Origin of the sequence: Pacificispira sp. (assembly GCF_965228185.1) — a bacterium.
Classification (GTDB): domain Bacteria; phylum Pseudomonadota; class Alphaproteobacteria; order UBA8366; family Aestuariispiraceae; genus Pacificispira.
In genome coordinates this window covers 573,238-629,734 of the sequence record NZ_CBDDHE010000003.1, presented here as the reverse complement: position 1 = coordinate 629,734, position 56,497 = coordinate 573,238, and the positions used below count along the sequence as shown (strand labels likewise).

55 protein-coding genes and 1 pseudogene (2 of these 56 running past the window's edge) are annotated in these 56,497 nt (G+C 62.7%); 23 read left to right on the top strand and 33 right to left on the bottom strand.

Features of this window, described 5'->3' with window-relative positions; translation table 11 throughout:
* Together purF and ACO06O_RS06610 are read left to right on the top strand one after the other, a co-directional pair.
* Nucleotides 1-996, top strand: the 3' portion of a protein-coding gene (purF, locus tag ACO06O_RS06615; protein WP_421877573.1) for an amidophosphoribosyltransferase. The gene continues 495 nt to the left of window position 1, outside the view; only the last 996 of its 1,491 coding nucleotides appear in the window; its start codon lies off the left edge, out of view; the stop codon is at nt 994-996.
* A 9-nt stretch (nt 997-1,005) separates the two neighbouring features.
* Nucleotides 1,006-1,680 (top strand): SDR family NAD(P)-dependent oxidoreductase, encoded by a 675-nt coding sequence (locus ACO06O_RS06610; protein ID WP_421877571.1) that lies wholly within the window; start codon nt 1,006-1,008, stop codon nt 1,678-1,680.
* Between the two features lie 9 nt (nt 1,681-1,689).
* On the opposite strand, the gene ACO06O_RS06605 is transcribed toward ACO06O_RS06610, so the two are convergent.
* The 5 genes from ACO06O_RS06605 to ACO06O_RS06585 all read right to left on the bottom strand — a co-directional run bounded on the left by ACO06O_RS06605 (nt 1,690) and on the right by ACO06O_RS06585 (nt 6,172).
* Entirely contained in the window at nt 1,690-2,112 is a 423-nt protein-coding gene (locus tag ACO06O_RS06605; protein WP_421877569.1) for a hypothetical protein, read from the bottom strand.
* 7 nt (nt 2,113-2,119) lie between these two features.
* Complete coding sequence (gene der, locus ACO06O_RS06600) at nt 2,120-3,544, bottom strand: ribosome biogenesis GTPase Der (protein WP_420417190.1); 1,425 nt, start codon at nt 3,542-3,544, stop codon at nt 2,120-2,122.
* Between the two features lie 19 nt (nt 3,545-3,563).
* Entirely contained in the window at nt 3,564-4,892 is a 1,329-nt protein-coding gene (locus ACO06O_RS06595; RefSeq protein ID WP_420417191.1) for a PQQ-binding-like beta-propeller repeat protein, read from the bottom strand.
* A gap of 12 nt (nt 4,893-4,904) precedes the next feature.
* Nucleotides 4,905-5,555, bottom strand: a complete 651-nt coding sequence (locus ACO06O_RS06590) for a tetratricopeptide repeat protein (protein WP_421877567.1) — start codon at nt 5,553-5,555, stop codon at nt 4,905-4,907.
* 65 nt (nt 5,556-5,620) lie between these two features.
* A complete protein-coding gene (locus tag ACO06O_RS06585) occupies nt 5,621-6,172 on the bottom strand; it encodes a thioredoxin family protein (protein ID WP_421877565.1) in 552 nt (183 codons plus the stop codon).
* Nucleotides 6,173-6,326: 154 nt separating this feature from the next.
* Between ACO06O_RS06585 and ACO06O_RS06580 the strand changes: the two genes are divergently transcribed.
* A complete protein-coding gene (locus tag ACO06O_RS06580; protein ID WP_421877563.1) occupies nt 6,327-6,680 on the top strand; it encodes a hypothetical protein in 354 nt (117 codons plus the stop codon).
* A gap of 89 nt (nt 6,681-6,769) precedes the next feature.
* A complete protein-coding gene (locus tag ACO06O_RS06575; protein ID WP_421877561.1) occupies nt 6,770-7,111 on the top strand; it encodes a DUF2794 domain-containing protein in 342 nt (113 codons plus the stop codon).
* Nucleotides 7,112-7,114: 3 nt separating this feature from the next.
* Here the strand turns inward: ACO06O_RS06575 and ACO06O_RS06570 are convergent, their stop codons facing one another.
* From ACO06O_RS06570 to ACO06O_RS06560, 3 genes are all read right to left on the bottom strand, one after another.
* Entirely contained in the window at nt 7,115-7,762 is a 648-nt protein-coding gene (locus ACO06O_RS06570; protein ID WP_421877559.1) for an MBL fold metallo-hydrolase, read from the bottom strand.
* A gap of 53 nt (nt 7,763-7,815) precedes the next feature.
* The gene (gene ppk2 / locus ACO06O_RS06565) at nt 7,816-8,784 is read right to left on the bottom strand and encodes a polyphosphate kinase 2 (protein ID WP_421877557.1); all 969 of its coding nucleotides are present in this window, start codon (nt 8,782-8,784) and stop codon (nt 7,816-7,818) included.
* Nucleotides 8,785-8,853: 69 nt separating this feature from the next.
* The gene (locus ACO06O_RS06560; RefSeq protein WP_421877555.1) at nt 8,854-10,368 is read right to left on the bottom strand and encodes a class I adenylate-forming enzyme family protein; all 1,515 of its coding nucleotides are present in this window, start codon (nt 10,366-10,368) and stop codon (nt 8,854-8,856) included.
* A 141-nt stretch (nt 10,369-10,509) separates the two neighbouring features.
* Here ACO06O_RS06560 and ACO06O_RS06555 point away from each other — a divergent pair, with 141 nt between their 5' ends.
* The 5 genes from ACO06O_RS06555 to ACO06O_RS06535 all read left to right on the top strand — a co-directional run bounded on the left by ACO06O_RS06555 (nt 10,510) and on the right by ACO06O_RS06535 (nt 15,078).
* Nucleotides 10,510-12,435, top strand: a complete 1,926-nt coding sequence (locus ACO06O_RS06555; RefSeq protein ID WP_421877553.1) for an acyl CoA:acetate/3-ketoacid CoA transferase — start codon at nt 10,510-10,512, stop codon at nt 12,433-12,435.
* 1 nt (nt 12,436) lies between these two features.
* Nucleotides 12,437-12,916, top strand: coding sequence for a GNAT family N-acetyltransferase (locus ACO06O_RS06550; protein WP_421877551.1), 480 nt, complete (start codon nt 12,437-12,439; stop codon nt 12,914-12,916).
* A 4-nt stretch (nt 12,917-12,920) separates the two neighbouring features.
* On the top strand, nt 12,921-13,616 hold the full coding sequence (locus ACO06O_RS06545) for a rhomboid family intramembrane serine protease (protein ID WP_421877549.1): 696 nt from the start codon (nt 12,921-12,923) through the stop codon (nt 13,614-13,616).
* Nucleotides 13,609-14,427 (top strand): nitroreductase family protein, encoded by an 819-nt coding sequence (locus ACO06O_RS06540; protein WP_421877547.1) that lies wholly within the window; start codon nt 13,609-13,611, stop codon nt 14,425-14,427. The genes ACO06O_RS06545 and ACO06O_RS06540 overlap by 8 nt, the downstream gene beginning before the upstream one ends.
* Nucleotides 14,428-14,493: 66 nt before the next feature.
* Nucleotides 14,494-15,078 carry a nitroreductase family protein gene (locus ACO06O_RS06535; RefSeq protein ID WP_421877545.1) on the top strand — a complete coding sequence of 195 codons (585 nt, stop codon included), beginning with the start codon at nt 14,494-14,496 and terminating at the stop codon, nt 15,076-15,078.
* Between the two features lie 15 nt (nt 15,079-15,093).
* Here the strand turns inward: ACO06O_RS06535 and ACO06O_RS06530 are convergent, their stop codons facing one another.
* From ACO06O_RS06530 to ACO06O_RS06510, 5 genes are all read right to left on the bottom strand, one after another.
* A complete protein-coding gene (locus tag ACO06O_RS06530; protein WP_420417204.1) occupies nt 15,094-15,930 on the bottom strand; it encodes a CheR family methyltransferase in 837 nt (278 codons plus the stop codon).
* A complete protein-coding gene (locus ACO06O_RS06525; RefSeq protein ID WP_421877543.1) occupies nt 15,927-17,087 on the bottom strand; it encodes a protein-glutamate methylesterase/protein-glutamine glutaminase in 1,161 nt (386 codons plus the stop codon). Before ACO06O_RS06525 ends, ACO06O_RS06530 begins: the two co-directional genes overlap by 4 nt.
* Nucleotides 17,088-17,453 carry a response regulator gene (locus ACO06O_RS06520; RefSeq protein WP_421877541.1) on the bottom strand — a complete coding sequence of 122 codons (366 nt, stop codon included), beginning with the start codon at nt 17,451-17,453 and terminating at the stop codon, nt 17,088-17,090.
* Between the two features lie 134 nt (nt 17,454-17,587).
* Nucleotides 17,588-20,416, bottom strand: coding sequence for a hybrid sensor histidine kinase/response regulator (locus ACO06O_RS06515; protein WP_421877539.1), 2,829 nt, complete (start codon nt 20,414-20,416; stop codon nt 17,588-17,590).
* Nucleotides 20,417-20,509: 93 nt separating this feature from the next.
* Nucleotides 20,510-21,187 carry a histidine phosphotransferase family protein gene (locus tag ACO06O_RS06510; protein ID WP_421877537.1) on the bottom strand — a complete coding sequence of 226 codons (678 nt, stop codon included), beginning with the start codon at nt 21,185-21,187 and terminating at the stop codon, nt 20,510-20,512.
* Between the two features lie 89 nt (nt 21,188-21,276).
* Between ACO06O_RS06510 and ACO06O_RS06505 the strand changes: the two genes are divergently transcribed.
* The 4 genes from ACO06O_RS06505 (at nt 21,277) to ACO06O_RS06490 (ending at nt 25,430) form a co-directional block, all read left to right on the top strand.
* Complete coding sequence (locus tag ACO06O_RS06505; protein WP_420417209.1) at nt 21,277-21,477, top strand: DUF3553 domain-containing protein; 201 nt, start codon at nt 21,277-21,279, stop codon at nt 21,475-21,477.
* Nucleotides 21,478-21,625: 148 nt separating this feature from the next.
* Nucleotides 21,626-23,332, top strand: a complete 1,707-nt coding sequence (locus ACO06O_RS06500) for an NADH-ubiquinone oxidoreductase-F iron-sulfur binding region domain-containing protein (protein WP_421877535.1) — start codon at nt 21,626-21,628, stop codon at nt 23,330-23,332.
* 86 nt (nt 23,333-23,418) lie between these two features.
* Nucleotides 23,419-24,360: a succinylglutamate desuccinylase gene (locus tag ACO06O_RS06495; RefSeq protein ID WP_421877533.1), complete on the top strand. Its 942-nt coding sequence runs from the start codon at nt 23,419-23,421 to the stop codon at nt 24,358-24,360.
* A complete protein-coding gene (locus tag ACO06O_RS06490) occupies nt 24,357-25,430 on the top strand; it encodes an AbrB family transcriptional regulator (RefSeq protein WP_421877531.1) in 1,074 nt (357 codons plus the stop codon). Before ACO06O_RS06495 ends, ACO06O_RS06490 begins: the two co-directional genes overlap by 4 nt.
* Here ACO06O_RS06490 and ACO06O_RS06485 read toward each other — a convergent pair.
* The 7 genes from ACO06O_RS06485 to ACO06O_RS06455 are packed head-to-tail and all read right to left on the bottom strand — an operon-like array spanning nt 25,427 to nt 32,323.
* Nucleotides 25,427-27,424: an FAD-dependent oxidoreductase gene (locus tag ACO06O_RS06485; RefSeq protein WP_421877529.1), complete on the bottom strand. Its 1,998-nt coding sequence runs from the start codon at nt 27,422-27,424 to the stop codon at nt 25,427-25,429. The two genes, ACO06O_RS06490 and ACO06O_RS06485, sit on opposite strands and share 4 nt — an antisense overlap.
* Nucleotides 27,414-27,866: a MaoC family dehydratase gene (locus ACO06O_RS06480; RefSeq protein ID WP_421877527.1), complete on the bottom strand. Its 453-nt coding sequence runs from the start codon at nt 27,864-27,866 to the stop codon at nt 27,414-27,416. The genes ACO06O_RS06485 and ACO06O_RS06480 overlap by 11 nt, the downstream gene beginning before the upstream one ends.
* Nucleotides 27,863-28,918 carry an MBL fold metallo-hydrolase gene (locus tag ACO06O_RS06475; protein WP_421877525.1) on the bottom strand — a complete coding sequence of 352 codons (1,056 nt, stop codon included), beginning with the start codon at nt 28,916-28,918 and terminating at the stop codon, nt 27,863-27,865. Before ACO06O_RS06475 ends, ACO06O_RS06480 begins: the two co-directional genes overlap by 4 nt.
* Nucleotides 28,919-28,951: 33 nt before the next feature.
* Nucleotides 28,952-29,728: an alpha/beta fold hydrolase gene (locus ACO06O_RS06470; protein ID WP_421877523.1), complete on the bottom strand. Its 777-nt coding sequence runs from the start codon at nt 29,726-29,728 to the stop codon at nt 28,952-28,954.
* Nucleotides 29,725-31,281 (bottom strand): benzoate-CoA ligase family protein, encoded by a 1,557-nt coding sequence (locus ACO06O_RS06465; protein ID WP_421877521.1) that lies wholly within the window; start codon nt 31,279-31,281, stop codon nt 29,725-29,727. The genes ACO06O_RS06470 and ACO06O_RS06465 overlap by 4 nt, the downstream gene beginning before the upstream one ends.
* 55 nt (nt 31,282-31,336) lie before the next feature.
* Nucleotides 31,337-31,813 carry a DUF4863 family protein gene (locus ACO06O_RS06460; RefSeq protein ID WP_421877519.1) on the bottom strand — a complete coding sequence of 159 codons (477 nt, stop codon included), beginning with the start codon at nt 31,811-31,813 and terminating at the stop codon, nt 31,337-31,339.
* 45 nt (nt 31,814-31,858) lie between these two features.
* Entirely contained in the window at nt 31,859-32,323 is a 465-nt protein-coding gene (locus ACO06O_RS06455; protein ID WP_420417219.1) for a flavodoxin domain-containing protein, read from the bottom strand.
* Nucleotides 32,324-32,483: 160 nt separating this feature from the next.
* Between ACO06O_RS06455 and ACO06O_RS06450 the strand changes: the two genes are divergently transcribed.
* Nucleotides 32,484-33,386 (top strand): helix-turn-helix transcriptional regulator, encoded by a 903-nt coding sequence (locus tag ACO06O_RS06450; protein ID WP_420417220.1) that lies wholly within the window; start codon nt 32,484-32,486, stop codon nt 33,384-33,386.
* A gap of 6 nt (nt 33,387-33,392) precedes the next feature.
* Here ACO06O_RS06450 and ACO06O_RS06445 read toward each other — a convergent pair whose 3' ends face one another.
* A complete protein-coding gene (locus ACO06O_RS06445; protein WP_421877517.1) occupies nt 33,393-34,031 on the bottom strand; it encodes an HAD family hydrolase in 639 nt (212 codons plus the stop codon).
* A complete protein-coding gene (locus tag ACO06O_RS06440; protein ID WP_421877515.1) occupies nt 34,028-35,704 on the bottom strand; it encodes an NAD+ synthase in 1,677 nt (558 codons plus the stop codon). Before ACO06O_RS06440 ends, ACO06O_RS06445 begins: the two co-directional genes overlap by 4 nt.
* A gap of 145 nt (nt 35,705-35,849) precedes the next feature.
* Here ACO06O_RS06440 and ACO06O_RS06435 point away from each other — a divergent pair, with 145 nt between their 5' ends.
* Nucleotides 35,850-36,683 (top strand): hypothetical protein, encoded by an 834-nt coding sequence (locus ACO06O_RS06435; protein ID WP_421877513.1) that lies wholly within the window; start codon nt 35,850-35,852, stop codon nt 36,681-36,683.
* On the opposite strand, the gene ACO06O_RS06430 is transcribed toward ACO06O_RS06435, so the two are convergent.
* A complete protein-coding gene (locus tag ACO06O_RS06430; RefSeq protein WP_421877511.1) occupies nt 36,680-37,741 on the bottom strand; it encodes a CobW family GTP-binding protein in 1,062 nt (353 codons plus the stop codon). The genes ACO06O_RS06435 and ACO06O_RS06430 overlap by 4 nt on opposite strands.
* Nucleotides 37,742-37,848: 107 nt before the next feature.
* On the opposite strand from ACO06O_RS06430, the gene ACO06O_RS06425 reads away from it, so the two are divergent.
* The 3 genes from ACO06O_RS06425 (at nt 37,849) to ACO06O_RS06415 (ending at nt 40,883) form a co-directional block, all read left to right on the top strand.
* Nucleotides 37,849-39,264, top strand: coding sequence for an amidase (locus ACO06O_RS06425; protein ID WP_421877509.1), 1,416 nt, complete (start codon nt 37,849-37,851; stop codon nt 39,262-39,264).
* Nucleotides 39,265-39,384: 120 nt separating this feature from the next.
* Complete coding sequence (locus ACO06O_RS06420; protein WP_421877506.1) at nt 39,385-39,861, top strand: MaoC family dehydratase; 477 nt, start codon at nt 39,385-39,387, stop codon at nt 39,859-39,861.
* Between the two features lie 71 nt (nt 39,862-39,932).
* Nucleotides 39,933-40,883 (top strand): bifunctional riboflavin kinase/FAD synthetase, encoded by a 951-nt coding sequence (locus tag ACO06O_RS06415; RefSeq protein WP_421877504.1) that lies wholly within the window; start codon nt 39,933-39,935, stop codon nt 40,881-40,883.
* 42 nt (nt 40,884-40,925) lie between these two features.
* On the opposite strand, the gene ACO06O_RS06410 is transcribed toward ACO06O_RS06415, so the two are convergent.
* Nucleotides 40,926-41,174: a DUF6356 family protein gene (locus ACO06O_RS06410; RefSeq protein ID WP_421877502.1), complete on the bottom strand. Its 249-nt coding sequence runs from the start codon at nt 41,172-41,174 to the stop codon at nt 40,926-40,928.
* 130 nt (nt 41,175-41,304) lie between these two features.
* On the opposite strand from ACO06O_RS06410, the gene ACO06O_RS06405 reads away from it, so the two are divergent.
* From ACO06O_RS06405 to hutG, 4 genes are all read left to right on the top strand, one after another.
* Nucleotides 41,305-41,772 carry an Lrp/AsnC family transcriptional regulator gene (locus ACO06O_RS06405; RefSeq protein ID WP_421877500.1) on the top strand — a complete coding sequence of 156 codons (468 nt, stop codon included), beginning with the start codon at nt 41,305-41,307 and terminating at the stop codon, nt 41,770-41,772.
* Between the two features lie 68 nt (nt 41,773-41,840).
* Nucleotides 41,841-42,503: a dienelactone hydrolase family protein gene (locus ACO06O_RS06400; RefSeq protein ID WP_421877497.1), complete on the top strand. Its 663-nt coding sequence runs from the start codon at nt 41,841-41,843 to the stop codon at nt 42,501-42,503.
* Nucleotides 42,504-42,513: 10 nt separating this feature from the next.
* Entirely contained in the window at nt 42,514-43,440 is a 927-nt protein-coding gene (locus ACO06O_RS06395; RefSeq protein WP_421877495.1) for an endonuclease/exonuclease/phosphatase family protein, read from the top strand.
* 57 nt (nt 43,441-43,497) lie between these two features.
* Nucleotides 43,498-44,295 carry an N-formylglutamate deformylase gene (gene hutG / locus ACO06O_RS06390; protein WP_421877493.1) on the top strand — a complete coding sequence of 266 codons (798 nt, stop codon included), beginning with the start codon at nt 43,498-43,500 and terminating at the stop codon, nt 44,293-44,295.
* Between the two features lie 22 nt (nt 44,296-44,317).
* On the opposite strand, the gene ACO06O_RS06385 is transcribed toward hutG, so the two are convergent.
* Complete coding sequence (locus ACO06O_RS06385; RefSeq protein WP_421877491.1) at nt 44,318-44,689, bottom strand: VOC family protein; 372 nt, start codon at nt 44,687-44,689, stop codon at nt 44,318-44,320.
* Nucleotides 44,690-44,729: 40 nt separating this feature from the next.
* On the opposite strand from ACO06O_RS06385, the gene ACO06O_RS06380 reads away from it, so the two are divergent.
* Nucleotides 44,730-45,278: a winged helix-turn-helix transcriptional regulator gene (locus ACO06O_RS06380; RefSeq protein ID WP_421877489.1), complete on the top strand. Its 549-nt coding sequence runs from the start codon at nt 44,730-44,732 to the stop codon at nt 45,276-45,278.
* 18 nt (nt 45,279-45,296) lie between these two features.
* On the opposite strand, the gene tssA is transcribed toward ACO06O_RS06380, so the two are convergent.
* From tssA to ACO06O_RS06340, 8 genes and pseudogenes are all read right to left on the bottom strand, one after another.
* The gene (tssA, locus tag ACO06O_RS06375; protein ID WP_421877487.1) at nt 45,297-46,478 is read right to left on the bottom strand and encodes a type VI secretion system protein TssA; all 1,182 of its coding nucleotides are present in this window, start codon (nt 46,476-46,478) and stop codon (nt 45,297-45,299) included.
* Between the two features lie 2 nt (nt 46,479-46,480).
* A complete protein-coding gene (locus tag ACO06O_RS06370) occupies nt 46,481-50,647 on the bottom strand; it encodes a type VI secretion protein IcmF/TssM N-terminal domain-containing protein (protein WP_421877485.1) in 4,167 nt (1,388 codons plus the stop codon).
* Nucleotides 50,648-50,663: 16 nt separating this feature from the next.
* Nucleotides 50,664-51,617: a DotU family type IV/VI secretion system protein gene (locus tag ACO06O_RS06365; protein WP_421877483.1), complete on the bottom strand. Its 954-nt coding sequence runs from the start codon at nt 51,615-51,617 to the stop codon at nt 50,664-50,666.
* 9 nt (nt 51,618-51,626) lie between these two features.
* A complete protein-coding gene (gene tssK / locus ACO06O_RS06360; protein ID WP_421877481.1) occupies nt 51,627-52,979 on the bottom strand; it encodes a type VI secretion system baseplate subunit TssK in 1,353 nt (450 codons plus the stop codon).
* A 103-nt stretch (nt 52,980-53,082) separates the two neighbouring features.
* Complete coding sequence (locus ACO06O_RS06355; protein WP_421877479.1) at nt 53,083-53,568, bottom strand: hypothetical protein; 486 nt, start codon at nt 53,566-53,568, stop codon at nt 53,083-53,085.
* 20 nt (nt 53,569-53,588) lie between these two features.
* Complete coding sequence (locus ACO06O_RS06350; RefSeq protein WP_421877477.1) at nt 53,589-54,752, bottom strand: SPOR domain-containing protein; 1,164 nt, start codon at nt 54,750-54,752, stop codon at nt 53,589-53,591.
* Nucleotides 54,753-55,161: 409 nt separating this feature from the next.
* Nucleotides 55,162-55,266: pseudogene (locus tag ACO06O_RS06345) on the bottom strand (type VI secretion protein); the annotation flags it as partial.
* A 206-nt stretch (nt 55,267-55,472) separates the two neighbouring features.
* Nucleotides 55,473-56,497 carry the 3' portion of an ATP-binding protein gene (locus tag ACO06O_RS06340; protein WP_421877474.1) on the bottom strand. It continues 106 nt past the right edge of the window, so 1,025 of the gene's 1,131 nt are visible here — the last part of the coding sequence; its start codon lies off the right edge, out of view; it ends in the stop codon at nt 55,473-55,475.

The window sequence follows — 56,497 nt, the reverse complement described above, 5'->3', positions numbered from 1 at the left end:
GTCGCCGCCCTGCGCCGGGTCGAAGGCGCTTATTCCCTGGTTTGCCTCAGCCGCAAGAAGCTGATCGGCGTGCGCGACCCGATGGGTGTCCGCCCGCTGGTCCTGGGCAAACTGCACGAGCCGTCCAAGGGCACGACAGCCTATATGCTGGCATCCGAAACCTGCGCCTTCGACATTATCGGCGCGGAGAAGATCCGCGACGTGCAGCCGGGCGAGTTGATTGTGATCGACGAGAAGGGTGTGCACAGCCAGTTCCCCTTCCCCAAGATGTCGGAACGCTTCTGCGTCTTCGAATACATCTACTTCTCCCGCCCGGACAGCATCGTCGAAGGCCACTCTGTCTATGAAGCCCGCAAGGCGATCGGCCGTGAGCTGGCGCGGGAAAACCCGGTCGAGGCCGATGTCGTGGTCCCGATCCCCGACAGCGGCGTGCCCAGCGCCATCGGCTACGCCGAAGAAAGCGGCATCCCCTTCCAATACGGCATCATCCGCAACCACTATATCGGCCGGACCTTCATCGAGCCGACCGACGAAATCCGGCATCTTGGTGTGAAGCTGAAGCACAATGCCAACCGGGCGGTGGTCGAAGGCAAGAAGGTCGTGCTGGTCGACGATTCCATCGTGCGCGGTACCACATCGCGCAAGATCGTCGAGATGATGCGCGCCGCCGGGGCGACCGAGGTGCATATGTGCATCGCCAGCCCGCCGACGACCCATAGCTGCTATTACGGCGTCGACACGCCGGAACGGTCGCAATTGATGGCCGCCCGCATGACCCGTGAGGAAATGCGCGAGGCGATCGGCTGCGACACGCTGACCTTCATTTCCATGGACGGGCTGTATCGCGCCATGGGCCTGCCGGGCCGCGACAATGCGAAGCCGGCCTATTGTGACGCCTGCTTCTCCGGCGATTATCCGATCAACCTGACGGATTTCGACGAGCGCGGCGACAGCCCCGCCCAGCTCTCCCTCCTGCGTGAACAGAAAGCCGGTTAAGGTTTCCCCATGTCCAAACGTCTTGAAGGCCGTCTCGCCCTGGTGACGGGCGCGAGCCGCGGCCTTGGCGCCGCCGTTGCCAAACGCTTTGCCGCCGAGGGCGCCCATGTGATCCTGATCGCCCGCACCCAAGGCGGGTTGGAAGAGGTCGACGATGCGATCCGCGCCGCGGGCGGCCAGGCGACCCTGGCCCCGCTGGACCTCTATGAAGCGGACAAGATCGACATGGTCGCGGCCTCGATCCATCAGCGTTTCGGCAAGCTGGACATTCTGGTCGGCGCCGCCGCGCAATTGGGCGTCCTGTCGCCCGCCCATCATATCGACGGGAAGACCTGGGACCGCACGCTGTTCCTGAACCTGACCGTCAATCAGCGCTTGATCCGCGCCTTCGACCCGCTGCTGCGCCTGTCCGATGCAGGCCGGGCGATCTTCCCGACCTGCGAAGCCGGATCGGTCCCCAAGGCTTTCTGGAGCGCCTATGCCGCCTCCAAGGCCGGCTTGGAAGCGCTGGTTAAGTGCTATGCCATGGAACTCGCCAAATCCCCGGTCGAGGCCCACCTGATCGACCCCGGCCCGATGGCCACCAAGCTGCGCCAGGAAGCCTATCCCGGCGAACCGCCCGACACCCAGATCGACCCGGAAGACGCGAGGATCACCGATCTCTTCGTGGAAGCGGCGGTTTAGATAAGTCGCTTACCGCGCCTTTTTCATTTCCCATTCGCCACGGCAGACCTTGTTCTGCCAGATGCCCTTGGCGGTCTCTTCACCGAAGGTGCCGGTGAATACGACATCGTCCTTGGCGTATTGGCCGGTCAGAGTGGCATAGCGGATGCTACCGTCCTGGTCGACGACACCTTCGAACTCGCCCTCGGTCGTATCGAACCGCGCCACGCCTTCCATCTGGCCGCCCTCGACCCGGACGCGCAGGCCGCCGCGCCGCAGGCGGCATTCCTGCTGGCGCAGGCCCAGGGTCATCAGACCGATCCAGGCACCGTCATACTTGGTGGAGGTCGGGGTGAACAGCTTCGCCCCCTGTACCGTGTCGCAGGCCGACAGCGCCAGCAGGCCGACCAGGCCCAATACCGCCAATCCGTAGTGCCGCCCGTCGTTCCGCATCACTGCCTCATCGTCGTTTGGTGGGTTGGAATGGGTTCTTACCCTGCCGGATATGCAACCGCAACGGCACGCCGTCCAGGCCGAAATCCGACCGCAGCCCGTTGCTGAGATAGCGGATATAGGCCTCCGGCAGGTTTTCCGCCTGGGACGCGAAGATTGCGAAGGTCGGCGGGCGCGTCTTGGCCTGGGTCATGTAGCGGATCTTGATCCGTCGGCCCTTGGACAGGGGCGGCGGATGGGTCGCGACCATGCCTTCCAGCCATTGGTTCAGCTTCGCCGTCGAAATCCGCTTGTTCCACAGGGCGTGAATGCGGAACGCCTCGGACAGCAGCTTATCCAGATTGCGCCCTTCCTTTGCGGACAAGGTCACCACCGGCACACCGCGCAACTGCGTCAGAGAGGTCTGCAACCGGTCGCGCAGCTTCTGAAGGGCCGCCTCGCGATCCTTCACGGCGTCCCACTTGTTCGCGGCGACGATCAGCGCCCTGCCCTCGTCGATGACCTGCCGGGCGATGGTCAGGTCCTGCTTTTCCAGCATGTCGTCGGCGTCCAGCAGCAGGACGACGACTTCGGCGAAATCGATGGCGCGCCGGGTATCGGCGGCGGAGAGTTTCTCCACCTTTTCCGTCACCCGGGCGCGGCGGCGCAGGCCGGCCGTGTCGACCAGGCGGACATTCTTGCCCTTCCAGGTCCAGTCGACGGCGATGGAATCCCGCGTGATCCCGGCCTCGGGCCCGGTCAGCAGGCGATCTTCGCCCAGATAGCGGTTGATCAGCGTCGATTTTCCGACATTCGGCCGCCCAACAATGGCGAGTTGCAGCGGCCGCTCGGGCGTGCCGGCTTCCGGCGGCGCATCGTTCTCGGCCTCCGGGTCGTCGCTCAACGTGACATCGAGTTCGGGGCGGAACAGTTCCGCCTCGGCGACCGGCTCGGCCTCGCCCAGGCCGATATGGTCATGAAGCGCATCGTAAAGGTCGCCCAGGCCCTCGCCATGTTCGGCGGAAACCGGGATCGGATCACCAAAGCCCAGAGAATAGGCTTCCATCAGGCCCGGCTGACCGGCCCGGCCTTCGCATTTATTGGCCAGCAACAGCACCGGCGTACGGCCCTTGCGCAACAGCGCGGCGAAACGCTCGTCCAGCGGCGTCACCCCGGCGCGGGCGTCGATCAGCAACAGCGCGACATCGGCCTCGGCAATCGCCTGCTCCGTCTGGCGGCGCATGCGGGCCTCCAGGCTGTCGTCATAGGCGTCTTCGAACCCGGCGGTATCCAGGATACGGAAACGCATATCTGCGATCCGCCCCTCGCCTTCCCGACGGTCGCGGGTCACGCCCGGGGTGTCGTCAACAATGGCGAGGCGCTTGCCAACCAGACGGTTGAACAGCGTCGATTTGCCGACATTCGGTCGGCCAACAATGGCAACAACAGCCATGATTCCAGCTTTCTACGCGTTACCGAAGGGCGATCAGAACGCCGTCATCGGTCTGAACATAAACGGTGCCGTTCGCGACGATCGGCGGCACATAGATCGGGTCACCCAGATCGATCCGCCCCAGCGGCTTGCCGTCATAGGGGGAAATGGACCACAACTCACCCATCGAATTCCCGATCAGAAGGCGGTCGGACACCAAAACGGGGCCGGACCAGGTGATCGGATCTTCAAGGTCTTCCGGGTCCTCGAAATTCGGCAACGGCGTCGCCCAGCGAACACGCCCGCCGCGCCGCGTCATACACAGGACGGTCTGGTCGGACGTGATGACATAAAGGAACTCGCCGGCGATCCACGGGGTTTGGGTGCCGCCGATCCGGCGGTCCCAGGCACGCGACCCGGATGCCAGATCCAGCGCAACCATGCGCCCGCCATGGCTGATGGCATAGACCACGCCGCGGTCGACGATCGGGCGGCCGCGGATATCGGCCAGGGAGGCCAGGGCATCGATGCGGCGCACGGATACCAGGCTGTCGGACCAATTCGCCCGGCCGGTAGACAGGCGCAGCGAATAGATCTCGCCCGACGAATAGGGCACGACAGCGGTGCGTTCGGACACGGCGGCACTCGCCCCGCCCAGTAGGCCGGCCGTTTCAGCGAATCCGGCATGGAACCAGATTTCCTCGCCCGTATCGGCATTGAAGGCCGTGACACGGTTGTCGATGGAAATGGCCAGCACCTTGCCCTCGCCGATCGACGGCGCGGCACGGATCGGGCCCGGCGCCTTCTGATCCCAGATCAACTGTCCCGTTTCGGCGTTCAGGGCAAACACGCGTGCATAGCCGGTCGTCACGAAGATCATGCGGTCGGCATAGGCGATGCCGCCGCCGAAGGCCTCGTCGTCCTCATCGGGGATTTCCGGTTCGAAGCTCCAGACCCTCTTGCCGGAAACAGCGTCGAACGCGCGGATCTCAAAATCCGAATCCATCGTATAGACACGATTTTCGGCGACGATCGGACCGGACAGGAGGCGACGGTCGCCATCCGATCCGCTGCCGATCGAGACCCGCCAGGCCTCGCGTAAAAGCTCGTTGGCCTCCAGATGATGCATCGCGTGATCGGGATAGCCACCGCCCTGCGGCCAAGCGTCATTGGCATAGGGCGCAGGCAGTTTCACCCGAAGATCCGCAAGGCGCGGATCCGGCTCCGCGTCAGAATCCACCACCATGACTGCGATACGGGTACCCGGCAGCGGCGGTGCGTCGCTTTCGCCGAACCAGTCGCAGCCGCCGAGGAACAGGCCGGCGGCAATCATCGATGCAATCGGGCGCAAATACTTCATGCGATGCATTAGACTTCCACCTTAAGACCCGATGGCCTGCAGAATTTCGACGGCCTGCGTTCTGGCGCTGTTAGGCGCTCCGTCGTCATCCGAAACCTGGGTCAGATAGGCTTTGGCCTTTTCCATATCGCCGGCTCCCATCGCCAGAGACGCGGCAACCATGCGCGCCGAATAGCGCCACGGCTCGCCGTCGAGCGTCAGGGGTTCGATCTCGGTCAGCAAAGCCGCCGTGTCTTCCCCAGCGACGGAACGGTGCAGGATCGCCTTCAATTCAGCCAGGCCGCGATACAGCGGGTCGACGCCGTCATCCGCCGCTACGGCTGCATAGACCTCGGCCGCCTCGGCATGACGGTCCTGGTCCGCCAGAATGCCCGCCCGCTGGAAACTGGCGATCATGGCGATGCCTTCGCCGTCCGCTTCCTGCGACAGGGATTGCAGGGCCGCCAGGGCCGGATCGGTCTCGCCGGCATCGGCTTGGGTCAGCGCATGGCCGTAACGATCCGCCAATTCGCGCAGTTCGGCGGTACGCTGCTGTTCGAACCAGGTGTAACCACCGGCGGCCGCGACCACGACCACACAGGCACCAATCACGAACTTGCCGTACCGGCCCCACCACTCCTGCGCCTTGTCCTTGCGCAGTTCTTCATCGATCTCATTGAAAATATCGGCCACGGGTTTCCGCTCTCCGCTGCAAAGTAACGCGTCTTGACCGCCCTATTTAGGCGAGACGACCGGTTTTATCCACGCCATTTAATCGAACAGCCCATCGCGGGTGGCTGATCCGTCGGCGCGGGCTGTCCCGAAGCCACCGCGATCATCGCGTCGACCAGGTCGCGTTTGGCGTCTTTCGGACCCGGCATCCGGGCGCTTTCGTCCAGCCGGCCGCGATACACCAGCTTCAGATTCGCGTCGAACCCGAAGAAGTCCGGTGTGCAGACAGCGCCATAAGCCTTTGCGATTTCTTGGCTTTCGTCGATCAGATACGGGAAGTCAAAGCCATAGCGCGCGGCGAAGTCCACCATCCGCTCCGGCGCGTCCTGGGGATAGGCCGTCCAGTCATTCGACATGATCGCGACGAAGCCGATATCCTGGCTCCGCAGATCCCGAGCAGCCGGGCCAAGGCGATCCGCGACCGCGACGACATAGGGGCAATGATTGCAGATGAAGGCAACAACCGTCCCGTTCTTGCCGCGCAAGGCGTCCAGCCTATGCACGACCCCGGCCGGGTCCGGCAGGGCGAAGGGTGGGGCTTCCGTGCCGAGGGGCGTTTCCGGCGACACCGCTGCCATTTCGTCCTCCTGGGAAAATCCTTGAAATCCGTGGGCCTTTGTACGCATTGGCCCCAAGGATCGCAATGCCGCTCCGACCTGGCGGGCTAATGGCCCGGTTCTTGCTAAACAATGTGGCGAAATCTGGACGATCTGATTACCGGAGCACCGATACATGCCCCTGCGCGCCACAGCCCGTAGAACATCCCTGCTCGCCCCACTTTTCGGCCTGACGGTTCTGTTAAGCGCATGCGGCGGCGGCAGCGAGTTGATCACGCCCGCGACCGCCATTATGGCCTCCGGTGCCGTCATCATCGCCGAAGACAAGACCCCGACGGACCTAATCGCCAGTGCCGTGACCGGCCTGGATTGCGACACGATTCGCAAGAGCCGGGACAAGGGCCCGCTCTGCCGTCCGGAAAAGGAAGAGGTGATCGAGGCCCCGCTCTATTGTTATCGCACCCTGGGCACCGTGAACTGCTTCGAGCGCCCCAACCCCTACGGCTATCAGCAACGCACCATCAACTGACCGATCGGCGGTCATTATTTTGACGCTTCCGTGACCATCCCGAATTGGGGTAGGCTTTCCGCCAGGACCCATCGACGGATGCGAGGCCGATGACGGAGCTGATCGATTTCTCCGAGTACCGCCGCCGAGGCGCGGGCAAACAAAGGGTGTATTTCGATCAATCCGAACTGCGGCTACTGCTGGATATGTATTCCAGGCGCGTCGCCACCGGCGAATGGCGCGACTATGCCATCGACTTCAACGGCCCCGTCGCCGTTTTCTCAATCTTCCGGCATACCCATGAAACCCCGATCTATGCGATCGCCAAGCGCCGCAACGGCAAGCATTGGGAATTCATCATCCGAACCGGCGGCCAGACCGTGAAGCGTGGGCGCGAATTGCCGGATGTCCTGAAGGTTCTGGAAAAGAAACTGCGCCTCGTCGATGCGTAACCGCTACCCGCCGACCACGTGATCGGCGACGAAGGGGTTCGACCGGCGTTCTTCGCCGAATGTCGAATAGGGCCCGTGGCCCGGAATAAAGACCGTTTCGTCGCCCAGCGGCCAGAGCTTTTCGACAATCGACCGAACCAGTGTCGGCCCGTCGCCGCGCGGAAAGTCGCTGCGCCCGACCGAGCCCTGGAACAAAACGTCCCCAACCCAGGCGATCCCCGCCTCGCGGTCGTGAAAGACGACATGACCCGGCGTGTGACCTGGGCAATGATAGACATCCAGAACACGGTTTCCGACGGTGACCGTGTCGCCTTCGATCAGCCAACGGTCTGACGCAAAGGCTTCGGTCTCTGGAAAACCGTAGCGGGCGCAATCCTCTTTCAGGCGGTCGATCCAGAACCGGTCTTCCTCATGCGGCCCCTCCAGCGGGACGGACAGGCGGTCGGCCAGAACACGGGCAGCGCTGCAATGATCGAGATGACCGTGGGTCAGCAGGACCTTTTCGATGGTCACCCCGTTCTGCTGAGCAGCGGCGAGGATGCGGTCGATTTCACCGCCCGGATCGACGACGGCGCCCTTCATCGTATCGGGGCACCAGATGACGGTGCAGTTCTGCTGAAACGGCGTGACGGGGACGATGACGGCTTTCATGATCAAGGATGTAGCCCGCGCCGCGCCCAGGCTCAACCATTCCGGTGTGCGGTTTATACGTGCAAGGCTTCCCCGAAGACGTGATCGCTATGGCCAATCAGGTGGCTGGCCGGTCCGACGATGCGCGGATCCGGCTCCTTCAGCACCTTCCTGTCCTTCCCGGCATAGGGAAGGTGGTGCAGGAAGTGGGTCATGCAGTTGAGGCGCGCGCGCTTCTTGTCGTTCGATTTGATCACCGTCCAAGGCGCGTCCGCCGTGTCGGTATAGAAGAACATCGCCTCCTTCGCCTCGGTATAGTCGTCCCATTTGGACACGGCGACCTTGTCGATCGGCGACAGTTTCCATTGTTTCAGCGGATCGGTCTCGCGCATTTCGAATCGGCGCAGCTGCTCGTCCTGCGTGACGGAGAACCAGTATTTGAACAGGCGAATGCCGCTGTTCACCAGCATCCGCTCCAATTGCGGGGTCTGGCGCATGAATTCCAGATACTCCATGGGCGTGCAGAACCCCATGACCCGTTCGACGCCGGCCCGGTTATACCAGGACCGGTCGAACAGAACGATCTCCCCCGCCGTCGGCAAATGTTTGATATAGCGCTGAAAATACCATTGCCCGCGCTCTTCCTCGGTCGGCTTTTCCAACGCCACAACGCGCGCGCCGCGCGGGTTCAGATGCTCCATGAAGCGCTTGATCGTCCCGCCCTTCCCGGCCGCGTCTCGGCCTTCGAAAAGGATCACGACCCGCTGGCCGGTTTCCTTCGTCCATTTCTGGACCTTCAGCAGCTCAACCTGAAGGTTGGCCTTGCGGCGTTCATAGACCGTTCGGCTGATACGGTTCTTGTAGGGATACTCGCGGCTTTGAAAGCTGCGCACCGCCTCCTCGTGTTCATCCAAGTCGGCCTTGTGAAGGGACGATTCCGATTTCGCCGTATCGCCGTCGGCGGTCTGTTCCGGCGGCAGTTCCTTGGAATCCGGGCTGTCGGCCAGAACCGGCTTTTCCGGCATTTCGGTATCGTTCGTCATGGTTCCCCCTTGATCACGTTCCGGCATTCTGTCGGATTGCCGTGACGGACCAATGACATAGGAAAAATTTCAAGCGGTTTGCCGCCGCGCCGCGTCCCGTTCCCTTAATTCGGTCTTCAGCACCTTACCGTAATTGTTCTTCGGCAAGGCATCGACGAATACATAGTCCTTGGGCCGCTTGAACCGCGCGATCTTCTGAAGACACAGCGCATCCAACTCCGTCGGAGGCGCGGCACCAACCACATAGGCGACCACGACCTCGCCCCATTCCGGGTCGCGCCGGCCGATGACCGACACCTCGTCGACATGGGGGTGTTCCAGCAGAACCTCCTCGATCTCGCGCGGATAGATGTTCGTGCCGCCGGAAATCACCAGATCCTTGGATCGGTCCATCAGCGTCAGATACCCATCCGCGTCGAACTTCCCGACATCCCCGGTATGCAGCCAACCGCCCCGCAGGGTTTCCGACGTGGCCTCCGGATTGTTCCAATATTCCTTCATCACACTGTCGCCGCGGACCAGGATTTCCCCGGCCTCCCCCACCGGAACGGGGTTGTCGTCGGCATCCGCCACCCGGACCTCGGTATTCGCGAAGGGCAGTCCGACCGATCCCAGACGCTCCAGATAGCGCGGCTGTGCCGTATCCGCGATGGCCTGACGTTCCAGACATGTGATGGTCATGGGACTTTCGCCCTGACCGTAGATCTGGACCAGGCAAGGCCCCAGTTTCGCCAGCGCGGCCTGCGCGTCTTCGACATACATCGGCCCGCCGCCATAGATCAGCGCCCGCAGATTGCCGGTCGGGCTGGGCCCGCCATGCCGGGTCAGGCGATTGACCATGGTCGGTGCCGCGAACATGGAAGTGCCCGGCCAGCGCTCGATCGTGTCGAAAATCTCCGCCGCATCGAAGCCGCCGCTTTCCGGCGTCACCTGACAGCAGCCACGGGCCAGATGCGGCAGGATGTAAAGGCCCGAACCATGGCTCATCGGGGCGGCATGCAGGATCGCTCCGCCCGGTTGCAGACGATCGATGGAAGCGAAATAGGCCCAGGTCATGGCGGCGATATTGCGATGGGTCAGCACCGCGCCTTTGGGCCGTCCGGTTGTCCCGGACGTATAGAACAGCCAGGCGAGGTCGTCCGCCCCGACATCGCACAGCCCGATCCCGTCGGAACTCAAAAGCCGCTCATGCTCCGTGGAGGCGAAGCGGATCATCGGAACGCCTTCGGGCAGTCCGGGCGCGGCGGTGTCGGCCAGATCGTCCGATACGAATACGGCGCGAGCCTGGGAGTTCTCCAGGATAAACGCGACCTCGCTTTCATGCAGCTTGCCATTGATCGGCACCGCGCCAAGGCCGGCCCACCAGATCGCGTACAGGGTTTCGGCGTAATCCGGGCCGTTTTTCGCGAAGACGGCGACAGTGTCCCCTGTCGACAAGCCAAGGCGGTTGCGAAGCCCGCCGGCCAAGCGCGAGACCCGGAGCGCGCTTTGCCGGAAGTCGCGCACCACCCGGCCGCCGACACCGATGGACGGCAGGTCGCCGAACGCCTTCGCCGAACGGTCCAACCAGATCGCCAGATTCATCGCATGCTCCCTCAAGACTTTCTATTTTGCCGAAAACTGTAACGTCTTCGCAGCAACTGCCAAGCCATGGGACACGATACGAACCCTTTTGGCCCGTGGCGGCGTCGGATAAGGTCTGGCGAAACGGGGGAGGAAATCGCGATGAAGAACAAAATCGTATCGGCGGACGAAGCGGTCGCGATCATCCGCAGCGGCGACACCATCGCCAATTCAGGGTTTGTCGGCGCCGGGACGCCGGACGCGCTTCTGGAGGCCCTGGCGCGGCGCTTCGATCAGTCGGGGGCGCCATCCGATCTGACGTTGATCTTTGCGGCGGGTCAGGGCGACGGCAAGGAACGGGGGTTGAACCGGCTGGCGGCCCCGGGGCTGGTGCGCCGGGCAATCGGCGGCCATTGGGGCCTGATACCCAAGCTCGCCGCCCGCGCGGTTGCCGGGGAAATGGAGGCCTATAACCTGCCGCAGGGTGCGATCTCCAACATGTACCGCGATATCGCCGCCGGCAGGCCCGGTTCCTATTCCAAGGTCGGCCTGGGCACATTCGTCGATCCCCGTCAGGACGGCGGGAAGATCAATGCCGCCACGTCCGAAGACATCGTCACAGTGGAGACCCGTGGCGACGAGGAGTTTTTGTTCTATCGGACCCATCCGATCCAGATCGCTCTGATTCGGGGCACGACGGCGGATTCCGCCGGCAATATCACGATGGAACGCGAGGCACTGACCCTGGACAATCTCGCCATGGCGATGGCGGCCAAGAATTCCGGCGGTTTCGTCCTGGCCCAGGTCGAGCGGATTGCCGAACAGGGATCCCTGCCGCCTCGTCAGGTGCGCATTCCGGGTAATCTGGTCGATTGCGTCGTGGTGGCCGAAGGCGACCTGCACCGGCAAACCTATGCCACCGCTTATTCCCCGGCTTTCGCCCAGGAAATCCGCGCGCCGATGACCGGCCTGGCGGGCATGCCCCTGGATGAGCGTAAGATCATCGCCCGTCGCTGTGCCTTCGAACTGCCGATGAACGGCATCGTCAATCTGGGGATCGGCATGCCGGAGGGGGTAGCGCGCGTCGCGGCGGAGGAAAAAATCCTGCGCTATGTCACCCTGACCGCGGAATCTGGCGCCATCGGAGGCATTCCGGCGTCGGGCCTGGATTTCGGCGCAACGGTGAATGCCGACACCATTCTGGATCAGAACCAGCAATTCGACTTCTATGACGGTGGCGGTCTGGATCTGGCCTGCCTTGGCCTCGCCCAGGCCGACCGCGCAGGCAATGTGAATGTCAGCCGCTTCGGCCCACGCCTCGCCGGGGCGGGAGGGTTCATCAATATTTCCCAGAACGCGAAGAAGGTAGTCTTCGCCGGGTCGTTCACGGCGGGCGGCCTGGCCATCCGCGTCGCCGATGGCGGATTGCGGATAGACACGGAAGGGAAGGCCCGAAAGTTTCTGCCGGATGTGGAGCAAATCACCTTCTCGGGTAGCCGCGCCCATGCGTCGGGACGGCAAATCCTCTATGTCACGGAAAGATGCGTCTTCCGGCTTGGCGAAGGCGGCCTTGTCCTGACCGAAATCGCTCCGGGGGTGGATCTGGAGCGCGATGTCCTGGCACAGATGGATTTTACGCCTCAGATCGACGGTCCCATCCAGATGGACAGCCGGATCTTCGACGATGCCCCCATGGGGTTGATTGACGATCTGACACGCATTCCCCTGAAGGACCGCCTGACCTATCGCGCTGACGCGGGGGCGCTGTTCCTGAATTTCGAAGGGTTGTCGGTGCGAACGACCAAGGATGTCGACGCCATCCGGGATGCCGTCGCACGGGTTTGCGATCCCTTGGGCCGTAAGGTACGGGCCGTCGTCAATTACGACAGCTTCACGCTGGACGAAACGGTGGCGGATGCCTATGCAACCATGGTCTCGGAGGTTGTGGACACCTACTATACGGATGTCTCGCGCTATACCACGTCGGCTTTCCTGCGGCTGAAACTGGGTGAGATGTTGTCCAGACGAGGTCTGGCCCCGCATATCTACGAAACCGAGGCCGAGGCGCGGCAAGGCCTGGGAGGCTGACATGATCGACATCAGGCGCGCCGTGCCGGCCGACGCGGGCACGCTGGCCGCCCTTGCTTATGCGCTGAACCAACATTTCGGCATCGACGAGCCCGCCTTTACCGCGGATGCGATTGAACCGCTGATGAGCGGCAACGACCCCCTCATGGTCGGCTACCTGGCTGAGGCCGATGGCGTCGCGGTCGGCTATGCGCTGTGTCAGAAATTCTTCGATACGGACACGGGCACCATGGCGACTTGGCTGTTGGATTTGTATGTCGACCCGAACTACCGGGCGGGTGGGCTGGGTCGGCGCATGCTGGCCCAGGTCGCTTCTGACGCGCAGAAAAAGGGCCAGCGTTGCGTCGGTCTGGCGGTCTATCGCGACAATCCCGCACGGCGCCTTTATGATCGGATCGGCGCAGCCCTGTCGCCCGAAGCCCTGGTCTATGAATTGCGCGACGAGAATCTGGACAGCCTCGCCCAAGAGGCCCAGTTATAGCCGCATGACCGATCCCTCCCCCTTCGGCGGCCCGCAGCCGCCCGCTCGCCCCATGTTCAACGCGCCCAAAATCGTCCTGTGGACAATCGGCGCAACATTGTTGGTGTTTCTGTTCGTTCAATTCGGACCGGACCCGTGGGTTCATGAACTGCTGCAGTATCTCGTCTTCAATCCGGCCGATCTGGCCTATTTCGACGCTTATCCGATCACCATCGGGATTCGCTGGATCGGCTATGCGTTGATGCATGGCGGATGGATGCATGTCCTGATCAATTGCGCCTTCCTTTTGGCCTTCGGAACACCGATCGCCCGGCAAGTCCCGGTCGGAACCTTCCTGGCACTCTATGCGCTGGGCGCGGTCGGCGGGGCCCTGGCCGTGATGCTGATCTATGAAGGGCGGGAACTGTATCTGGTCGGCGCGTCCGGTGCAGTCTCCGCCCTGGTCGGGGCCCTGTCCCGCATGGTCTATTTGCGGCGCGGGCGCGAATTCGTGCCGCATCCGTTTTCCGATCGCCGGTCGGGCACGATCTTCATCGCCGCCTTTTTCGGCATCAACCTGATTTTCTCCTTCCTGCCGGGGCCGGGCGGCATGTCCGTGTCGGGCGAAAGCCATATCGGTGGCTTCGTCACAGGGTTCCTGATGTCCCTGATTCTGCCCTGGCATAAGTCTCATGCGAAAGGACGCGCCGCCAATGACTGACAGCAAGGATCCGATCCGGGCGCGTTTCGGTGACGGGCCGGCACTGACCGCAGATACGGCCCCACTCGCCGGTATGCTGACGCGGGGATCCTGCCGGAAGTTCACTGACGAACGGATTTCCGACGAGATCCTGCAAAGCCTTGCCGCCGCAGCCCTATCGACGCCGACGAAAAGCGACCTGCAGCAGCGCGATATCCTGTTCGTCGAGGACGCGGCGCTGCGCAAATGGATGGACGGGTTGTTCCCGGACATGCCATGGATCGCGGACGCCCCGCATTTCCTGCTGTTTCTGGCGAACAACCGGCGGCAGCGGCAGGTTCACGAATGGCGAGGCCGCGATTTCGCAAACGATCATCTGGATGCGTTCTTCAACGCCTCCGTCGACGCGGCTGTCGCTCTGACGGGCTTCACCTTGGCCGCGGAAATGCTGGGATATGGGAGTTGCCCGATCAGCGCGGTACGCAACCATGCCACCGCGATCTCGGACCGGATCGGCCTGCCGGAGCATGTCTTTCCGATCTGCGGGCTGGCTCTGGGCCGGCCGGCGTCGGCGCCCCCCGTCAGTCCGCGGCTGCCGCTCAGCCACACGCTGCATCGCGACCGGTTCACCGAAGACGGCATTCGCGACGCGGTCGACGCCTATGACGCCCGACGGAACGAGACGCATCCCTTCAGGACCCAACGGCTTGCGGATCGGTTCGGGGAAACCCAGCCTTATACTTGGTCGGAAGACAAGGCGCGGCAATACGCCGTTCCAGAACGCGCAGATTTCGGCCAGTTTGTTCGAAACAAGGGGTTCGATCTTCGTTGACCCTTGATCGCGGGGTCAGGGACCCCAAATAGGGTTTTGCGAATGATTCTTAATTGGAGATGCTGAATGAGCAATAAGTCGGTGGTGCTGTCCCATATTTCCGAACGACGCTCGGTCAAGGCAGACATGCTGATCGAGCCCGCGCCGGACGACGCGCAATTGACGGCATTGCTGCAGACCTGCATGAGCGCCCCGGATCACGGCGCAATCCGGCCCTGGCGCTTCAAGGTTATTCGCGGAGACGACCGGCACAAGCTGTCGGACCTGTTCGAAACCGCCCTGAGAAAGCGCGACCCGGCGGTAGACGACCAAACCGTCGCGACGATCCGCTCAAAGCCGCTGCGGTCCCCCCTGATCGTCGCGGTCGGTGTCGACGTCATGGAAAATCATCCGAAGGTCCCGGTTGAGGAGCAGCTAGTGGCCGCGGCCTGCGCCACGCAGAACCTGCTGCTGGCCGCACCGGCCGCCGGGTGGGGCGCAATCCTGCTGACCGGTTGGCCTGCCTTCGACGAAACGGTTCGCGCCGGTCTCGGATTCCAGCCGAAGGATAAGCTGGTTGGGTTCGTCTACCTGGGGACGCCCAGCGAGGCACCGCGCCCGATGGCCCGGCCCGACGTATCGGCATTCATCGAGAATTGGCCAGGCGCATAACGCTCAGGCCGGCCGTCAGGCGACCTTGACCGCCGGCGTGCCGTCGGAATGCTGGTACATGCCGCGCAGGTTGGGCACCGGCTTGAACTTTTCCGTCACGCCCAGCACCGTCTCCGCCCCGCCCAGATAAAGCACGCCATCCTTCGCCAGGACGTCCGAGACCTGGCCCAGGACCTTCGCCTTGGTCGGTTGATCGAAATAGATCAGCACGTTACGGCAGAAGACGATGTCGAAGTTTCCAAGTCCGCGGGGGTGTTCCAGCAGATTGAACGGGCGGTAGTCGATCATCGAGCGCAAACCGGCGTCGATATGCCATTTGTCACCGTTCTGCTTGAAATACTTCACCAGCATTTGGATCGGCAGGCCACGCTGCACTTCGAACTGGGTGTAGATCCCTGCCCGCGCCTTTGCCAGCATCTCCTCGGAAATGTCGGTCGCGACGATCTCGAAACGCCAGCCCTGAAGTTTGGCCTGATCTTCCTTCAGGATCATGGCCAGGGAATAGGGTTCCTGACCGCTGGAACAGGCCGCGCTCCAAATCCGGATCTTGCGGGTCGCGGCGCGGTTGATCATCAACTGCGGCAGCACGACGTTGCGGAACTGATCGAACGGCTTGGTATCGCGGAAGAACAGGGATTCGTTCGTTGTCATCGCCTCGGTGATATCGGCGATGACCTTGGCGTCCTTGCGCAGCCGAACGGCGTCGCAAAGCTGATCCAGATCCTTCATGCCATGCTTGCGCGCGACAGGCATCAGACGCGTTTCCAGAAGATACGCCTTGTCCTTGGTCAACACCAATCCCGAACGCTGCTTCAGCAGCGTTGCAAGCATATCGAAATCTTCGATCTTCATGGCCGTCCTCCGTCGACCGCGAAACGACGAATCTCCTGGCCGATCTTCTCGAGCGGCAAAACCGCTCCGCATATTCCCGCTGCGGCCGCCGCCCCCGGCATACCCCAAACGACGCTCGTCGCCTCGTCCTGTGCCAGAACCTGCGCCCCGGCGTCAATGCAGACTTTGCCGCCCTTGACGCCATCGGAGCCCATACCGGTCAGGATCGTTACCAACAGTTTCGCCCCATAAACCGCCGACAAGCTGCGCAGCATCGGATCGACCGCCGGCCGGCAGAAGTTTTCAGGCGGGTCTTCAGTCAGTTCGATCACCGTGCGGCCACCGGACGACCGGATCAGCATATGACGTTCGCCCGGGGCCAGATAGATGCCGCCGCTTTCGACCGCCATGCCCGTCGCGCCCTCGACGCATTTGCGACCCGTGCTGCGGCCGATATGTTCGGCCAGGATCGTGGTGAAAGTCGGCGGCATGTGCTGCGTGATAAAAATCGGCTGACGCACCTCCCCAAGATCCTTGAGAACCCGCATCAGCGCCTGCGGCCCACCGGTGGAACTGCCGATGGCGAGCGCATCCGGACGGAACGGCTTCAAAGGACGCAGGACGATCTCGCGCCCCTTTGCCTGCAGCGGCACGGCGGCGGTCGATCGGGCCGGATCGGCGCGGAACGTCGTTGACTTCGGCGCCAAGCGGCCGGCACGACGGCGCGCGGCTTTGCCGAGCGAACGGACTTTCTCGACCAGTTCTCGCTTGAACTCATCGGCAGAACGCAATTCACCGGTCGACCCCGGCTTCGTCACGTAATCGGCGGCGCCAAGCTCCATCGCCTTCAGCGATATTTCGGCATTCCGCTTGGTCAGGGTCGACGCCATGACGACCTGAGTATTCGGATGCTCTGACACGATTTTGGGCAGGGCCTCGATGCCATCCATGTTCGGCATCTCAATGTCCAGCACGACGACTTCGACCGGATTGCGCTTCAACTGCGCCAGGGCGCGCTCGCCATCCCCGGCAGAGGCGACGACGGAGATGTCGCCCGCCTCTTCCAGCATCCGGCTCAACATACCACGGATCACAAGCGCATCATCCACCACCATGACGCGGATCGGGTCGGCGCTACTGGCCCCCGCTGCTGCTTGCGATGCGCCCAGGCTGCTCATTCAAAGAAGCCCCACCTGTGCAAATTTCGAGGATACGATCTCGCTGTCGAACGGTTTCATGATGTATTCGTCCGCACCCGCCGAAATCGCTTCCTGAATGTGATTCAGGTCGTTTTCGGTAGTACAGAACACCACTTTCGGGTCACTACCATTGGGCAGTTTGCGCAACTCCTTGAGGAATTGCAGTCCGTCCATCACGGGCATGTTCCAGTCGAGAAGAACGCCGTCCGGCATCGACTTCTTGCACGCGTCGAGCGCCATTTGGCCGTCTTCCGCTTCGATGACCTCGAAACCGAGTTCCTCGAGGATCTTTCGCGCCACCATACGGATGACGCGGGAATCGTCGACGACAATGCAGGATTTCATTGTTCTACCCCACTGAACACTAACCGAATTCAAACACTTTGATCCGCCGCAGGCCCGAGTTTGCGCCCGGCGATGCCGACTGATCCCATCCGAGATTAGCCGTCGCCTCTACCGGTCGCAAGGACGCCGTGACGTCAGCCGGCCTGTCTCACGAACCCGTCGCTCAAGGTCTCCGACAGCGCCTGCAGCAGGCCGTCCCGGTCATGCTTCGCGACATAGTCCGTAAATCCAACCTCATGGCCGCGCTCCAGATCTCCCTGGGTCGTGTGCGATGACATAGCAACGATCGGAAGGTCAGACCACCGGCCGCCGCCGCGCAGTTCCTCAACCAGTTCGAAACCATTCATGCCGGGCATTTCGATATCCGAGATGATGGCGTCGAAATTCGCACCGCGTGCCTGAAGTTTCAGCGCCGCTTCCGCACTGTCGACCGAAGTGACCGCATAGCCGGCAGCCGACAGCATCGGCGACAGCAAGTTGCGGAAAAAGGCGCTGTCGTCGACCAGCAGAATGCGCTGTTTCTGGCTTGTGTTGGTTTCCAGCGCGCCGCCTTTCTCGCGGCCGAACCAATCCGGGAAGGCAACCGTCAGATAATGCGCCGTGTCGATGATTTCGGTCGCATGGCCGTTGACGATCGCGCTGCCCACGAAACCGTCGCGCGTCGCGCCGTGTTCGACGGTCAGGCGGTCTTCGACAATGTCCAGAATCTCGTCGACGACCAGCCCCATGGATCGCGACCGATCGGAGAAGACCAGGGTCGGCTTCTTGCCGGTCTCCGGGAATTTTTCGTTGGGGTTGACCGGCACCAGCGGCATGAGCGACCCGCGATACTGCACCATGGCCCGGCCGTTGGAATATTCGACTTCGTCGAAATTGATTTCCTCCAGGCGTGCGACCAGCGCCAGCGGCACCGCCTTCGGCTGTTTGCCGTCGGCGCGGAACAACAACAGGGCGACACGCTCCTGCCCCTGGTTCGCGCGGGCATCGGCCGTCTCCAGCGCCTGCTGTTCGGCGACCTGAATTTCGCCGGTCGATTGCGCAATACCGTTCGGGTCCAAGATCATGATCACGCTGCCGTCGCCCAAAATGGTGTTCCCCGCAAAGATCGGGATATGCCGCACCAGCGACGAAACCGGCTTCACGACGATTTCTTCGGCGTCGTAGATCTTGTCGACGATGATGCCGAATGTATAGGCGCCGACCTGGCTGACGACGATGAACGCCTCGTCCAGATCGGTCATGTCCTCGGCGCCTTCGACGTCCAGAAGCTTGCGCAGATTGACCAGCGGCAACAGACGGTTGCGCAGACGCAGGACCGGCGTGCCATGGATCATTTCGATCTTGTGTTCGGCATCGGCCGACGCGCGGACCAGTTCGACAACGCTGATCTGCGGAATGGCGAAACGTTCGGCGCCGCATTCCACGATCAGGGCCGACACGATCGCCAGCGTCAGCGGGATCTTGATGGTGAAGGTCGTGCCCTTACCTTCGATCGACTTCAATTCGACGGTGCCGCCGATCTTGTCGATATTGCTTTTCACCACATCCATGCCGACGCCGCGGCCGGAAACGGAGGTGACCTGGGCTGCGGTGGAGAAGCCGGCGGCGAAGATGAACTGCTGAATCTGATGCTCGCTCATCTGGTCCAGCTCGGCCTCGGTGGCCAGGCCATTGCTGATCGCCTTTGCCTTGATCTTGTCGGCGGCGAGCCCTTTGCCGTCATCCTTGATTTCGATCAGGATGTGGCCGCCTTCGTGGAAGGCATTCAGGGTGATTGTACCGGTTTCCTGCTTACCCGAGGCGACACGTTGCGCTGGCATTTCGATGCCGTGGTCGGCGGAATTGCGGACCATATGGGTCAGCGGATCTTTGATGATCTCCAACACCTGACGGTCCAGTTCCGTCTCGGCGCCGATCATCTGCAGATCGATTTTCTTGTCCAGTTCAAGCGACAGGTCGCGGACAATACGCGGCAGCTTGGCCCAGGCGTTCCCGATCGGCTGCATGCGGGTCTTCATGACCCCTTCCTGCAGTTCAGAGGTCACATGGGACAGGCGCTGCAGCGGCGCATTGAACTCGCTGTCGCCCTGGGACCGCAGGATCTGCAGCAGCTGGTTACGGGTCAGCACCAGTTCCGAGACCATGGTCATCAGGTTTTCCAGAAGATCCACGTTCACGCGGATGGTCTGAATGACCCCGGCCCCTTCCTTCTTCTCGGCGGGCGGCGCGCCTTCGGCGGCTTTGGCTTCCTTCGCGGCGGGCGCGGTGGCCGGTGCGGGCGCAGGCAGGTTGGCTTTTTCCGGCTCCGCTTCCGGCTCCGACGCGGGCTCGCTGCCGCTGTCCGCCGCCTTCTTGCCGGCCATGGGATCCCCCGGGCCCTTGTAGACGGCGTTGTCGAACGCGGCCTGAAGTTCGGGGGAATCCTCGGCGACCTCGTCGGAATTCAGCATCGCGTCAAAGGCGGCGCTGCCGACGGCGGTCTTGCTGGCTTCCGCTTCCATCGCGGCTGCGGCGGCAGCGTCCTCTTCGTCGGTATTGTCGGAGGTGGCCGCGGCGGCCGGCGCATTATCGGCGCCCGGGACCTCGCCGGTTTCCGCAAGATGGTTCAGACGTTGAATGAGATCCGTGTCGTCGCCTTCCGGCTCCGCCTCGGTCTGTTCCAAGCCTTTCAGGATCAGCTTGATCTGGTCGAGGGATTCAAGGACCAGCGACACGGCTGCCGGCGAGACGTCGAGTTCGCCGTCACGGATCCGGCCCAGGACGTTCTCGGACGCGTGCGCAACCGCTTCCAACCTCGGCAGGCCGAGGAACCCACAGGTGCCCTTGATGGTGTGAACCAGTCGGAAAATATTGGACAGGATCGCCTGATCGTTTGGATTCTGCTCCAGCTTGATCAATTCGGTGTCGAGCACATCCATGCTCTCCGCCGTTTCCGTCAAGAATTCGCTGAGAAGATCGTCCATACGGTGTCTCCAGTCCCTAACCTTATACGCCCCGAATCCAGGCTTTCGTAATCATGCAGTCGAAAGGTAGTCCGGTAAAGGTTAAGAAAGAATTTAACCATCGCCTCGCGAAAGCGACAAAGTGACAGTTCCGCCCTGTTCTTTCACAGCGATGACATATCCGTTGTCGCGGGCGAAAATTCCGGCCAAAGCGCCATGGACGGTGCGCGGTGAAAGGTCGGCGGTGGCCGTGCGGCCGGCGATCGCATCGGCCAGGGCCGCCTCCATATGAGAATCTTTGCCGTCGGCGGCGACCTGCACAGTGCTGTCCGATACCGTTACCCGGATCGTACCGCCCCGCACGAGGCACTCTTTCGCCAATTCCGTCAGGATGAGAAGGATGCGCCCTGCCCCGTCCCCGAGCGTCGGGAGAACCGGCGGTAACGGCCAGGACAGATCGTGATGCGGGGCATCATCAAAGAACGCAGTGGCCGCCGCCCGCAATTGGGCCATGTTGGTGACCCCAAATCCGGACCGGCCATAAGCCATGCGATAGAATTGCAGGCGCGCGGCAGCCTGACGTGCGCTGTCCGCGACCAGTTTCAGGGCGTCTTCTCCAGCGTCGGCCCCCAACTCCTCCATCAGTTCCAAACCATTGGAAATCGCCCCGACGGGTCCGACGACCTCATGCGCAATCCGGGAAGCGATCAAATCCGCCAGGGCCGATTCAAGACTGGGTGTATGGGCTGGCGAGTCAGGGGCAACTGCGGGCATATCGGAACCGAACGTCATTTTTTCTGGCCTCTTCATTCGAATCGACGCATGATTTGTTGCACTGCACAATCAGATCGTCGGATTGAGCGTGAGGAGCGAGTAAACCCATGATCACCGATTATACGGGCGAACAGGGCCTCGTGCCCGGTGCCTATGTCCGCCATCCCGATGCACCGGACTGGGGGATCGGACAAGTCCAATCCTGCGTCGGAACCCGGGTGACCGTCAATTTCGAAGACCGGGGGAAGGTGCTGATCGACACTGCCGTCATCGGGCTGGTCGCGGCGGACGCAGAGATTGACGTTTAACGGCCAGAACGGCCGTCCTACCTTCCGTTAAAAATCGGCACGGGATTCGATCCGTCGCGGTCGACTCCTTTTTGCATGAGGGAACAGGTTTACCTGCCGCCCCCATGTCGTCACTCTGTGCGTTCTCGATACTGGCAGGAGAGTCTCTATGCCCGACGGCGATACCCGCGTCCGCCAATTCCGGAGCCCTGGCTTCGGCCGTCGCAAGACGACACCGCATCCGAAAGGCCGGCAGACCGATCCGGATGCATTGCGGGAAGTCGCCGATCTTTTGGGCGACGCGCCGCGCGACCGCGATCTGCTGATCGAACATCTGCACCTGATTCAGGATCGTTTCGGATGTCTGCACGCCCGTCATCTGCTGGCGTTAGCGGACGAAATGAACATGGCCATGGCGGAAGTTTTCGAAGTCGCCAGTTTCTACGCGCATTTCGATCTGGTGATGGAAGACGACCCGGCCCCGCCCGAACTGACGGTGCGGGTTTGCGATTCCCTGACCTGCGAGATGCTGGGGGCGCAGAAACTGATGGGCGACTTGCAGGAATGGGCCGGTGACGATGTCCGTATCCTGCGCGCGCCCTGCATGGGCCGCTGCCACCAGGCACCGGTCGCGGAGGTCGGGCACAAGCATCATGTGCATGCCAGTTTCGACACATTGAAGGCCGCCATCGAGACCCGCGACACCCATGCAGTGATCCCGGACTATCAGGATTTCGACGCCTATACGGCTGAGGGCGGCTATGCGCGCCTGAAAGCCTGTCTGAGCGGCGAAACCCCAGTCGAAAGGATCATCGAGACGCTGGAAGGCGCCAATCTGCGCGGTCTGGGTGGCGCAGGCTTCCCGACCGGCCGCAAGTGGAAGTTCGTCCGCATGGAAGCCAAGCCGCGACTGATGGCGGTCAATGGCGATGAAGGCGAGCCGGGTACGATCAAGGATCATCACTATCTGGCGCGGCGCCCGCACCAGTTTCTGGAAGGCATGCTGATCGGCGCCTGGGCGGTCGAGGCGGAAACCGTCTATGTCTATATGCGCGACGAGTACCCGGACATTATCGACGTCCTGAAGCGCGAAATCGCGAAGGTCGAGGCGGCAGGCCTGTCCGATCACGTCAAGATCGTCCTGCGCCGCGGCGCCGGCGCCTATATCTGCGGCGAAGAAAGCGCGATGATCGAATCCATCGAAGGCAAGCGCGGCCTGCCCCGGCACCGCCCGCCCTTCGTCGCCCAGGACGGGATCTTCGGCCGGCCGACCCTGGTCAACAATGTGGAGAGCCTGTACTGGGTCCCGGAAATCCTGACCAAGGGCGCCGATTGGTTTGCCGGTCACGGCGCGAACGGCCGCAAGGGCCTGCGCAGTTTCTCGGTGTCCGGCCGCGTGAAGGAACCGGGCGTCAAGCTGGCCCCGGCCGGCATCACCATCCGGCAATTGATCGAAGACTATTGCGGCGGCATGGCCGACGGCCACGTCTTCAAGGGATACCTGCCCGGCGGCGCGTCCGGCGGCATTCTGCCGGCCAGCATGGACGACATCCCGCTGGATTTCGACACGCTGCAGCCGCATGGCTGTTTCATCGGATCGGCGGCGGTTGTCATCCTGTCCGACCAGGACGACATGCCCGCGGTCGCGTTGAACCTGATGAAATTCTTCGAGGATGAAAGCTGCGGTCAATGCACGCCTTGTCGCGTCGGGACGGAGAAGGCCGTCAAGCTGATGGAACTGGCGAAATGGGACGTGCCCCTGCTGGAACAATTGTCGAAGACGATGATGGACGCGTCCATCTGCGGCCTGGGCCAGGCGGCGCCGAATCCGATCCTGACCTTGCTTCGATACTTCCCGGAGGAAGTGCCCCGATAGCCGCCTCCTTTTTCAACAATGGGTCACAACTGATTGCCTGAGCCGCCTAGTGGTAAGCCCATTGGGCGGGCTCTACTCTTCGGGTCATGGATTTCCGCAAAGACCCCCGGGTCGCAATCGACCCCCCGGATATCGCATCCTATCAGTCCGGCGCGACCGGAAGCCCCTTCGTTCAAGTCCTGGAAGGCGATGCCGATGGCCCGACCGCGATGATCTCCGCGGTCGTCCATGGCAATGAACTGTGCGGCGCGATCATTCTGGACGAGTTGCTGCGCTGCCGGTTTCGACCTGCGAAGGGCCGTCTGTTCCTGGCCTTCATGAACGTCGAGGCCTATGAGGGATTCAGTTGCCGGACCCCCGAGGGATCGCGCTTCGCGGACGAGGATTTCAACCGGGTCTGGACGGAAGATCGGCTGGACGGTCCCGGCGACAGTATCGAACTGCGCCGCGCCCGCGCGATCAGGCCCTTGCTGCACGAGGTCGACTATCTCCTGGATCTGCATTCGACCAGCAGCTATTCCGCGCCGATGAGCCTTACTGGACTGTCGGAACGGTCCTTGGACCTCGCCCAGGCGCTGGGCGCACCGGCGGCGATCGTCCAGGACGCAGGTCATGTGGAAGGCCGTCGTATGCGCGACTACACCCCGTTCGCGGGCGCCGGCCCCGGCCCGACATCCCTACTGGTGGAATGCGGCCAGCATTGGCAGCGGGCGACCGTCGATTGCGCCAGGGATATTACCAGACGCTTCCTGCGCCACCTCGGCATGTTGAAAGGCGCCGTACCGCCTGCTCCGCGCCAGATGGTGCTGCAGGTGACGGATGTGGTGACGGTGGTAACGCACAATTTCACATTCGCAGCCGATTTCCAGGGTCTGGAATCCATCGACCGGGCCGGAACGCGGATTGCCATGGACGGCGATAGGCCTATCCTGACGCCCTATGACAATTGCGTCCTGATCATGCCGACCCATGGCGCCGCGCCCGGGCAAACCGCGGTGCGCCTGGCCCGAGAGATACCGCGTTCATGACCCTGCCTTCCCTGGATTCCCTGCCCAAGATCGCGCTTGCGCTCGGTCTGGGGGCGGCCGGCGGTTTTGTTGCCGACAAGCTGACGATTCCCCTGCCCTGGATGCTGGGGCCGATGATCGTCTGCACCATCGCGTCGGTCTTCGGCGCGCCGGTGAAGGGACCGATGCCGCTGCGGCCGTTGATGGTCACCGTGCTGGGCGTCATGCTGGGTTCCGGCTTCACGCCGGAAATGCTGGACCGAGCCGGACAATGGGCGATCAGTCTCAGCCTGCTGGCGGTCTATGTCGCCGTCGGCGGCGCCTGCTGCTATCCCTTTTTCCGACGCATCGCGGGTTACGACCGGCCCACCGCCTATTTCGCGGCCATGCCGGGCGGGCTGAACGAAATGATGATCGTCGGGAAAGAGATGGGCGGCGACGACCGGCGCATCGTCCTGACCCATGCCAGCCGCGTCCTGCTGACCGTCCTGACCATCCCGGTCCTTTTCCGGCTGACCTCGGAAATCGACATGACGGACCGGTCACGCTTCGGCGTGGGGTTAGGCGATGTAGCCTTGCGGGACTACGTGCTGCTAGGGCTTTGCACCCTGGGCCTGCCGATCGCCAAGAAGCTGAAAATTCCCGCCCCCATGCTGGTAGGACCGATGATTGCCAGCGCGACCCTGCATCTCAGCGGGGTTACGTCCGCGCAGCCGCCGATGCTGATCGTGAATACGGCGCAATGGGTCATGGGCACCATCATCGGCTGCCGCTTCGCGGGCACGGCGCGCGCCGAGGTCCTGCGCGTTATTCTTATGAGCGTCGGATCTACCGCGATCCTGCTGGCCGTCACCGGCGCCTTCGCGCTGATCGTCCATGTTGCCGGGGATATTCCGGTCGAAAGCGCCGTGCTGGCCTATGCGCCGGGCGGCCTCGCGGAAATGAGCCTTGTCGCCCTGGCACTGGGGGTCGACGTGGCCTTCGTCGCAACCCATCACGTGGTACGCATCATCTATGTCGTGATCGCCGCGCCGTTGGCCTACCGCAAGTTTGCCGGCGATTCAGCGCAGCCGCCGCCACCTGACGGTTAGACTTCCAGCGCCACCATCATGCCTTCGCGGATCGCGCGTTCGGCATCGACCTCTGCGGCCAGCTTGGCCCCGCCGATCACATGCACCGGCAGCCCCATCGCCGTCAGCGGTGCCTGAAGGTCGGTCACCGATTCCTGCCCCGCGCAGAGGACGATGGAATCGCAGGCGATCACGCGCCGTTCTCCCCCCGCCGAGATCGTCAGGCCCCGGTCGTCGATACGCTCGTAGGTCACTTCCGGAATCATTTCGACCCGCGCCTTGCCCAGGGTCAACCGGTGCACCCAGCCGGTCGTCCGGCCCGGGCCGATTCCCATCTTGCCGGGGCGGCGCTGCAGCAGCGTGATTTCTCGCGGTGGCGGCGGGTTTTCCGCCGGTTCATCGACGCCCCAATGCCGGCGAAAAGCCACCGGATCCATGTGGGAGTCCGATTTCTCCTCCGCCAGGAAGACGGAAACGTCGACGCCGATGCCGCCGGCCCCGACCACCGCGACCCGCATGCCGGGATCGCGCGCGCCGGACAAAAGGTCGGCATAGGTCATGACGCTGGGATGATCGACGCCATCGATATCCGGGATACGCGGCACGACGCCGGTCGCGAGCACGACTGCGTCGAACCGTTTCAACCCCTCCGCCGTCACGCGGGTGTTCAGCTTCAGATCGACCGACAAATCCGCCAGCCGGATGGAGAAATAGCGCAGGGTCTCGTCGAACTCCTGCTTGCCCGGGATCGCACGCGCCAGCGCGAACTGGCCGCCGATATGGCCGTTGCCTTCGAACAGCGTGACCGCATGCCCCCTCGCCGCCAGGGTTTCCGCCGCCGACAGGCCCGCCGGTCCGGCCCCGACGACGGCCACCTTCTTCGCCTGTTTCGCTGGCGGAAGGCCCATCAGGGTTTCATTACAGGCGCGCGGATTGACCAGGCAGGACGACACCTTGCCTTCGAAGTAATTGTCCAGGCAGGCCTGGTTGCAGGCAATGCAGGTATTGATCCGGTCGGCGCGGCCGGATGCCGATTTCGACACGAAAGCCGGATCGGCCAGGAAGGGCCGCGCCATGCTGACCATGTCGGCCTCGCCCTTCGCAAGGATCGCTTCAGCGGTCTCTGGGGCGTTGATTCGGTTCACCGCGACGATCGGGATCGCTTTCAAAGCGTCGCGCACCCGCGCCGTCGCCCAGGCAAAGCCTGCGCGCGGCACGGCCTGGGCGATGGTCGGCACCCGCGCCTCATGCCAGCCGATGCCGGAATTGATCACATCCGCACCCGCATCCTCAATCCGCTGTGCCAGATCCCGCACTTCGGACAAAGGGCTTCCCCCATCGACGATGTCCAGGACCGACAACCGGTACATGATGATGAAGTCCGGCCCCAGCGCGGCGCGCACGGCTTTCACGATCTCCAGCGGAAACCGGATGCGGTTCTCGAACGACCCGCCCCAGCGGTCGGTGCGGTGGTTGGTACAAGGCGCCGTGAACTCGTTGATCAAGTAGCCTTCGGACCCCATGATTTCGACACCGTCATACCCCGCGTCCCGCGCCAGTACCGACGATGTCACGAAATCCTGGACCGTCTGTTCGATCTCCTGATCCGTCATTTCGCGCGGCGTATTCTTGTTGATCGGCGCGCGGATCGGCGACGGCGCGACCAGTTTGGAATGATAGCTGTAGCGCCCGGCATGCAGCAGCTGCAACAGGATGCGACCGCCATGGGCATGGACCGCGGCAGGCACCGGCCGGTGCGCCTCGGCCATTTCCGGCGTATCGAAACTGGCGGCATGGGCGTTCAACTTCCCGGCCTCGTTCACCGAGAATCCGCCGGTAACGATCAGGGCACAGCCCTGTTCCGCGCGTTCGCCATAAAAGGCGGCCAGCCGCTCTACCCCGTCGTCCCGTTCCTCCAAGCCGGTATGCATCGATCCCATGACGATGCGGTTGGGCAGCGTATGCGTCCCGACCTGAATCGACTGAAAGACGTGGCGGTAGGGGTTATTCGGCATGGCGCGTCTTGATCATTGTCATGGAGGACATGGTCAGGACCGTGTCACCGTCCTGATTACGAACATCCCAGGACAGGTGCAGAATGCCCCGGTCCGGCTTGGAACGCGACCGCCGCGCCTCGGCAACTGTAACATGGGGTGTCAGCGAGTCGCCGGGGCGAACCGGTCGAACCCAGCGGATTTCATCCATGCCGGGCCCGGCCAGCGAAACATCGACAAACAGGCCCATGCGCAGAAAGGACGCGAAACTGGCGGCGACGGTCTGGAATCCGCTGGCAATCAGGCCGCCGAACGGGCCGCTCTCGGCGTAGTCCTTGTCGATATGGATGCCTTGAGGGTCGTATTCCTTGGCGAAACCGACGATGTAATCCTCATCAAAACGAACGGGCGGCGCGACGATCACTTCGCCGACCGTGTAGTCTTCCAGGTAGCGACCGGTCATTCAGCCAATCTCCGATACAGGATCTTTCCGTCCGTGCATTCCTTCCGGATCCGGCCCAGCGCCGCCAGATGATCCAGATGGGCGACGCTCTCGCCCAGGGCGAACATGACATGATCGTCGCCAATGGCGCGCGGGAAGATCGTGGGCATCAACTGCCATGCGTCCCGCGGTACGCCGTCCGCCAGCGCCTCGATCAATTCACCCAGCCGGTCGCGATGATGCGCCTGCAGATCCGCAATGCGCCGGTGCAGACCGACAAAGGGCAGCTTGTGCGATGGCAGGACCAAGGTGTCTTCCGGCAACGTCTCCGCGATCCGTTCCAGACTGTTCAGGAAGTCGCTCAACGGTTCGGAACCGTCCTTGAACCAATGGATGGAAATATTCGGACTGATCTTCGGCAGCACCTGATCGCCCGCGATCAGAACGTGCAGGTCCGGACAGTATAAGGCCGCGAGGTTTTCGCTGTGCCCTTCCAGTGCCATGACACGCCAGACCCGGCCGCCGATGATCAACTCCTCCCCATCCCGGATACGGGTGAAGCCATGGGGCGGCTCGTGGACGCAATTGCGGTATTCATTGCCGACGGCATGCAGGCGCCCCCGCACATCGTCCGGGACGCCATGGCGAATGTAGAAACTGTCCTGCCCGTTGGCGAAGGCATCGTTGCTCAACATCACCAACAGCGTCCCGACCAACCATTCCTTTTCCGTCATCAGGCATGGAATGCCGTAGGTCCTGTTCAACCACCCGGCCTGTCCGAAATGGTCCGGATGGTGATGGGTGCAGATCAGCCGCCCCGGATGCCGATCCTTGGCGGGGCCGTCAAAGGTCTGACGCCACAGGTCGCAGGTTTGGTCGGTCCCGAACCCGGTATCAACCACAACCCATTTGTCGCCGTCTTCGATCAGCCACAGGTTGATGTGATCCAGCGAGATCGGCAAAGGCATGCGCAGCCAGTGGACACCCGGCGCGACCTCGATCATGCCGCCGGTTTCGGGCGGGCCATCCCAGGGATGGTGGATCGGTTGGGACTTTATTGAGATGGAGGTCATTCGGGTCCTTGCATCTTGGCCGATACGGGGCGTTCAGGCGATGGCCGCGGCGAAATCCGCGATCAGATCCACCGTCCGTTCGGGCTGGTCCCGGTGCGGGGAATGGCGGCAGTCCGGCAGGATAAGGGTTTCACAGGACCCGGCAACCTGTCCGCCGATCGCCTCGATCTGCGCCCCGGTCCCGTATTCGTCCTGTGCACCCTGAATTGCCATAACCGGGCAAGTGATGCCGGGCAGATATTCCTCGATATTCCAATCCCGGAAACTGGGCGCCAGCCAAGCCTGGTTCCACAGCCAGAACGCCCCTTCCGGATCGTCGTGATACCGGCCAAGCTTGTCCTTCAGATCCGTGGTCTCGAAAGCCTTCTTGGCCTGTTCGATCGATGCGACGCAAACGTCCTCGTTGAAGACATGGGCGGCCAGGGTGACAACCCCACCGACCGGTCGCCCCGCGCCGCCGGCATGGATCAATGCGATGGACCCGCCATCCGAATGTCCGACCAGAATCGGCCGCTCCAGCCCGCGTCGGTCAAGCAGTTCCGGCAGCGCTTCCAATGCCTCGCGGTGCATGTATCTGTCGCCGACCGGATGGGTCGTACAGGGCGTCGACCGGCCATAGCCATACCGTGAATAGACCAGAACGCCGCGCCCCGTACGTTCCGCCAATTGCGCGGGGAAATCCCGCCACATGGCAACGGAGCCTAGGCCTTCATGCAGAACGACCAGGGCCGGGCCTTCGAGACGCGGCGCGTACCATGCGCATTCGAGACGATGGCCGGTGACCTCCTCGAAGAAAACTTCGGGCGTCATTCGGCGTCCCGCAGCTTGAACCGCTGAATCTTACCAGTCGCGGTTTTCGGCAATTCGCCGATGAACTCGATCCAGCGCGGGTACTTGTATCCGGCCAGTTCCGCCTTCACGAAGGCCTTGATCTCATCGGCCAGCGCCGCATCCGTCACGACACCGTCACGCGGCACGATGAAGGCCTTCGGTTTGATCAGACCATCCTTGTCGGGATGGCCGACGACGGCGACTTCCAGCACTTTCTCGTGCCGCACGATGGCGCTTTCGACTTCCACCGGGGACACGTAGATGCCGCCGACCTTCAGCATATCGTCCGACCGGCCGGCATGGGCATATACGCCATTCTCATCGCGGATGTATTTGTCGCCCGTACGGGTCCATTGGCCCTGGAACGTGTCGCGGCTCTTGTCCCGCTGGTTCCAATACATGATCGCCGATGTCGGTCCGGATACTTCCAGCATCCCCATTTCGCCGGCCCCTTCGATGACCGAACCATCATCGGCGACAAGGCGCAGCTCATAACCCGGCACCGGCCGGCCCGATGCGCCGGGCGTAATGTCGCCGACCCGGTTCGAAAGGAAGATGTGCAGCATCTCGGTAGACCCGAGGCCGTCCAGAATATCGACCCCCGTCGCCTCCTTAAACCGGCGCAGCAGATCGGCCGGCAGGGCCTCCCCGGCGGAGGTCGCGAGGCGCATGGCGTGGTCGCCGGGCCCGGGCAATTCGCCCGAGGCCAGCAACATGCCATACAGGGTGGGCACGCCGTAGAAGATGGTCGGCTTGTGTTCGCGGATGATCTGGCAAACCGATTTGGGATCGGGCGGCCCGGCCAGCAGGATCGTCGTCGCGCCGACCGCCATCGGGAAGGTCAGTCCATTCCCAAGACCATAGGCGAAGAACAGTTTCGCGGCCGAGAAACAAACATCGTCCTCTTTGATCCCCAGGGTCGGGATCGCATAAAGGTTCGCCGTTTCGATAAGATGGGTGTGCAGATGCACTGCGCCCTTCGGCTTGCCCGTCGTCCCGGACGTATAGAGCCAGAAGCACATGTCGCCCTTGCGGGTCGGCGCGGTTTCCGCCTGGTCCGGCTGGCCTTTCAGCAAATCCGCCAGAAGCGCATAGCCCTTCCCGTCCGCACCGGAGACGATTACGGTTTCCAAGAGGGGATGGTTCCCGATATGCGGCAGGAAGGCGTCCAGCAATTGCTCGGACACGACCAGAACGCGCGCCCGGCTGTCCTCCAGCATGAAATCGTAGTCTTCGGAGGTCAGCCTTGTATTGACCGGGATCGGCACGGCGCCGGCGCGGATTGCCCCCAGAAAGCAGGTCGGCCAATCGATCGTGTCCAGCATGCACATCAGCACGCGTTCTTCCATCCGCACGCCGCGATCGCGCAGCAGGTTGGCGAAGCGGCTGACACGGCCGTTCAGATCGGCATAGCTATACGCGCCGGAATGATCGATGAAGGCGGGCTTGTCGCCCCGACCTGCCTCCAGGTTCCGGAGGATCAAATCATCTGCGGCATTGTAAAGGTCGTCTGCGGCGGAATGGCCGGCCATGGTGCTCCCTCCCTAACAGGAACGTCTGAAATTTGGCTGCGGTGGGGGAGCCTGTTCAGCTCTTCTTGGACCGCGTGAACTCGATTTCGCCGTTGGGCAACAGATACAGGACAATCGCCTTCCCGCCGGTGACCGTCGGATAGTGCGCGGTGCCCGGACCGTAGACCAGCCAACCCCGGCCCCGACCGTCGAAGGTGGCATCGCCTTCCACCGGCAGGATCAGATCGATCTCGCCCGTCGGATGGGCGTGGTGTGGCCCCTTGCAATCGTCCATGACGACCAAGTCGACCGAGAAATTGTGCTGTGCCAAGGACGGTTTGATCGGGCGCCCGAAGCGGATGCCGCCATGTTCGTTCTGGCACAGCCAGCCCTCGGCAATCCCGGTCTTGCAGGCATCCTCGATCTTCGCGACGACATCGCCGTCGCCGGGATATGTTTCGTTCAGGAACGCGTCCAGTTCGGCGTCCAGGGGTCTGGCGCCGATCGTCTCGGACACATCGTTCAACAGCTTGGAAAAGTCGTCTGGCGTCATCGCTACCCCCGGAAAGCGCGATTGGCTGGATAGGTCGGATCGAACTCAGGCGGCGGCGAGGCTGCCCTCGTACCATTCCTCGGCCCATTCTGCTGCGACGTCTTCCGGCAGTTCGCCGGACGACGCGTCGTGTTCGCGCCGATCGCCCAGGCGCTTGGCACCCAGTTTCGCGAACAGCTCGTCGAATTTCTTACCGCCGAAACAGAAGGTCTGCATATAGGTGCGGTCGCCCAGCGCGAAGACCCCGTAATGCAGGCCGGACAGGTCCGGAGCCGCCGCTTCCAGCGCTTCGTAGAAATCTTGCGCGTTGTCGGGAATATCGCCCTGGCCATAGGTCGACGTGCAGATGATATAGAGCGGGCCGGTCGTCAGCGCGTCCGGCTTCAGATTGTCCATCAACAGGACCTCGACATCCGCGCCCTTGTCTTCCAGAACATCGACGATTTCATCCGCCACCAGTTCCGCCGTGCCGGTCATCGTCCCGACGAGAATCTTGACCTCGTTGCTCATCCGTCGCCTATCCTGCTTCTTCTCTATCCCATAATCCCGGCCCTTGCCGCGCCGGGGATTTAGGAACTATAGTGCATGTTGATGGATGTGAAAAGAACCATAGTGCATTTTTTCCCATCGACACAGAAGAGCGGCCGGAAAGCCGCCTCTTGGGGGACCGATGAGTGACAAACTGGCCGAAGATCCGGCCCTGAAAGCCTATCTAGCCGCCCTGGGCGCCCGGGTTCGGGAAGCCCGTGCCAAACGCGGCATGGCCCGCCGCATTCTGGCACGGGACTCCGGCGTCTCCGAGCGGTATCTGGCGCAATTGGAGGGCGGGTCCGGCAATCCGACCGTGGCCGTTCTGCGCCAGATCGCAACGGCGGTCGACTATCCGTTGGCGCAATTGGTGACCGGCGAAGGCGGCATCGAAGCGACGCCGGAACTGGCACCGCTGATCGCGCGGCTGCGCGCCCTGCCCCCGACCTTGCTGCCGGAGGCGCGCGAGGCTCTGAATGCGGTTGGACGCACGGGCAGCGCGACGGAGGATTCTTCCTCGGCCAAGGCCAAACGCATTGCGCTGATCGGCCTGCGCGGCGGCGGCAAGTCCACCTTGGGCCGGCTCCTCGCCCAGAGGATGGACGTGCCCTTCGTGGAGCTTAACCGGATCGTCGAACGGGATTACGGCGGCAGCGTCGGGGAAATAATGGCGCTAAGCGGTCAGCCCGCCTTCCGCCGCCTGGAACGACGCGCATTGGAAAACATCGTCAAGGAAAACAAGGCGGCGATCATCGCCACCGGCGGCGGGATCGTCTCCGAATCGTCGACATTCCAGTTGCTGCTGGACCGCTGCCATACGATCTGGATCCAGGCCCAGCCCGAAGAACATATGAGCCGCGTGATCGCCCAGGGCGACCTGCGCCCCATGGCGAAAAACGAAGAGGCGATGGAAGACCTCAAGGCCATTCTGAAGGCGCGCGAACCGGCCTATCGGCAGGCCGATGCCAGCATCGACACCAGCGGCCAAACGGTTCAGGAAAGTTTGGAATCGCTGGAAATCGCTTCCCGCAAGCTGATCGCCTGACCCCTGTCAGCCGAACAGGATTGCAGCCACGCCGTCCATTTCGGGTACGACGAAATGCGCGCCCGCGGCGCGCAATTCATCCTCAGCGGTATCCCGGCTGAAACCGATCACGCGCATGCCCGCCGCCACGGCGCCACGCACGCCCGTGGTCGAATCCTCGATGACCGTGCAGTCGGTGGGCGGCCATCCCATGCTTTGGGCGGCATGCAGGAACAAATCCGGCGCCGGCTTCGGGCGGGAGACCATGTCGGCGGAAAAGACCCGGCCCTCGAACAATGGCCACAAGTCGCTGCGCCCCAGGGAGATCTTCATCTTGGCGACCGATGCCTGACTGGCGACGCAGAAGCCTCTCTTGTCCGCAACCAGGCGGTCGATGACGGCGCGGACACCGGGGATCGCCTCTGTCTCTCGCTCCAGCGCCGCGAATTGTTTGGCAAAGAACCGGTCGAGGAAATCGGGGCCCAGGTCGATCCCGAATTCGGCTTCAATCTGCGGCGGCAGAGATTTGATCCGCCCACCCTTATAGCGCCGGACGGATTCCTCCATCGTCATCGGCCGCCCGGCCTCGGTGATCGCCTCAGCCAACAGACGGTTCGAAATCGCCTCGGTATCGACCAGAACGCCGTCGCAATCGAAAATGATCACAGGATCTTCCTGAAACCGTTGGTGATGGGATAGCGCCGGTCGCGGCCGAAAGCCCGGGCGGTAATCTTGACGCCCGGCGGCGCCTGACGGCGCTTGTATTCCGCGATATCCAACATGCGCCATACCCGCTGAACCAGTTCCGGGGGATGTCCGCGCGCCGCGATCTCGGCCACCGACATTTCCCGTTCGATCAGACAATTCAGGATATCGTCCAAGACATCATAGGGCGGCAGGCTGTCCTGGTCCTTCTGATCCGGCTTCAGTTCGGCCGATGGTGGTTTGGTAATGATGCGCTGGGGCATGACCGGTCCCGCGGGGCCCAGCAGAAGCGGGTCGTCGTTCCGGGTCAGCCCTTCGTTGCGCCATTCGCACAGACGAAAGACGTCGCTTTTGTAGATGTCCTTCAGGACCGAATACCCGCCGCACATATCGCCATAGAGCGTGGCATAGCCGGTCGACATTTCCGACTTGTTGCCGGTCGTCAGCACCATCGCGCCCTGCTTGTTCGAAATCGCCATCAAGGTCAGACCGCGCGACCGGGACTGGATGTTTTCTTCCGTCACGCCGCTTTCGGTGTCGCCGAAGACCGGGGCCAGCATGTCCTGAAATGCCTTCATTGCCGGTCCGATATTCACCTCGTCCAGCCGAACGCCCAATAGGGCACAGGCGGCGGCAGCGTCGTCCAGGCTTTCCTGGCTGGTATAAGGGGACGGCATCATCACGCAATGGACGCCCTGCGGCCCCAGCGCATCGACCGCAACCGCCGCCGACAGGGCGGAATCGATCCCGCCGGACATGCCCAGAATCACGCCGGGAAAGCCGTTTTTGCGCACATAGTCCCGCAATCCCAAGGTCATGGCGCGATAGATGGATTCCATCCGCTCCGGCGGCTTCACCCGGTCGCCCGGCCGGCAGTGCCAGCCGTCCCCCGTCCGTTCGAACACCGCGACCGACACCGCGCTTTCGAATGCCGGCATCTGGATGGCCAGGCTGTAATCCGGATTCATCACGAAGGACGATCCGTCATAGACCAGTTCGTCCTGTCCGCCGACCTGGTTCAGATAGGCGATGGGAAGTCCGCTTTCGCGCACGCGGTTGACGCCAAGCTGGATGCGCACATCCTCCTTGCCGTCCTCATAGGGGCTGCCGTTCGGGACCAGCAGGATTTCGGCGCCGGACTCGTCCAGGCATTCGACGACATCGGCGGTCCAGATATCCTCGCAGATCGGGACGCCGACACGCACCCCCTTTATGCTGATCGGTCCCGGCATCGGGCCCGCATCGAAGACGCGCTTCTCGTCGAACACGCCGTAATTCGGCAGATCATGCTTGAAGCGCGCGGTTTCGATCCGCCCTCCCGTCAGATACAGAACGGCGTTGCGCGGCTTCACACCCTCGCCGCGCCAAGGCGTGGGCAGCAGCACATCCGGCCCGCCATCGGCCGTTTCGGCCGCCAGCGCAGACGCCGCCTCTTCCAGCTTGTCCAGGAAGAAGGGCTTGAGCACCAGATCTTCCGGTTGATAGCCGGACAGGAACAATTCCGGCAGCAACAACAAATCCGCGCCCTCGGCAGCGGCATCGGCACGCGCCTTGCGTGCCAGGGCGGCGTTGCCGGCGATATCCCCCACGGTCGGGTTCAATTGCGCCAGGGCGACGGTCAGGCGATCTGTCATCGGGCGGGTCCTTCGGGAAGACGGGGCACCGTGGTCCAGGACGGCCCATGGGTCCGGGCCGCGCCGTGACTATCTTGGCCGGGCCGCTTGAAATCAAGTCCCGGCAGGGCGATACCTTAATGCGGAAGCGATTGGGAAAGACAGAATGGCTGACGAACTGGGCAAATCCGAGAAACCCGCCGCCCCGGGGGCGGAAAAACTGGGCGACTTCGCGCATCGGGTCAGTCAGTTGCTGATTGACCGCCTGGCGGCACATTCCGCGCGCGGCGATGGAAAGCTGACCGCGCGCGACATTCAGGCAGTGGTCAACGCCTATACCTACGACCAGGACGCCACACTGCGCGGCCTGTGCGATTCGGCATGGTCGGGCCTGCAGCAGCAATTCGAGGAATCCTTTTATTCCCGCATGCGGAAGTTTCCGCTGGAACGCCTGATTGTCGCGCGCTTCGTGCATCTGCTGCCGGATCGCGACAAGGACCCGATCCCGGGTCGAACCCTGTCCCGCCGCGTTATCCCGGCCTTCATTCAGGCCCTGCATCAGATGGTCGGCCCGGAACTGTTCGACGAATACGAAGACCGCGCGCGGGAGATGATTGAGGCCTTGCGCGCCCGGGAAGGCGGCTCCCTGGATTGGGAGACCCTGCATGAACGGCCGGTGGCGCAGGTTCTGGTCAACGATATTCTGATTTACATCACGCGCTATTTCCTGGACGTGGCCAAACGCCGAAGCTGGATGGTCAGCTTCTTCGAGCGCACCATGCCGTCGGCCAAGTCGGAGGCGGAAAAGGCCTGGCATTTCGGCGACATGGAGTTCCATAAGCTGATGTCGGCGCTGTACAAGGAACTGGCGGAAACGCTGTTCGATGTCGAAGGCCGCCAACGCTTGGAACAGCGCTATGACGCAGGCAGCCTGTCACAACTGGAACAGATGCTGGCCGGCCTCGCGCAGGATCAGAAGCGGGTTCTGAACAACCGCTAGCCCTCGACGAAGGCCTTGAACATCTTCTCCACGGGTGCGTGATTGAGGTCCCGGGCGATGATGACCAGGCGCGAAATGCGGTCGTCCCCGTCCGGCCAGTCCTCCAGCATAGCCGGCGGATGAAAAACATGCTGCACCCCGTGTACGGCGACCGGTCCCTGCGCCTCCTGCACGTTCAATATCCCCTTCATCCGCAGAAGGTTCGCGCCGTGAGTGGAAATCAGGGCTTCGATCCATTCCACGAACTTGTCCCAGGCGATCGGCGCCTCATGACGAATCACGAAAGACCGTATCCGATCATCATGCCTGTTCGTGTCATGGTGATGCGCGTGGTCGTGATCGTGGTGGTGCGCCTCGGCATAGGATTCTTCCGCCAGCCAGCGTGCGACATCCGGCGATTTGGTGGCGGGATCGTATAGGCCGGTCCCGAACAGGCTCGCCGGGTCGACCTTGCCCTGAACCACGGGCAGAACGGGGGCAGCCGGATTGATCCTGCCCAGCCGATCGATGAGATCCGCGTTGTGGGGCACGATATCGGTTTTGGTCAGCAGGATCCGGTCGGCCACGGCAGCCTGTTTCACGGCCTCGGGCTGTGCATCCATCGTCGCCTCTCCCGCCGCCGCATCGACGGTCGCGATGACCCCGTCCAGACGATACCGCGCCGAGATCACCGGATCGGTCATCAGCGTATGCAGAATGGGCGCCGGATCCGCCAAGCCGGTCGTTTCGATTACAAGCCGTTCGAAAGCCGGAATTTCCGAACGCCAGCGGCGCCGGATCAGGCCCCGCAAGGTCTCGACCAGGTCGCCCCGGATGGTGCAGCACAGGCAGCCGGAATCCATCACCACCATGTCCTCGCTGGCGGTTTCGACCAGCAGGTTGTCGATGCCGACCTCGCCGAACTCGTTGATGACGACCGCCGTCTGGCCCATGTCCGGATGTTTCAGCAGGGCGTTCAGCACCGTCGTCTTGCCGGACCCCAGAAATCCCGTCAGTACGCTGACCGGAATACGCTCCAGCATCGGGTCGCTGACAGCTTGATCGGCTTCTTCGGACATCGGGCGGGCTTCCTGTGTTGGGTAACTGATCCGGTTGACCTTGCTGTAGGGTTTCGTCACCGTCTTTTCAACTTTCCGTCCCGCGAGCCCCATTTGAAAGCCCGACGATGACCGATTTGATCCGACTTACCGCCTGCGATGCCGTCGACCTGCTGAAATCGGGCGAGGTCAGCGCCAAGGAGATGATCGCCGCCGCCTTCGACCGGATCGAGGCCGTGGACGGAACGGTCAACGCCATGGTCATCCGCTGCCGCGACCGTGCCGAGGCACAGGCCGAGACCGCCGACCGGGACAGCCTGCTGGCGGGCCTGCCGGTCGGCATCAAGGATCTGACCGAGTTGGCGGGCGTCCGCTGCACCTACGGCTCGCCGATCTTCAAGGATTTCGTACCGGATTTTACCGACATCCCCGCTGCAAATCTGGAGGCCAATGGCGCAATTCCGATCGGTAAGACGAACACGCCGGAATTCGGCGCAGGGGCCAATACGTTCAATGCCGTCTTCGGCATCACCCGGAATCCGTGGGATATCTCCAAGAGCTGCGCCGGATCGTCGGGCGGATCGGCGGTCGCCCTGGCCACCGGTCAGTGCTGGCTGGCCAGCGGATCCGACTTGGGCGGCAGCCTGCGCACGCCGGCCAGCTTCTGTGGGGTGGTCGGTCTACGCCCCGGCCCCGGTCGCGTGCCGCGTCTGAATCCGGGCGACCCATTCGGTTCGATGAGCGTCGAAGGCCCGATGGGTCGGACCGTCGAGGACACGGCATTGATGCTGGACGCCATGGCCGGGCGCGACCCGCGCGACCCGATCAGCCAGCCGGCCCCAGACAGGCCCTTCCGCGACACCTGCCGTCTGACCCCGCCGCCCAAGCGCATCGCCTACAGCCTGGATCTCGGCGGCATCATCCCGGTCGACCCGCAAGTCCGCGCGGTCTTTGAAGCAGCCCTGGCGACCCTGGCGGATATGGGCGTCGACCTGGTCGAAACCTGCCCCGATTTCAGCCGCGCGATCGAGACCTTCGGCGTGCTGCGTGGATTGGGCTTCGTCAACGGACATCGCGACAAATATGCCGATCCCGCGCAGCGCGCGCTGCTGAAGGACGACGTCATCTGGAATATCGAATTCGGACAACGTCTGACCGCCGACGCGATCGCCGAGGCCCAAAGGAACCGGGGGGCCCTCTATATGGAGATGGTCTCGCTGCTGACCGCACAAGGGTTCGACGCCTTCGTCTGTCCGACCGCCATCGTCCCGCCTTACCCGGCCGAACAGCTTTGGGTCGACACGGTGAACGGCGTCCGTTTCGACAACTACATCCATTGGCTCGCCATGGTGTCCGCCATCACACTGACCGGCATGCCTGCGGTTTCCGTCCCGGCCGGTTTCACGCCGGAAGGCCTGCCAATCGGCATCCAATTTGTCGGCGGCCCCCGGGGCGAAGGCCGGCTTCTGGGACATGCCCGCCATTTCGAAACGGCGGTGGGGTTGAGCACCGGTCTGCCCATCGATCCGCGCGGATCGGTCTAATCCGGCGGACGATCCGGACTTGCCGCCGCACGGCGCAATCGATAGCGTTGCACCGCAGCATCAGCCGCGCGCCCGTATTTCCGGGCGGCACGCCAGTTTAAATGCCGAGGAGCCGATCCGATGGACAGTCCGCGCCTGCACACCGATTTGAACGGGTTTTTCATCGAAGACCTATCTGTCGGCATGACGGCGGTCTTCGCGAAGACCATCACGGAAGCGGATATCGTCATGTTCTCCGGCGTCACCGGCGATATGAACCCGGTTCATGTGAATGAGGAATTCGCCGCCGACACGATGTTCAAGGGCCGCATCGCCCACGGCATGCTGACCGCAAGCCTGATTTCAACCGTTCTGGGCATGAAAATGCCGGGACCGGGCTGCATCTATCTCAGCCAGGATCTGAAATTCCTGGCCCCGGTTCGCGCCGGCGATACGGTGACGGCCAAGGCGGTGATCCTGGATATCATCCCGGAGAAAAAGCGGATCATCTGCAAGACCACGGCCTCGGTCGGCGACAAGCTGGTTTGCGACGGCGAGGCGAAGATGATGGTTCGCAGCCGTCAGGAGGAAGAGGCCGCGAAAGCCGCCTCCGCCTGAGACATTTTCAGCGGCGTCGGAACCGGTTAATCTCGACCCGCCCATCAATCCAGCCGGAGCGGCAAGCCTTCATGCAGATTTTCAGGGAAACCGGCGCCTATCCGGTCGAGCGTCGGGGCGCGGTCGTTGCGCTTGGTAATTTCGACGGCGTTCATCGCGGCCATCAATCCGTCATCGGCCAAGCCGGCGAAGTCGCCGAGGCCCAGGGTGTGGACCTTGCGGTCATGACCTTCGAACCGCATCCGCGCGCCTATTTCCGCAAAGACGACCCGCCCTTCCGTCTGACCCCTTTCACAAACAAGGCGCATCAGCTTCAGGCGCTGGGGGTCGATTCCCTGATCTGTCTGAATTTCGACGCATCATTGGCGGCATTGGAGGCGGAAGCCTTCATCCAGTCCGTCTTGGTCGACGGAATCGGCGTCGGGACGCTGGTGGTCGGCTATGATTTCAAATTTGGCCGCGGTCGCGGCGGCGATGTCGAGACCCTAAAATCCGACCCACGCTTCGAGACCATGGTGATCGAACCGTCTGCATCGGCGACCGGCGAAATCTATTCTTCGACCAGAATCCGCGACTATCTGAGCGGTGGCGAACCCGGTCAGGCCGCCGCCCTGCTCGGCCGCCCCTTCGAGATCGAAGGAGAAGTCCTGCACGGCGCGCAGATCGGCCGCACCATCGGCTTCCCGACCGCCAATCTGGATCTAGGCGACTATATTCGACCGGCCTACGGGGTCTACGCGGTCCGGGTTGGTGTCGAGACGGCCCACGTTGGCCAGACCGTCTGGTGCGACGGCGTTGCCAATCTGGGCAAGCGCCCCACGGTCGACGGACTGACGGAGAAATTCGAAGTCCATTTGTTCGATTTCGACCGCGATCTCTACGGCACGCATATGCGCGTTGCGCTGATCGAATTCATTCGCGGCGAACGGAAATTTGACGGCTTGGACGCGCTGAAAACTCAGATCGCGAAGGATTGCCACAGCGCACGGGTCATTCTGGACACCCGCGCCGCCGGGGCCTAACGCTCCCACTGCAGCCGTATTTCAGAACTTCGCCACAGCGCCTTATTCGGCGGGCTGCGCCACGACCTTATGCATGTTCTCCGGACGGACCCGGTGGGCAACCATGCGGTCGTGCAGTCGGGAAATCATACGACTGCCGGTCTTTTCGAAGGCAAAGGGCAGCACGGCATGGACGACACAGCACAGACCGGCGAGAAGCAGTGGCCCGGCGAAGCTGAAGGCCGTTCCCATATGCTCGGTATAGGTCTCACCGACGGAAGCCGGATGTTTCGTGAAGGCGCTGCGTACCATGATCGTCCCCTGAATTGAGTGTCCTGATTATGCCCCTATCCTCTGGAAATTGGTTTCTAAACATGCTGGCATTTTACGCCGATAGTGATATTTTTTTCTAATCGAGATAACTTTATCCGAGTTCCATTCTATGGCCTTGGACAATATCGACCGACGTATCCTGCAGGAACTGCAGCATGACGCGTCCCTGTCGACGTCGGATCTGGCCGATCGTGTCGGCCTGTCGACGACACCGTGCTGGCGCCGTGTCCGCCAGTTGGAGGCGTCGGGCTATATCAAGAAGCGTGTCGCCCTGTTGGACCGGGCGCGGCTAGGGGTTGCGACCACTGTCTTCGTCGCGGTCAAAACGCGGTCTCATGCCGCCGATTGGCTGGACAAGTTCGCCCGCGCCGTCAGCGACATGCCGGAAGTCGTGGAGTTTCACCGGATGAGCGGCGACATCGACTATCTGATGAAGGTCGTTGTGCCGGACATTCCGGCCTATGATGCCTTCTACAAAAGACTGATCTCCAAGATCGACCTGTCGGACGTGTCCTCCAGCTTCGCGATGGAAGAAATCAAGACGACCACGGCCTTGCCGCTGGACTATCTCGACTGACCCCCTACACAGAACGGCGGACGCCTTCTATCTTGGTAATGAATATGTGGAACAGGGAGGTACTCACCATGGGCGACATGATCAATTATCCGTGCCCGGACGGCAGCAGCGCGAAGGGGTATCTGGCTAAAGCCGCGACAGCAAAGGGATCCCTCGTCCTGATTCAGGAATGGTGGGGATTGAACGATCAGATCAAGCGTGTCGCGGACCGGTTCGCGGCTGCGGGGTATACCACCCTGGCCCCGGATCTCTTCGACGGCCGCGTCACCCAGGACGCGGACGAGGCCAGTCACATGATGACTGGGCTGGATTTCCCGGGCGCCGCCAACCAGGACATTCGCGGCGCGCTGCAGTTCCTAAAGGCCGGTGGCGGCAAGGCTGCCGTGTTGGGATTCTGCATGGGCGGTGCGCTGACGATCATCGCAGGGGTCAAGCTTTCCGAATGCGATGCCGCTGTCTGCTATTACGGCATTCCCCCGAAGGAAGCGGCCGATCCGGCCCAAATGCGCGTGCCTTTCCTGGGCCATTTCGCGACCCAGGACGATTGGTGCACGCCGGAGGCCGTCGCGGCCCTGAAGCAGGACATGGCCCAGGTCGCGACGCCGGTCGAGATCTTCGAATACGAAGGCGAGCACGGCTTTTTCAACGACAACAGGACGGTCTATGACAAGGCCGCATCCGACCTGAGTTGGACCCGCAGCATCGCCTTCCTGGAACGGACCCTGGGCTGAGTCCGGAACGGTGTCGTCGGCGCGTCTGGCGGTTCTGGCGACCGCTGTTCTGACCTTTCTGAGCTTTTGCGGGCCGTTTTCGGATACGCTCGAACTGCTGTCGCATTGGCGCGTCCAGATCCTGGGTCTCGCGATCCTGTCGGCCGTTTATGCGGCCTGGCGCGGCAGCCGCAGGATCCAGTTGGCCGCCCTTGCCGTATGCCTGCTGAACGCCTGGCCCTTGGCTCAACACCTTTCGCGGTCCGCGCCGCTGGCCTCGGGTGCCGCTCAACCGACCGACATCACCGTGCTGGCCGCAAATCTGCACGGCGGTCATGTCGAGGCCCTGTCTTTCGGCACACTTCTGGACGAAACCAAGCCCGATATCGTTGTCCTGACAGAAGTGACGAAAGCCACCGAGACCCTGATCCGGTCGCGCTTGCCCGACCTCCATTTCGCCTGGTCGGGAAATCCGCACCGCCTGTTCTCGGCACTGATCGGTATCCGGGGGCAGAAGCCGGAACTGACAGTACGCGACACGCTACCGGAACATAATCTGCCCTGGGCCAGTTTCCGAGCCTGCCCAAAGGCTTGCGCATCCGTTATCGCTGTCCACAGCCCCCATCCGGACGGCCTGTCACCCTTCAATGCACAGTCGCTTCAGTTCTCGGACATCGCCGTGGAAGCCGACGCAATCCGGCCGGATATCTTGCTGGGCGATCTGAACACCACCCCCTGGTCACCGCATTATGTCAGGCTGATGGACCGGACGGGCCTAAAGGACGCGGCATCGGGCATCGGCTGGGTCAATACATGGCTTTCCGCCCTGCCCGGTCTGGGCCTGCGTTTGGACCATATACTTGTCGGCCCGAAGGTGGCCGTACGCGCTTACCGGGTCGGTCCCAATATCGGTTCAGACCACCGGCCGGTCATCGCCAAATTGGTGGTGACGGAATAGCGCGCTCCTCACTACTTCCCGCTTGTACCGACGGCCGGACGGACTACTCTGCGGCTCATGTCGGAAACCTACACTTTGCATCGCGGGAAGACCCCGCTTCTCGTCAGCGTTCCCCATGCCGGAACCGCCGTGCCGCCGGACATCGCCGAACGCCTGTCCGACGCCGCGAAGCCGGTCCCCGACACGGATTGGCATGTCCATACGCTTTATGATTTCGCGGCCGGTCTCGGCGCGTCTGTCCTGATCGCGCACTACTCGCGCTATGTCGTCGATCTGAACCGTCCGCCGGACGATGAAAGCCTCTATCCCGGCCAAACGACCACCGGTCTTGTGCCGGTGGACACGTTCGACGGCGACCCGATCTATCGTGACGATATCGATCCGGATGTGTCGGAAATCATGGCGCGGGTATCGGGATACTGGCGCCCCTATCACACGGCGCTTCGCAACGAGCTGGATCGACTGAAGAAGGTTCATGGCCATGCGGTTCTGTGGGACGCCCATTCCATCGCGTCGCATGTGCCGCGCCTGTTCGACGGCCGCCTGCCGGATTTCAACCTGGGAACCAATGGCGGGAAAAGCTGCGCCGAGGACTTGGCTGATGCAGTCAGGGCCAAGGCGGAAGCCGCCGCGCCGGATTTCTCATGTGTCCTGAACGGCCGGTTCAAGGGTGGCTTCATTACCCGCAACTACGGCGCGCCAAAAGACGGCTATCACGCGATACAACTCGAATTGAGCCAGGCGACTTATATGAGCGAGGGCCCGCCCTGGCCCTACCGGATCGACCTGGCAAAGAAGGTCCGGCCCCACCTGCAGGGCTTTCTGCAGACCTGCATCGATTGGCGCCCCGCCTGATCCGACTACCGGTTGGACCGGCCTACTTCGACAGGTCCTGCGCCAACATCAACGCGTTGCCATCCGGATCGTAGAAGGTGGCCGTGCTGACCATGCCTTCAATCGTCTCGGTCTCGCCGTCGAACCGCACCCCGGCATCTTCCAGGGCGGTCCTCGCTGTGGCGATATCAGGCACACCGAATACCGGCACCATATTGCCTGGCATCGGTTCCATCTGCTCCCCAAGACCCAACGTCACGCCTTCCGTATTCGTGCGCAGTTCACTCCAGCCGGCCTCGTCGAAGTGAACCAGCAATTCGAAACCGAGGTTCTTTTCGTACCAATCGGCACTGGCATGCCGGTCGCGGACGGATAGGGCCAGGGTGATGGTATTATCCAAAGAAACGGTGGGCATGGCGCTTCCTAATGCAGTAAAAGTATAGTAACTATAATTCATGGATATCGAACTTCTTGTCAACCTCACGTCCCGGGCCTGGTCCTTGAAGATTCTGGCCCTGCTGCAGGGCGGCGTGCCGGGGCGGCAGGCGCCGTTGATCGCGGCATCCAAAGCAAGCCGAACCGCCTTTGCAGCCAGCCTGGACCATCTGTTTCGACTTGGCTTGCTGGAACGAAATCCGGGCTACGGCCATCCGTTGCGGCCCGAATTCCGCCTGACCGAGCGGGGGTCCATTGCGGCCGTATTGGCGGGACGGGTCGAGGAGATTGTCCCTGATGACAATTCCTTCGCCCTCGTGCGGCGAAGCTGGACTGTGCCCATCCTGGCGGTCACCGCCGCCCCGACGCGGTTCTCGACCATTCGGGACGGATTGGCCCCAATTACGGACCGCGCTCTGTCACAATCGTTGGTGACCTTGGAGAAACAGAACTGGATTCGGCGGGAGATCGACGTCTCTCAACGCGTCCCCTTCCCGACATATCGCGCCGTCAATGCCGGCCACCTCATAAACCGGGCAGTAGGTGTGGACGCCCCATCGGTGGATTAACGCGCAAGGTTTTTGGGGTCAGTCTTCCTTGGCCTTCTTGCCGACCGCGTCGAGACCCAACAGGCGCAAGACCCGTTGATGGTCGCCGCCGCCTTCAACCAGTTCGACCAGCAACTCGCCGAAACTCATATTACCCCAGGTGACCGCGCGTTTGACCAGATAGGGCACGGGGCTGTGCGGTTCCGTCCGGATCAGATAGTCCGCCGCTTCGCTCAGCCGCTGATAGGCCTCGGCGCGGCTTTGGATCGGTCCCGCCGGGCCGGTGGCGGGTTGCGCCTTTGTCTCGCTCGCCATCTCAGGCGCCTCCTCTGATTCAGTCGCGGCCGGCTCAGGTGCGTCCTCCACCTCTTCGACGTCACCGGGCAGGACCCCGCCCTTCTGTTCCATCCAGCCGCGCGCCCGACCTTCGATGTCCTGCAGAACCGATCTGATTCGGGCCAGGGAGGGGGATTCCTTCGGGCAGTGCTCCTCCAACAGCAAGTCGAGCCGCTCCAATTCGCCCAGGCAGGCTTCCGCCACACCAACCAGGTGGATGTAATACTCCACCGGCGTCAGCTCGACCGAGGCTTCAAACTGCGTCCGGTTAAAATACCGCTTCTGCTCTTTGGTTGCGGCATTCGGATCGCGCTGCTTCAGATTCTCGATCCGGAGCACGTCCTCCCAGTTCTTGATGCTCATCGGCTGGGCGTCGGCACCGGCCGGCGCAGTGATCTTCACCAGGCGCAGCATGATCGGAAACTGCTCGGACGCCCAACGCAAGGGGCCGAGCCGGTAATCCAGATCGCCGTCGTCGTCGATCTTGGGGTGAATGTCCGGCCAGTATTCTTCGATAAGCGAACAGGTCAGATCGATGCCCCGCCGGAAACCGCGCAGCCCTTCTTCATGGGTCCATGCTTCGGTCAGCCACAGGGCGAGATGCAGATCCTTGCTTTTTTTCGACAGGGCCTCCTGGCACAGCCGGTCGACTGCCGCCCAGTCCGCGCGTTTGACATCCGTCTCCCAAACCCCCTGGGGCAGGTTCGGATCCTCGTCGCGGCGGTGCTCCCGGATGGCGTCGAAGGTTCCTTCATAGCGAAGGTTGTCGCCGCAGGAATCCTCACCCTGCAAAGGCGCCAGCAGCGGTTCCGGGGGGCCGTCATCGACGACTTCAGGCGGCGGCGCGGCCTCTTCCTTCTCGGCATCTTCGGCGGCGTCATTCATCCTCAAGGCTCCAGGCGCGGGGCTTCATACGGGAACGGCGTCATGACCAACGGCACCGGCTGCCCTTCCTGCAACGTCGACAACTCGACCCTGAGGAACAGTCGCGCCAGCTCGATCGGGCCGCCGCCCTCCGGTCGCGTGGGGATTTCCACCCGCAGCGTATGCGGCCGGGGGTCGACAAATTCCGAGAAATCGTCCGATCCGGACCGGTGCCGGCGGATCAAATCCATCAGAGACCAGAGATTGTCATATACGATTTCGACCCGGCGGCCGTCGACCCGGATCTGCGGCTGGTCCACCGCCACGGCCGGAACCCGCGTGGAATTGTCGGCCCAGCGGAGACGCAGAGCGATCGGCTCGCCCAAACTCCACCGCAATGGCGTTTTCTCGCCCCGAAGGGTCACCACGTCCGGTCCGGAAGACAATTGCCAATCAATGACCTGATCGCCGCCGGCCTCCCGGTCGCGATTGACGCGGAAGGTGACCGCCATATCGAAAACCGGCGTGTCCTCGCCGCCGGTCGACGTCAGCCAGGGGCCGAAGAAGTCGCGTATCCGGTCCATCCGTGCCACGAATTCCAACGCCCGGTCGCGGCTGAAACCCAGATCGTCGGCCTGTTCCAGGGCGAGGCGCGCCGCTTCAACCTCCCGGTCATAACGGGCGAAGAAGGCGCGCAGATCGCGGGGCGCGGCCTCGCGCATGTCGGCTTCGAAAGGCGTCAAGGTAAACGGATAGCGGCCGGCCAAGTGGTCGTCGAACGCGTCGGCAATGGCGGAATACGCCGTCTGTGCTTCAATCCCGGCAAGATCGAGGCAACGCCCGCGGATGCCCCTACTCAACCGCGTGATCCGATCGAGGAAGAAATCCGCGGACCGGCGCTCCGCCACAGCGTCGTCCAGCGTCGCGGCACAGGTCGCAAATTTCACATCCAGCATCGGCCCGGTGATGAAGCGTTCTAATTCGGCGACCGTGTTGTCCGCCTGTTGCAGCTCATATTTCTGCAACTCCTCGATAATGCGCCGCCACTTGCCCAGCAGACCGGCCTCGCGCTCCGACAGACGGATATCCAGATTGCCCAGAAAGTCCGATACCGGCTTCACATAACCGTTCGCGATGATGCCGATACGCCCACGCTGTTGGGACAGGATATCGCGCAGCTCGAACGGGTCGCGGGCGCGGAATGCCTCCAGCGCCAAGCCGGGCGTTCCATCCCAGAAATCGAAATCGCCGCCGCGCGGAACATAAAGGGCGCCCGCAGAGAACAGGGAATCCGCCTCCTCGATAAAACCGATGGCCGTTGCGACGCTCAAATCCAGAAGGTCCAGATAGCTGTCCTCCAGGCCCAATTGATCATAGGCGCCCAGGATTTCCGACATGACGATCCCCGCCTCCCCGAAGGCGGTAACGGCGCGGCGAAGCGCGTCTTCGGATTGGACGGAAGATGTCGATCGGCCGCGCGGCGGAATAATCGCCGCCGCGACGCGGTCGTTCACTGCTCGCTCCAACATCTCGCCGCCCGCTGTCCGTACCAAAGGCTGCAAACCACGCGGCACGCGGTCGATTTCATCGCGCACGAAGGCTTCGTAGGATTCGACCAGATCCAGCCCCTCGCCGAGGATATTCGCATTCCATTCAACCGTGCTGCCGGTCGGCGGCGGACCCGGCAGGGGTTGGTGGCGGCCCTCGCGCATGAAGGGCTGAAGGAACAAGGCTTCCACGACGGCGTAGAATTCGGTCACGGCCGGGGCCAGGCGCAGAACCGTCCGGTCGCCGTCTCGGTCCAATATCGGCCCCACGGAAATCGCACGCAGATCCGGCATGGCCGTGCGCAATTCGGCCAGGCCGTTGATATGCGCGGCGTTGAAATTCGCGGCCTGCTGCGGGCCGAGCAGCCGGGACCCGCCGATCCGATCCGCTGCCGAGGCATAGGCGATCGCGGGATCGAAGGACGGGTCGTCCATCCAGGCGTATGTCGGATCTTCCATCTTCTGCCGAATTTCCGCGATCTGGCCACGCAGGTTGCGCAAGGCATCGATACTGGCGGACCGTCGGGTCGACAGATCATCCAGCGTCAGGGCCAGCTCTGACAGGGAGCGCATCAACGGGTTGCCGGCATAGAGTTCGTTCAGCGCCGCGTTCATGTAACTTTCGAACCGGCCGCCGATCTCCCGCTGATAGGCGGCCAGCGGGATTTCGCGATAGTTCGAGCCGATCAACGCGTCGCGATAGAGATCGGTATTATCCAGGAAGCTTTCCGGCAGTTGGACGCCGAACAGATAGGAAACCAGTTTGCGTATGTCTTCCAGGCTATGGGTCTCGCGCAGGGAATTGTACCGCTCCACAGCGGATTCGAAATCTCGGATCGCCAGAACATAGTCTCGCAGACGGGCATACTCCGGACCTCGCTCCGGCGGCGCTGCAAGTCCCGGTGGCGTCGCTCCTCGGCCCCCGTCCGCCATGGACGCGGCAATTCGTTCGATCGCGGAATCCTGTGCGAATCCGCCTTCGCCCCGGGGCGGAATGCGGCCCGCACCGATCGCCACACCACGTTCGTCCAGCGCCGCCCCCATCGCCTGCAGAATGAACAGGCTGAAGGCGTCCGTCGTCACGCGGACAACCCGGTCGTCCACGCCTGCAACCCAGGAGGACGGAATGAGCAGGGACGAAAAGGACCCCGTTTCCAGCGCCGCCATGCCTTCCAGCAGGACCAGAGCACGCTCTCGGCTGAACCCGGCCGACGAGGAATCGTGATCACCCGCGCGACGGTCGGCGCGCACCTCCCGAATGTCGCGGGCGACCGTTTCAATGAAGGGGGTCACCGTGGAGACGTCGCGATGAATCTCGCTATGCAGATACCAGAGGGCCAGCCCCCCGAAGACGGCGACGCCCAAGGATGCGGCCTGGGCACCCGTCGCCATCTTGTTGCGCGCGGTCAGTGCCCGTTTGACCGGTCGCGCCATGTTGCGCTCCGGGAAAATTTTGGTTTCGAACAGGTCGCGCAGGAAAACCGGATAGGCCTGACGCGATCTCGGGCCGCCATAGACCCCGGACAGAACCGGGACCGGGCGCTCCATATCGCTGAATTCAAAGCCGCTATCGCCGGTGAACCAAATGCCGCGCAGCGTGAAGCTGTCATGATAGACGCTGGGTTTGAAAATCTGGCGCAGATAGTTGCGCAGCGGTTCGCGCAATCCGTTGAATGCCGCCGGCAGCCGATAGATGTCCTCGGCGACGGCCGCCTCACCGACCGTTGCGAAAATCTCCATCTGAATGGCTTGCAGGCCCGTCCCGACCGTGTCGATCGCCTCGTCAATCCACGGCTCACGGAACTCCGTCTCGAAACTATAGGGGCTGGCCCAGCCCAGCATGTCGGCCAGGGCATGGTCCGGCAACTCGCCGACCAAGGTCTGAAAGCCTGGCAGCCGATCCAGCTTGGTCACGACGACATAGACGGGGAAGCTGAGACCCAGGCGGGTTTGCGCCTGCCAGAGCTTCTTGTAGATCGCATCGGCGCGTTGGGCGATGTCCTCTTGCGGGCGCAGCGCGCCCTGATCGTCCAGAAAATCCTCGATCGGGATCGTCAGGACGATGCCGTCGGCCGGACGGCGCGGCCGGTAGCGGTCCAGGAATCCCAGGAACCGGGTCCAGGCCTTTGAATTGGAGCCGCGCCCGTCCTTTTGCCGAAACAGGGCCCCGGCCGTGTCCAGAACGACCCCGCGGTCGAAGAACCACCATTTGCAGGCCGGGCGCAGGTCCTCGTAATCCTCCGCCGGATGGCCGACGGGCAAATCCATGCCGGTATGGGCGATCAGAGAGGACTTGCCGGATTGTTCGGGACCGACCAGCAGGTACCAGGGGATCGCATAGCGCCAATCTCGGCCCGAAACATGGCGACGCAGAATCTTCAGCGCGTGCTGAAAGCTCTTGCGCATGGGCAGAAGCGGCAGATCGTCCGGCTCCGCCGAGAATGGCTCGTAGTCCGGATCGTCGTCGACGCTCCGGACGCCATCCTCTTCGCTCTCTTCCGGATCCTTCTTCCGCATCCGACGCGTCACGATGATCAGGAAGACCGTCAGCGCGATCGCCAGAAAGACCAAGAACCCCACGATCCCGGGCAGATACGGTGTGATGCGGAAAAGCAGGTCCCGGATCGCGTCCCAAACGCTCATGATCGCCACACCCCCGTCATTGGAGATGCTCCTCCGCATCCAAGGCTTCGATCAATGGCGCCATGGCGTCATGAAAGATGAAATGGGACGCGATCAGATAGAAAATGATCACGGCCCCCAGCAGCCAGAACCAACGCGCGGGTGAAGGCAACAGACGCGCCGTCACATTGCCATGGGTGTGGTGATAGGATTCGGGAACGATCCGCGTCGACGGATCCTCCAGATCGGGCCGTTTCTGAAAAATGTAATAGTAGAGCTGCTTGCGATACTCGGCGATCCGCGCCTCGTGCCCGCCGCCGGCATAGCGGCCGCGAAATCCTAGCGTCAGGGCCATCAGATATACGACGGCAATTTCCGCCTGAACCCGGTCGCCGGTCTGCAACAGTTTTTCCAGACGCTTGAAGACGACGTCACCGGCGTTGTAGCTGCCGAAAAGTCGTGTTTCCAACAAGTCATTTCGCCAGAAGTTCCTGCCGGTCCAGTCGAGATTGATAAAAATCTCGTCGGCCAGCGCAGCCATCACATATTGCGCTTCCCGATAATAGAGAACGCCATATTCCCCGCCGCGGTGCCCCGCCTCCAAGGCCTGCATTTCCAGAAGCGTCTGAAGTTTCTGCAGCGCCTCTTCCGCCGTCATGCCAATACTGGGGCGCGCGGCTTGCGGGACAGGACCGTCGTCTTCATCCATTTCGTCCGGGTCCGCTTCCGGCGTCGGGGGCAATGGCGGCGCGGCCTCCCCTGGCAATGGCGGCGGCCCGACGGCAAATCCGGGCAATGGCGGCGGCGCGGCGGCCGGCCGGTCCGCCTCGTCGGCATGCAGATCGTAATCGCCCGGCGCACGCCCTGATTTCAGCGCCGCCTCGCGAAGCTGAATGACCTCGTCATAGAATTCTCGGAATTGGTCCAGAACATACGCGCCCGCACCGCCCATTGCGGTGGCAGCGGCGACGGAGGCGGACCGCGCAGACATGCCCGGGCCCTACCGGTCGTCGACCGACGAATTGCGGACGTAGAGAACGATTTCCTGAGGAGGTTCCCGCCGGCCGCGATCGCCGGATAAGATCGACAGGCGTTCGCCCGGAACGATATCGTCGAAATTGACTTCGATCTTGAACAGAACGACCCCACGGGTCGGTACGACATCCAGCGCTTTTTCCCGATCGATACGATGGCGCGGCGCCCCCAATACGCGCTTCGCCCGCATTGGCGTGATCACGGATTCCGATCCGATCAACGCAGTGTCCATCCAGGCGATGACATCGGATTCCGTCATGTCCGCCCGCGCGCGCACGCCGATGGTCAAATCGTCGTCGCACCATTCCGGTTCAATCTTCAGGCTGAAGATGCCGTCCGCCTCGGCAAAGGGCAGCGCCATATAGGCTTCGGAAATGCGGTCCAGCATCTGGACGACAAAGTCGTGAGCGGCGGCGAAACTGCTGCGCGGATCGTTGTGATCATAGGCGGGCAGCGCCGGTGGCACCAGGGCACCCCCCACGGCGGTCATATGCCCGACGATGCTGCAAAGCGCGAGATACAGCGGATAGGGATGACTGGAATCCGTCTTCAGCATCGCTTCGAATACCGGCAGCCCAGCAACCAGCCCGTGGATCGCGGTTTGCGACTCCTGTAGCATCGGCCGATCCGACTGGCCCAGCGGTGTGCGGGCGCGTTCGGCCAGGAACACAGCCTTTTCCCGCAGGCGTGTCGAGAGTGTCTGACACATCTCGCCAATGACCGACACACGGGTCACCGCCAATTGCGGCGGTACGAAATCGGTCAGAGTAAACGCCTCTTCCCGAAGCGCCACTCGAGCGATCGGTATGCCGACGAATTTCTGCGCCAAGGTCCCGGTCATTTGCAGCGACAGACGGGGCCGAATGCGCGGGATGGCCAATTCACCTTCACCGGTCTGCTCGTCGGCAATCGGCAGGCCCTCTGCTTCGGCATAGCGCGGCAGGTCGCCCCGGGTCGCCCGCGCACCCATACGGCGGACAGGCACGCACAGATAGACAGGCATCGCGCCACCGGACAATTCGTCCTGATGATCGGCGATATCCAGTTCCAACGGATTTCCATCGCCCTGCTGGTGACTGACGATCAGGCCGTCGGGCAGGATCGCTTCCAGTTCCAGAATGCGAAAAATACCGCTGACGAGTTGCACCGGATCGATCTTGATGTGCCGGACGCCCCAGTGGAACGGACTGCCGGTCAGCGCGTGATACGCGACCAGCTCCTCGCCGCGAATGGCCAATTGCTGGAAATGCTGCGGCGCCAGCAACATGCCCTCATGCCATTGGATGGCATCCGGCAATTCCCTTGCGGATCGCGGCATTCCCTTTCCTTTCCTGCTCCCCCGGTCAGAGCTGCGACGCGGGACCGGTTAGAAGTCCCTGATTCCGCGCCCTTGGTCAAGAAACGCAGCCGGTGCGGGCGGGTCAGGATTCGGGCGTGAACGGCGTCAGCGCGAAGTCGTCGCGCCCCAATTCAATGCGGATCCCCCGCCGCGATTCCAACCGTGCGCGGTGGGCGCCCGGCGAAAGGTAGTCCGCAAAGACAAAGGCCGCGACGGCGTTGTCGCCGGATTTGTTCTCCAGCAGCGTTTCAGGGACTTCTTCGGTCGGCAGCGTGTCGTTGGGGACGACCTCCCAGGACCGCACGCCGATCCCTTCCGGAAAATCCAGCAGGAACTGACGCTTGCGGGTGAACCATTCGACCGCAGTAAGGGTCTGCAACATGTCGACGACCGCCTGATCGTAAACGAAGACCATGTCGACACGTGTGGCCGAATTACCGTTCGCGTCCGGAGAGGAGCGGACCTGCACGGCTTCCACCTGAAAAACCGGCGAGGTCGCGGCACCGACAAGCCCGCATCCGGCCAGCAGGAGCCCGGCCAGGACAAGCGCGAACGGAACTCTCCCCACTCCCCTTCCCATCATCCGGATCACCCGGCGCCACGGTTGGCATGGACAAATGTGACGATGCCGGTCCGATCCCTCAGACTGCGAACCGCCTCCAATGCCTCCGCCCGCGTTCGGAAAGCGCCCGCCCGGACATAGTAGAGCACCGTGCCCGACACTCCGGTTTCCTCGGCGATCCCGCCTTGCGCAACACGCGCGATTTCCCGGACCAACGCCTCGGCGTTGCTGCGGTCCCGGAATGCCCCGAACTGCAGCGAGTAATTGCCAGACGGCGCGGTGAGACGGCCATCCGGAGGCGCGCTGGCCACTGCCTGCCGGGGTGGCTCCGCGGGCTTGGACGGCGGGAAGATGATCGCGTCCGTCACGACGACACCGCTACTGCGTGGCGTGGACTGCGTCGCTTCCGGGCCGGTCTGTCTGTCCAGAGTGCCGGATTGAGGCGCGGCAATGACCGAACCCGTCACCGGCTGTGTCGGCGCCGCCATCGGGGCTGGCGCAGCGGCACGGTTATCTTCGCCCAAGGCGGATTGACGCGCGGCCTCGGCGGCGGCGATTTCGGGCGACGGCGCGGGTAAGGGTTCGCGACCCGCGGTAGCACTGGGCACCACGGAGCGTCCGGCGTTTTCTGCGGCGGTGCCGCCCGGCGTCGCAGCCCGCTCCGAACCGGATACCCCGGCGGCGACACCTTGTGTCCTCTCCTCCGCCGGCATCGGGGCCGTACGGATCGCGAGTTCGCCACCTTCGTCCGGTTCACCGAAGATCAGCACCGCCGACAGAAAGCCGGCTACAAAGATGATGAAGATCGACAAGGCCGCCCCGCCGATCAACGCGCCCATGGTTGCGAAGGACGCGGCGTTACGACCGCGCGATGCCGGATGCGCGATCTTCGGCGCATCCTCATAGGCGTCGTCGCGATAGCTGCGCGGACTCGGCTCCATATGTTCAAAGAGTTGGGTGATGCTGAGCCGTTCGGCATGCCGCCCCGCCTCTGCACGTCCGGGCGCCGAAGGTTTCCAGGCATTGCCGCCATCTCGGCGCGGATCGGACCCCAGCGCCGGATCGGGCGACCACCCGCCCCGCGCACCGGCACGCAAATCCGATCGCCCCTCTATCCGGGACGGTTCGACCGGCAATCCGATCCGGGGACCAGTACGCCCGATATGTCTGCCGCCGCTTCTGCCGCTCATCCGGCTTACCCTCAGTTCGAAAAAATGCCGCGCCCCCAGTATCTTGTGGGTCATTCTGAACGTCACGCCAGATATCGGATCACGCACCCATATTGTAACACCCGGCGAATCCGAGGATCAAGAAAGGAAATGCAAGAAAAAACAAGTAATTAGAGATCAACATATAGCATGAACATTAAGCCGAAACACAGGATATCGGATGCCGCGATTCCTGCCAAAAGGAACAAAATAGAGTCATGCGGCAGACCGGCACATAGCCGATGCTACATCTAATTTTACTTGAATCTGACTGCCTATATTCGGCGCCTTGATACCCGTGTCAGGGCAGAAGCACGGTCGGCATCGGGACGACGATTGCCCCACCATGCGCACAGGTATCGCCAATTCGGGACATTGGGATCCCGCCGGCCAGGGCAGTCGGGGACCCCATTACGACAGAATCCGGCGGACCCACACAGACCGCCACGGACCCCGGACCGATCGCCGGCAGACCACCAAGCAAGACCGTCGGCATCGAAGGCGACGACACCGGGCCCCCGACATGGGGCACGATACCTGTCACCATCGGACAGACATGCATTGCAGTCACAGTCGCGGCGGGCACCGCCATAGCAGACTTTCCCGGTAGTAAGGTTTGCACCGAGGGAAAAGACTATGGCTGTTCGCGGCCGTTAGGAAGCCTGGATTTCATGCCTGGCCAGGCGCATCCCCCGGTGAGGCTCAAAGCTTGGTCGGAGTCAGGGTGAAGCTGAGAACCGAGCCGCCTCCGGCATTCGGTTCGCACCAGATCGACCCGTCATGACGCTCCACAATACGTCGGCAGGTGGCTAGGCCGATGCCACTGCCTTCGATTCCACGTTCCGGATCGACCCGATGGAACATCTCGAATATCCGTTCGCGATGCTCTTCCGGCACCCCCCGACCATTGTCGGCGACGGCGACAATGACCTGGTGTTCCCGCTCACGGACCGCAATCCGAATCCTGGGCGGCGCTTCGCCCCGATACTTCAGCGAATTGCCGATCAGGTTCTGCAGCAACAACAGCAGCAGACCATGATCGCCAATAACCGCCGGTGCAGCCTCAGGCAATACCAGTTCGGCCCCTGCCTCTTCAATCCGGTCGGCCATCAGTTTGCGCACATCTGAGAACACGCCATCCAGCGGCACGCAACCAGCCAGGGCCTTGTCCTGCTTCACCGTCGAAAACTGGTAAAGCGCGTGCAGCATACGATCCATGCGGTCCAGTCCCTCGGTGATGTTGCCGAGATACTCGTACCGCTTGTCCGGGGGCATATCCGGGTTGAGCTGCAGCATCTCGCTGTAGCCTTTGACGAAGTTTATCGGGTTACGCAGGTCATGAGCCAGACGCGCCGCGAAATTCGTCAGATCCGCGTTGCTGCGCTCCAGTGCAGCGTGATAGCGCCGCAACTGCCGCTGAATTCGAAAGCGCTCGACCGCCGTATCAACCGACCGACGGATGCTGTTGCGCGTCAGCCGGTCCTTGGTCAGGTAATCTGTCGCTCCAAGACGCACCGTGTCGGCGGCGACCGCCTCCGACCCGTTCCCCGTCACCACAATCACCGGCGGATGCTGATTGGGCATATAGGGGCTCATGTCGCGCAGAAAATCCAACCCTGTAATATCGGGCAGGCGATAGTCGATGATCATGCAGTCCGGCTGTCCGACCTGGCAGGCGTCCAACGCCTCCGAACCGGAGGAGGCCTCACGGATCCGCGCGATCTTGC

Coding starts and splice junctions, on each gene's coding strand:
- ACO06O_RS06495 (WP_421877533.1), top strand. CDS start 23,419: ATGGATTTCCGCAAAGACCCCCGGGTCGCAATCGACCCCCCGGATATC.
- ACO06O_RS06505 (WP_420417209.1), top strand. CDS start 21,277: ATGATCACCGATTATACGGGCGAACAGGGCCTCGTGCCCGGTGCCTAT.
- ACO06O_RS06555 (WP_421877553.1), top strand. CDS start 10,510: ATGAAGAACAAAATCGTATCGGCGGACGAAGCGGTCGCGATCATCCGC.
- ppk2 (WP_421877557.1), bottom strand. CDS start 8,784: ATGACGAACGATACCGAAATGCCGGAAAAGCCGGTTCTGGCCGACAGC.
- ACO06O_RS06610 (WP_421877571.1), top strand. CDS start 1,006: ATGTCCAAACGTCTTGAAGGCCGTCTCGCCCTGGTGACGGGCGCGAGC.
- ACO06O_RS06535 (WP_421877545.1), top strand. CDS start 14,494: ATGAGCAATAAGTCGGTGGTGCTGTCCCATATTTCCGAACGACGCTCG.
- ACO06O_RS06500 (WP_421877535.1), top strand. CDS start 21,626: ATGCCCGACGGCGATACCCGCGTCCGCCAATTCCGGAGCCCTGGCTTC.
- ACO06O_RS06435 (WP_421877513.1), top strand. CDS start 35,850: ATGGCTGACGAACTGGGCAAATCCGAGAAACCCGCCGCCCCGGGGGCG.
- ACO06O_RS06490 (WP_421877531.1), top strand. CDS start 24,357: ATGACCCTGCCTTCCCTGGATTCCCTGCCCAAGATCGCGCTTGCGCTC.
- ACO06O_RS06455 (WP_420417219.1), bottom strand. CDS start 32,323: ATGAGCAACGAGGTCAAGATTCTCGTCGGGACGATGACCGGCACGGCG.
- ACO06O_RS06595 (WP_420417191.1), bottom strand. CDS start 4,892: ATGCATCGCATGAAGTATTTGCGCCCGATTGCATCGATGATTGCCGCC.
- ACO06O_RS06410 (WP_421877502.1), bottom strand. CDS start 41,174: ATGGTACGCAGCGCCTTCACGAAACATCCGGCTTCCGTCGGTGAGACC.
- ACO06O_RS06475 (WP_421877525.1), bottom strand. CDS start 28,918: ATGACCTCCATCTCAATAAAGTCCCAACCGATCCACCATCCCTGGGAT.
- ACO06O_RS06425 (WP_421877509.1), top strand. CDS start 37,849: ATGACCGATTTGATCCGACTTACCGCCTGCGATGCCGTCGACCTGCTG.
- tssK (WP_421877481.1), bottom strand. CDS start 52,979: ATGCCGCGATCCGCAAGGGAATTGCCGGATGCCATCCAATGGCATGAG.
- ACO06O_RS06485 (WP_421877529.1), bottom strand. CDS start 27,424: ATGCCGAATAACCCCTACCGCCACGTCTTTCAGTCGATTCAGGTCGGG.
- ACO06O_RS06450 (WP_420417220.1), top strand. CDS start 32,484: ATGAGTGACAAACTGGCCGAAGATCCGGCCCTGAAAGCCTATCTAGCC.
- der (WP_420417190.1), bottom strand. CDS start 3,544: ATGGCTGTTGTTGCCATTGTTGGCCGACCGAATGTCGGCAAATCGACG.
- ACO06O_RS06530 (WP_420417204.1), bottom strand. CDS start 15,930: ATGAAGATCGAAGATTTCGATATGCTTGCAACGCTGCTGAAGCAGCGT.
- ACO06O_RS06585 (WP_421877565.1), bottom strand. CDS start 6,172: ATGGCAGCGGTGTCGCCGGAAACGCCCCTCGGCACGGAAGCCCCACCC.
- ACO06O_RS06605 (WP_421877569.1), bottom strand. CDS start 2,112: ATGCGGAACGACGGGCGGCACTACGGATTGGCGGTATTGGGCCTGGTC.
- ACO06O_RS06580 (WP_421877563.1), top strand. CDS start 6,327: ATGCCCCTGCGCGCCACAGCCCGTAGAACATCCCTGCTCGCCCCACTT.
- ACO06O_RS06405 (WP_421877500.1), top strand. CDS start 41,305: ATGGCCTTGGACAATATCGACCGACGTATCCTGCAGGAACTGCAGCAT.
- ACO06O_RS06350 (WP_421877477.1), bottom strand. CDS start 54,752: ATGAGCGGCAGAAGCGGCGGCAGACATATCGGGCGTACTGGTCCCCGG.
- ACO06O_RS06385 (WP_421877491.1), bottom strand. CDS start 44,689: ATGCCCACCGTTTCTTTGGATAATACCATCACCCTGGCCCTATCCGTC.
- ACO06O_RS06525 (WP_421877543.1), bottom strand. CDS start 17,087: ATGAGCAGCCTGGGCGCATCGCAAGCAGCAGCGGGGGCCAGTAGCGCC.
- ACO06O_RS06515 (WP_421877539.1), bottom strand. CDS start 20,416: ATGGACGATCTTCTCAGCGAATTCTTGACGGAAACGGCGGAGAGCATG.
- hutG (WP_421877493.1), top strand. CDS start 43,498: ATGTCGGAAACCTACACTTTGCATCGCGGGAAGACCCCGCTTCTCGTC.
- ACO06O_RS06510 (WP_421877537.1), bottom strand. CDS start 21,187: ATGACGTTCGGTTCCGATATGCCCGCAGTTGCCCCTGACTCGCCAGCC.
- ACO06O_RS06380 (WP_421877489.1), top strand. CDS start 44,730: ATGGATATCGAACTTCTTGTCAACCTCACGTCCCGGGCCTGGTCCTTG.
- ACO06O_RS06550 (WP_421877551.1), top strand. CDS start 12,437: ATGATCGACATCAGGCGCGCCGTGCCGGCCGACGCGGGCACGCTGGCC.
- ACO06O_RS06420 (WP_421877506.1), top strand. CDS start 39,385: ATGGACAGTCCGCGCCTGCACACCGATTTGAACGGGTTTTTCATCGAA.
- tssA (WP_421877487.1), bottom strand. CDS start 46,478: ATGAATGACGCCGCCGAAGATGCCGAGAAGGAAGAGGCCGCGCCGCCG.
- ACO06O_RS06415 (WP_421877504.1), top strand. CDS start 39,933: ATGCAGATTTTCAGGGAAACCGGCGCCTATCCGGTCGAGCGTCGGGGC.
- ACO06O_RS06430 (WP_421877511.1), bottom strand. CDS start 37,741: ATGTCCGAAGAAGCCGATCAAGCTGTCAGCGACCCGATGCTGGAGCGT.
- ACO06O_RS06440 (WP_421877515.1), bottom strand. CDS start 35,704: ATGACAGATCGCCTGACCGTCGCCCTGGCGCAATTGAACCCGACCGTG.
- ACO06O_RS06480 (WP_421877527.1), bottom strand. CDS start 27,866: ATGACCGGTCGCTACCTGGAAGACTACACGGTCGGCGAAGTGATCGTC.
- ACO06O_RS06465 (WP_421877521.1), bottom strand. CDS start 31,281: ATGGCCGGCCATTCCGCCGCAGACGACCTTTACAATGCCGCAGATGAT.
- ACO06O_RS06540 (WP_421877547.1), top strand. CDS start 13,609: ATGACTGACAGCAAGGATCCGATCCGGGCGCGTTTCGGTGACGGGCCG.
- ACO06O_RS06545 (WP_421877549.1), top strand. CDS start 12,921: ATGACCGATCCCTCCCCCTTCGGCGGCCCGCAGCCGCCCGCTCGCCCC.
- ACO06O_RS06560 (WP_421877555.1), bottom strand. CDS start 10,368: ATGAATCTGGCGATCTGGTTGGACCGTTCGGCGAAGGCGTTCGGCGAC.
- ACO06O_RS06520 (WP_421877541.1), bottom strand. CDS start 17,453: ATGAAATCCTGCATTGTCGTCGACGATTCCCGCGTCATCCGTATGGTG.
- ACO06O_RS06470 (WP_421877523.1), bottom strand. CDS start 29,728: ATGACGCCCGAAGTTTTCTTCGAGGAGGTCACCGGCCATCGTCTCGAA.
- ACO06O_RS06570 (WP_421877559.1), bottom strand. CDS start 7,762: ATGAAAGCCGTCATCGTCCCCGTCACGCCGTTTCAGCAGAACTGCACC.
- ACO06O_RS06400 (WP_421877497.1), top strand. CDS start 41,841: ATGGGCGACATGATCAATTATCCGTGCCCGGACGGCAGCAGCGCGAAG.
- ACO06O_RS06460 (WP_421877519.1), bottom strand. CDS start 31,813: ATGACGCCAGACGACTTTTCCAAGCTGTTGAACGATGTGTCCGAGACG.
- ACO06O_RS06370 (WP_421877485.1), bottom strand. CDS start 50,647: ATGAGCGTTTGGGACGCGATCCGGGACCTGCTTTTCCGCATCACACCG.
- ACO06O_RS06365 (WP_421877483.1), bottom strand. CDS start 51,617: ATGTCTGCGCGGTCCGCCTCCGTCGCCGCTGCCACCGCAATGGGCGGT.
- ACO06O_RS06575 (WP_421877561.1), top strand. CDS start 6,770: ATGACGGAGCTGATCGATTTCTCCGAGTACCGCCGCCGAGGCGCGGGC.